Source organism: Bradyrhizobium sp. CCBAU 45389, from assembly GCF_028128625.1.
GTDB lineage: Bacteria > Pseudomonadota > Alphaproteobacteria > Rhizobiales > Xanthobacteraceae > Bradyrhizobium > Bradyrhizobium liaoningense_B.
The window spans coordinates 1-57671 of the sequence record NZ_LBIY01000084.1 but is presented as its reverse complement, the minus strand read 5'-3'; the positions used below and the strand labels follow the sequence as shown (position 1 = coordinate 57671).

At 58.8% G+C, this 57671-nt stretch carries 45 protein-coding genes and 2 pseudogenes (1 of these 47 running past the window's edge); 20 read left to right on the top strand and 27 right to left on the bottom strand.

Annotated elements, in window-relative coordinates:
• The 5 genes in view from nodU to XH79_RS14710 are tightly spaced (at most 15 nt apart) and all read right to left on the bottom strand, a layout consistent with a single transcriptional unit that may run on beyond the window.
• On the bottom strand, positions 1 to 1613 hold the 5' portion of the coding sequence (gene nodU / locus XH79_RS14730; protein WP_271526445.1) for a nodulation protein NodU. 97 nt of this gene lie to the left of the window's left edge; only the first 1613 of its 1710 coding nucleotides appear in the window; it begins with the start codon at positions 1611 to 1613; the stop codon falls past the left edge of the window.
• 13 nt (positions 1614 to 1626) lie between these two features.
• Positions 1627 to 2256, bottom strand: a complete 630-nt coding sequence (gene nodS / locus XH79_RS14725; RefSeq protein ID WP_128948431.1) for a nodulation methyltransferase NodS — start codon at positions 2254 to 2256, stop codon at positions 1627 to 1629.
• A gap of 11 nt (positions 2257 to 2267) precedes the next feature.
• Positions 2268 to 3641 (bottom strand): chitooligosaccharide synthase NodC, encoded by a 1374-nt coding sequence (gene nodC, locus XH79_RS14720; RefSeq protein WP_271526446.1) that lies wholly within the window; start codon positions 3639 to 3641, stop codon positions 2268 to 2270.
• Positions 3642 to 3656: 15 nt separating this feature from the next.
• On the bottom strand, positions 3657 to 4316 hold the full coding sequence (nodB, locus tag XH79_RS14715; RefSeq protein ID WP_128948429.1) for a chitooligosaccharide deacetylase NodB: 660 nt from the start codon (positions 4314 to 4316) through the stop codon (positions 3657 to 3659).
• Positions 4313 to 4945: a NodA family N-acyltransferase gene (locus tag XH79_RS14710; protein WP_128948428.1), complete on the bottom strand. Its 633-nt coding sequence runs from the start codon at positions 4943 to 4945 to the stop codon at positions 4313 to 4315. The genes nodB and XH79_RS14710 overlap by 4 nt, the downstream gene beginning before the upstream one ends.
• 789 nt (positions 4946 to 5734) lie before the next feature.
• On the opposite strand from XH79_RS14710, the gene nodD1 reads away from it, so the two are divergent.
• From nodD1 to XH79_RS14665, 9 genes are all read left to right on the top strand, one after another.
• Positions 5735 to 6679 carry a transcriptional regulator NodD1 gene (nodD1, locus tag XH79_RS14705; protein ID WP_128948427.1) on the top strand — a complete coding sequence of 315 codons (945 nt, stop codon included), beginning with the start codon at positions 5735 to 5737 and terminating at the stop codon, positions 6677 to 6679.
• A gap of 627 nt (positions 6680 to 7306) precedes the next feature.
• The gene (nodD2, locus tag XH79_RS14700; RefSeq protein WP_128948426.1) at positions 7307 to 8299 is read left to right on the top strand and encodes a transcriptional regulator NodD2; all 993 of its coding nucleotides are present in this window, start codon (positions 7307 to 7309) and stop codon (positions 8297 to 8299) included.
• 551 nt (positions 8300 to 8850) lie between these two features.
• Positions 8851 to 9060: a hypothetical protein gene (locus tag XH79_RS14695; protein WP_164937384.1), complete on the top strand. Its 210-nt coding sequence runs from the start codon at positions 8851 to 8853 to the stop codon at positions 9058 to 9060.
• Positions 9061 to 9182: 122 nt separating this feature from the next.
• A complete protein-coding gene (locus XH79_RS14690) occupies positions 9183 to 9896 on the top strand; it encodes a MerR family transcriptional regulator (protein WP_208757090.1) in 714 nt (237 codons plus the stop codon).
• A gap of 417 nt (positions 9897 to 10313) precedes the next feature.
• Positions 10314 to 10967: a branched-chain amino acid ABC transporter substrate-binding protein gene (locus tag XH79_RS14685; protein WP_271526448.1), complete on the top strand. Its 654-nt coding sequence runs from the start codon at positions 10314 to 10316 to the stop codon at positions 10965 to 10967.
• Positions 10967 to 11323 carry an ABC transporter substrate-binding protein gene (locus XH79_RS14680; protein WP_271526449.1) on the top strand — a complete coding sequence of 119 codons (357 nt, stop codon included), beginning with the start codon at positions 10967 to 10969 and terminating at the stop codon, positions 11321 to 11323. Before XH79_RS14685 ends, XH79_RS14680 begins: the two co-directional genes overlap by 1 nt.
• A gap of 1142 nt (positions 11324 to 12465) precedes the next feature.
• Positions 12466 to 12828: a NolY gene (locus tag XH79_RS14675; protein WP_128948425.1), complete on the top strand. Its 363-nt coding sequence runs from the start codon at positions 12466 to 12468 to the stop codon at positions 12826 to 12828.
• Between the two features lie 1023 nt (positions 12829 to 13851).
• On the top strand, positions 13852 to 14133 hold the full coding sequence (locus tag XH79_RS14670) for a hypothetical protein (protein ID WP_271526450.1): 282 nt from the start codon (positions 13852 to 13854) through the stop codon (positions 14131 to 14133).
• Positions 14134 to 14903: 770 nt separating this feature from the next.
• Positions 14904 to 15629, top strand: coding sequence for an outer membrane protein (locus tag XH79_RS14665; protein WP_128948423.1), 726 nt, complete (start codon positions 14904 to 14906; stop codon positions 15627 to 15629).
• A gap of 354 nt (positions 15630 to 15983) precedes the next feature.
• Here XH79_RS14665 and XH79_RS14660 read toward each other — a convergent pair whose 3' ends face one another.
• Both XH79_RS14660 and XH79_RS14655 read right to left on the bottom strand, forming a co-directional pair.
• Entirely contained in the window at positions 15984 to 16145 is a 162-nt protein-coding gene (locus XH79_RS14660) for a helix-turn-helix domain-containing protein (protein WP_128948422.1), read from the bottom strand.
• On the bottom strand, positions 16142 to 16279 hold the full coding sequence (locus tag XH79_RS14655; protein WP_164937383.1) for a hypothetical protein: 138 nt from the start codon (positions 16277 to 16279) through the stop codon (positions 16142 to 16144). The genes XH79_RS14660 and XH79_RS14655 overlap by 4 nt, the downstream gene beginning before the upstream one ends.
• A gap of 1083 nt (positions 16280 to 17362) precedes the next feature.
• On the opposite strand from XH79_RS14655, the gene XH79_RS14650 reads away from it, so the two are divergent.
• Positions 17363 to 18079, top strand: coding sequence for a sulfite exporter TauE/SafE family protein (locus tag XH79_RS14650; RefSeq protein WP_271526451.1), 717 nt, complete (start codon positions 17363 to 17365; stop codon positions 18077 to 18079).
• Between the two features lie 1282 nt (positions 18080 to 19361).
• The gene (gene hemN, locus XH79_RS14645) at positions 19362 to 20699 is read left to right on the top strand and encodes an oxygen-independent coproporphyrinogen III oxidase (protein ID WP_271526919.1); all 1338 of its coding nucleotides are present in this window, start codon (positions 19362 to 19364) and stop codon (positions 20697 to 20699) included.
• A gap of 422 nt (positions 20700 to 21121) precedes the next feature.
• Here hemN and XH79_RS14640 read toward each other — a convergent pair whose 3' ends face one another.
• Positions 21122 to 21706, bottom strand: coding sequence for a hypothetical protein (locus tag XH79_RS14640; RefSeq protein WP_271526452.1), 585 nt, complete (start codon positions 21704 to 21706; stop codon positions 21122 to 21124).
• A gap of 309 nt (positions 21707 to 22015) precedes the next feature.
• Here XH79_RS14640 and XH79_RS14635 point away from each other — a divergent pair, with 309 nt between their 5' ends.
• Entirely contained in the window at positions 22016 to 22450 is a 435-nt protein-coding gene (locus tag XH79_RS14635) for a hypothetical protein (RefSeq protein WP_271526453.1), read from the top strand.
• Between the two features lie 752 nt (positions 22451 to 23202).
• Entirely contained in the window at positions 23203 to 24492 is a 1290-nt protein-coding gene (locus tag XH79_RS14630) for a carbohydrate porin (protein WP_271526454.1), read from the top strand.
• A gap of 237 nt (positions 24493 to 24729) precedes the next feature.
• Here the strand turns inward: XH79_RS14630 and nolL are convergent, their stop codons facing one another.
• From nolL to XH79_RS14610, 4 genes are all read right to left on the bottom strand, one after another.
• Complete coding sequence (gene nolL / locus XH79_RS14625) at positions 24730 to 25809, bottom strand: nodulation factor fucose acetyltransferase NolL (protein WP_271526921.1); 1080 nt, start codon at positions 25807 to 25809, stop codon at positions 24730 to 24732.
• 718 nt (positions 25810 to 26527) lie between these two features.
• Positions 26528 to 28786 carry a hypothetical protein gene (locus XH79_RS14620; protein ID WP_271526455.1) on the bottom strand — a complete coding sequence of 753 codons (2259 nt, stop codon included), beginning with the start codon at positions 28784 to 28786 and terminating at the stop codon, positions 26528 to 26530.
• A 447-nt stretch (positions 28787 to 29233) separates the two neighbouring features.
• Positions 29234 to 30196 carry a pectinesterase family protein gene (locus XH79_RS14615; protein WP_271526923.1) on the bottom strand — a complete coding sequence of 321 codons (963 nt, stop codon included), beginning with the start codon at positions 30194 to 30196 and terminating at the stop codon, positions 29234 to 29236.
• A gap of 330 nt (positions 30197 to 30526) precedes the next feature.
• Positions 30527 to 31822, bottom strand: coding sequence for a glycoside hydrolase family 28 protein (locus XH79_RS14610; RefSeq protein WP_271526456.1), 1296 nt, complete (start codon positions 31820 to 31822; stop codon positions 30527 to 30529).
• A 322-nt stretch (positions 31823 to 32144) separates the two neighbouring features.
• On the opposite strand from XH79_RS14610, the gene XH79_RS14605 reads away from it, so the two are divergent.
• A complete protein-coding gene (locus XH79_RS14605; RefSeq protein WP_271526457.1) occupies positions 32145 to 32354 on the top strand; it encodes a hypothetical protein in 210 nt (69 codons plus the stop codon).
• 83 nt (positions 32355 to 32437) lie between these two features.
• Here XH79_RS14605 and XH79_RS14600 read toward each other — a convergent pair whose 3' ends face one another.
• From XH79_RS14600 to XH79_RS14565, 8 genes and pseudogenes are all read right to left on the bottom strand, one after another.
• Positions 32438 to 32701 (bottom strand): hypothetical protein, encoded by a 264-nt coding sequence (locus XH79_RS14600; RefSeq protein ID WP_128948411.1) that lies wholly within the window; start codon positions 32699 to 32701, stop codon positions 32438 to 32440.
• 698 nt (positions 32702 to 33399) lie between these two features.
• Positions 33400 to 33531 (bottom strand): hypothetical protein, encoded by a 132-nt coding sequence (locus tag XH79_RS14595; protein ID WP_271526458.1) that lies wholly within the window; start codon positions 33529 to 33531, stop codon positions 33400 to 33402.
• The gene (locus XH79_RS43115; RefSeq protein ID WP_333920993.1) at positions 33528 to 33830 is read right to left on the bottom strand and encodes a hypothetical protein; all 303 of its coding nucleotides are present in this window, start codon (positions 33828 to 33830) and stop codon (positions 33528 to 33530) included. Before XH79_RS43115 ends, XH79_RS14595 begins: the two co-directional genes overlap by 4 nt.
• A gap of 1049 nt (positions 33831 to 34879) precedes the next feature.
• A pseudogene (locus XH79_RS14585) lies at positions 34880 to 35909 on the bottom strand (IS3 family transposase); the annotation flags it as partial.
• A gap of 862 nt (positions 35910 to 36771) precedes the next feature.
• The gene (locus tag XH79_RS14580; protein WP_271526459.1) at positions 36772 to 37941 is read right to left on the bottom strand and encodes a Wadjet anti-phage system protein JetD domain-containing protein; all 1170 of its coding nucleotides are present in this window, start codon (positions 37939 to 37941) and stop codon (positions 36772 to 36774) included.
• A 2-nt stretch (positions 37942 to 37943) separates the two neighbouring features.
• The gene (locus XH79_RS14575; protein WP_271526460.1) at positions 37944 to 41378 is read right to left on the bottom strand and encodes an SbcC/MukB-like Walker B domain-containing protein; all 3435 of its coding nucleotides are present in this window, start codon (positions 41376 to 41378) and stop codon (positions 37944 to 37946) included.
• Positions 41375 to 42013 carry a DUF4194 domain-containing protein gene (locus XH79_RS14570; protein ID WP_271526461.1) on the bottom strand — a complete coding sequence of 213 codons (639 nt, stop codon included), beginning with the start codon at positions 42011 to 42013 and terminating at the stop codon, positions 41375 to 41377. Before XH79_RS14570 ends, XH79_RS14575 begins: the two co-directional genes overlap by 4 nt.
• Positions 42003 to 43532: a Wadjet anti-phage system protein JetA family protein gene (locus XH79_RS14565; protein ID WP_271526462.1), complete on the bottom strand. Its 1530-nt coding sequence runs from the start codon at positions 43530 to 43532 to the stop codon at positions 42003 to 42005. Before XH79_RS14565 ends, XH79_RS14570 begins: the two co-directional genes overlap by 11 nt.
• Before the next feature lie 335 nt (positions 43533 to 43867).
• On the opposite strand from XH79_RS14565, the gene XH79_RS14560 reads away from it, so the two are divergent.
• From XH79_RS14560 to XH79_RS14545, 4 genes are all read left to right on the top strand, one after another.
• On the top strand, positions 43868 to 45034 hold the full coding sequence (locus XH79_RS14560) for a nucleotidyltransferase family protein (protein ID WP_271526463.1): 1167 nt from the start codon (positions 43868 to 43870) through the stop codon (positions 45032 to 45034).
• Positions 45035 to 45238: 204 nt separating this feature from the next.
• Complete coding sequence (locus tag XH79_RS14555) at positions 45239 to 45661, top strand: hypothetical protein (RefSeq protein WP_271526464.1); 423 nt, start codon at positions 45239 to 45241, stop codon at positions 45659 to 45661.
• A gap of 114 nt (positions 45662 to 45775) precedes the next feature.
• Positions 45776 to 46027, top strand: coding sequence for a helix-turn-helix domain-containing protein (locus XH79_RS14550; protein ID WP_271526465.1), 252 nt, complete (start codon positions 45776 to 45778; stop codon positions 46025 to 46027).
• Positions 46027 to 47346: a type II toxin-antitoxin system HipA family toxin gene (locus tag XH79_RS14545; protein WP_271526466.1), complete on the top strand. Its 1320-nt coding sequence runs from the start codon at positions 46027 to 46029 to the stop codon at positions 47344 to 47346. The genes XH79_RS14550 and XH79_RS14545 overlap by 1 nt, the downstream gene beginning before the upstream one ends.
• Positions 47347 to 47833: 487 nt before the next feature.
• Here the strand turns inward: XH79_RS14545 and XH79_RS14540 are convergent, their stop codons facing one another.
• The 3 genes from XH79_RS14540 to XH79_RS14530 all read right to left on the bottom strand — a co-directional run bounded on the left by XH79_RS14540 (position 47834) and on the right by XH79_RS14530 (position 53275).
• On the bottom strand, positions 47834 to 49570 hold the full coding sequence (locus XH79_RS14540; protein ID WP_271582123.1) for an ATP-binding protein: 1737 nt from the start codon (positions 49568 to 49570) through the stop codon (positions 47834 to 47836).
• Entirely contained in the window at positions 49567 to 50616 is a 1050-nt protein-coding gene (locus XH79_RS14535; protein WP_271526468.1) for an SIR2 family protein, read from the bottom strand. Before XH79_RS14535 ends, XH79_RS14540 begins: the two co-directional genes overlap by 4 nt.
• A gap of 295 nt (positions 50617 to 50911) precedes the next feature.
• The gene (locus XH79_RS14530) at positions 50912 to 53275 is read right to left on the bottom strand and encodes an ATP-binding protein (protein ID WP_271582122.1); all 2364 of its coding nucleotides are present in this window, start codon (positions 53273 to 53275) and stop codon (positions 50912 to 50914) included.
• A 39-nt stretch (positions 53276 to 53314) separates the two neighbouring features.
• Here XH79_RS14530 and XH79_RS14525 point away from each other — a divergent pair, with 39 nt between their 5' ends.
• The gene (locus tag XH79_RS14525) at positions 53315 to 54262 is read left to right on the top strand and encodes an AAA domain-containing protein (protein ID WP_271582121.1); all 948 of its coding nucleotides are present in this window, start codon (positions 53315 to 53317) and stop codon (positions 54260 to 54262) included.
• Entirely contained in the window at positions 54259 to 55623 is a 1365-nt protein-coding gene (locus XH79_RS14520; RefSeq protein ID WP_271526473.1) for a hypothetical protein, read from the top strand. The genes XH79_RS14525 and XH79_RS14520 overlap by 4 nt, the downstream gene beginning before the upstream one ends.
• 58 nt (positions 55624 to 55681) lie before the next feature.
• Here the strand turns inward: XH79_RS14520 and XH79_RS14515 are convergent, their stop codons facing one another.
• The 4 genes and pseudogenes from XH79_RS14515 to XH79_RS14500 all read right to left on the bottom strand — a co-directional run.
• Positions 55682 to 55885, bottom strand: coding sequence for a hypothetical protein (locus tag XH79_RS14515; RefSeq protein ID WP_271582120.1), 204 nt, complete (start codon positions 55883 to 55885; stop codon positions 55682 to 55684).
• A 231-nt stretch (positions 55886 to 56116) separates the two neighbouring features.
• Positions 56117 to 56698 carry a hypothetical protein gene (locus XH79_RS14510; protein ID WP_271526474.1) on the bottom strand — a complete coding sequence of 194 codons (582 nt, stop codon included), beginning with the start codon at positions 56696 to 56698 and terminating at the stop codon, positions 56117 to 56119.
• 371 nt (positions 56699 to 57069) lie between these two features.
• Positions 57070 to 57327 (bottom strand): hypothetical protein, encoded by a 258-nt coding sequence (locus XH79_RS14505; protein ID WP_271526475.1) that lies wholly within the window; start codon positions 57325 to 57327, stop codon positions 57070 to 57072.
• A gap of 37 nt (positions 57328 to 57364) precedes the next feature.
• Positions 57365 to 57671 (bottom strand): annotated as a pseudogene (locus XH79_RS14500) (hypothetical protein); the annotation flags it as partial.

The following is a 57671-nucleotide window of genomic DNA, read 5'->3' as shown; positions in this document are numbered from 1 at the left end:
TGGCAGGCCGCCGCAGCGTCCGGGAAAAAGCCCCGTCCGTGGAGGTTTGCGCTCGTGTTGCAGAGCAGCGGAATGCCCGTGAGTTGCTCAAATTCGACGAGAAGCGCAGCAACTTTGTGAGGAGAGTTGCGGGAAATTGTCTGCAGCCGCGCCGAGCCGTCAAGATGGACCACCGCGGGGACCCTGTCGCGCCAATTCGCCCGGGTCTGGTGATCGAACAGCATGTAAGGATCTGGCGTCCCCGGGCTGAAGATCTCCGGCGCCCGATCTTCCAGACAGATCGGCGCCACGGGCCGGAAGTGCTCGCGACGCTTGATGTCGTTGAGATGATCCTTCATTGCCGAGCACGTCGGCGCTGCAAGAATGCTTCTACCCCCCAGGGCCCGCGGCCCAAGCTCGGCACACCCGGAAAGAAAGATGACGGGCTTGTTGTCGGCAAGAATCGACGCAAGTTCACGCAGACTGCAGGGTGCCGCCTCCCAGTCCGGCGGAACCTCGCTCTCCTGCAAGGCCGGACCATTGTAAACTGACCATTCCAACGGCCCGAAGCCATCCTGCGCTGCCATAGCGCCGCACGCCGCCCCGATTGCCGAGCCGCTGTCATTCGGAAACGGCGGCACCCAGACATCATCGAACAGTCCCGTCGCGCGAAGCGCGCTATTCCATTTGATATTGAGACCGCAACCTCCGGCGATGCAGAGATTTCGCGCTCCCGGAAGCGACGAGTACCGCAGCAGAACCATCGCGATTTCCTTAACAAGAAGACGTTCCAAGAACACATGAAAGGACGCAAGGACGTCTTCCGCGCGCTTGGCCGTCAGGCGCAATGCGCTTGCCTCGAAGAAGTCGTGAATGGCTGCAAGGGACGCTTCCGCATTGTTGATGTTTTCGCGGTAGCGACGGGCCTGCTCCGTGTCAGCCGCCAACCGCGTTTCATAAAGCTCCTGGAACACTTCCACGATGCTTTCGTCCACGGAGCCAAGCGCGATGTAGGCCATCAGCTTGCCAGCAATGCCCAAATCCCAACTGGAGCGGTTCGGCTGCCGGTATGGCCCGAAGTGAAGGCCCGCGGCAGCATAGGCATGGCCAATCATCGGAAACAGCGATCCGATGAGCCGCGCCCCCTGAGGTTCGACATAGTAAAGGCGTGGAAAGATACAGCCGTCCCATACCAGACAGAACGCGGGTTTCCCCGCGCTGGCGAAGGGACTGGTGCTATATGCTGACGCGACGTGGCCCGTGACATGCGGGTAGCTCTTATATGGAAACTCCTCGCCTTCGAGGATGAGGCCAAAGCCGTCGACGGAATCGAGGAGGCCCTCAGCATGACGCTCGACATATGGCGCGCCTTTTAGCGCGATCGGCAACTCTCCGCTTAGGAGCTGGAACTGCGATTCATTCTCCCCGTCCCAGCCATCAATCACGAACTGATCGATGTCGCGCGGATCCAGGCCATGCTCCGCCAAGGCGCGCACGACTGCATCGAGATTGTCGACGGACTGATAGCGTGGACTGTTGCCGCGCTTCTCTTGCTCGACGCAAAAAAGAAGCCGACCGTCCTCGACGACAGCAATTGCTCCGTCATGTGTCAACTTTATTCCGCAGATGCGCATACGTCCTCCTGGCCTAATGGCCAACGTTTGATTGTTCTGAGGGGTCGCTCGGCTTCCGAAACCGGACGATCAAACAGTCTTCGTTCGCCGACCCGGTGCGGCAGTGCCGACGCTCGATCTCCGACAGGCTCTCCTTGAAGAGAGTGATCACCGTTTCGGCACCAGCAGCATGCCCCCAGCGTTGACATATTTCATCGCGCGCAGACCCGAAAATGAGAGTGCCACTTGGCGCAAGCATACTCACTAGGTTGCGGATAGCCGCATGCATCTCGACCACGTCCTTGAGGTAATAAAGAACCTCGGCCACGACAATCAAATCGAATTGCTCAGTGGTCGAGAACCGCTGAATGTCGCAGGCGACCCAAGTAATATGTGACCACTTCCCAGTCCGCAGTCGCGCTCGCTCGATTGCCTGCGGCATGACATCCACGACCGTAAGTCGCACGCATAGCGGCGCCAGCATCTCGGTGAATGCACCGGCTGCACATCCGACCTCGAGGGCAGACCCCGCATCTCCGTTGCAACGCGACATCCGGAGCATTTGCGCGTATCGCTCCTGCTCGAACGCACTAGTGTCGAGGCACCATGGGTCGTCGACAGCCAACTCTCGCTCTAATAGTTGATGGTTTGCGTCCTGAGTCATGAGCCGACCACCTATTTGTAGACAGTCGAACGATCGCGACCGGAAACACTCTCCGTCGCCGCCAGGCTCGACGGAGGCTGCGATAACGGCGCCGTACGAATAGGAGCAGGCGCCACCCCCACACCAGCCGCACCTCGTCCGGCATTAGGGTGCAGAATGACACGCTGTTTCTCCTCTTCCGCCGGCACATCGGTGACTTTTCGCGATAGCCAATCGCTATTACTCAATGTACAAAGCGCATAGGCCTTCAAAGGCAGTAAGAGAAAGATATTGATCGGTGTGTGGAGCGAGAAGCCGATGAACCGCAGCTCGCGAGCACGAAGCGCTGCCACACTGCACCGGACCATAGTCATTGCAGCAATCGTCAATCCGGTCCACCAGGGTATAGAGCCGTCGATCAGGAGCTGTGCGAGCGCAGCAAGTGATGAAATGGCGAGGAGCAATGGGCCGAGATTTTGCCCGATAACGTCTAGCGTCAAATAACCATCGAGCTCTGGCAGCAGGCGCCAAGCAAGAAACGTATCTCGAAAGGTACTGCGCGCCCAGCGGAGTTGCTGTCGTAGATATGGCCGAAGACTGTGCGGGACGACTGTGGCTGCTATCGCGTCCGGAACGTATTCGGTTCGAAACCCCGCCTTGAGCATGAGTATCGTTAGGTGGCGGTCTTCGCCGAAATCGCTCGGCTTCCCACGAAAGAATTGGGCTTCATATTGATCAAGAAGCATGGTGAGTGCGGACCGCCGATACATGGCACATGGGCCGCAGCAACACATGACGGCACCGAAGCGCGCCTGTGCCGCGCGCTCTTCGTTGCACGCGAGCCAATATTCCATGTCGATCAGCCTGGTCAGCCAGGTCTGGTTGCGATTGCTTGCTATCAGCTGACCCATGGCCGCACCGATTGCCGGGTCATGCATCTTCAATACAAGCTTCGTGACGACGTCGGCCGCAAGTATCGTATCGGAATCGACGTTGAGAACCAGATCACCGGATGAGCTGCGTATTGCTGCGATCTGCGCCTTGCGCTTTCCCACGTTGCTTGCCAACAAGATGAAACTGAGCCTCGGATCGCTCGCATATATCTGGTGCACAGGAGCGACAACGTCGCGGTTTGCCGATCCGTCATCGACTACATAGACCTGTATCTTTCCGGCGTAGTCTTGACTGGCAATCGACTCCAGACATTCGGCGAGTGTGTTTGGATCCTCGTTGAAGCACGGTACGATGACGTCCACAGCAGGAAGGACCACCTCTGCTTGTCCAAGGTCGTCCAACGATGAGTCGATCGCCGGCTGGGCATACAGCGCTTGCACGCTCTTATAGATAGTCGAGAGGAGCGCATAAGATGAAACGGCGGCAGCACTGGTTGTCGCGAGCAGGTCCATGGGGTGTCGTTTTTTTCAGTGGAGTTGAGGGAGTGGACGGATTACAAACCCGCGCCGTTGCAGTGCGGGAATCAGATATGCCAGCGCCGTCTTGGTCTGATCGCGCAGCGTGGCATCACCGCACAGTCTCTCCTCATCGGGAGGATATCCGTCGTGCAGGAGCACAATTGCACCCGGGCGAACGTTCGCCAGTACCGTATTCACAATTGTATCAACCCCGGGGCGGGACCAATCTCTAGGGTCGACCGACCAGTGCAGAGCCGTGAGACCAGCGCTCGCCGCCATTGCGAGCACCTCTTGCGTCCATTTGCCGTAAGGCGCTCGCATATGCCTGGGCGAGGCCTTCCGGCACGCCAGACGGATGGCCTCGCTCGCCGTCAGCACCTCGTCGTGTAACTCCGCAGGTCCGCATCTGGATAGATCAGGATGGGTCATCGTATGGTTCGCAACCTCATGCCCTTCCGCAATCATTCGTCGGATGAGTTCAGGATGCTCCGTAGCGTACGTCCCGATGACGAAGAATGTCGCGGGGACCCGATGTTGCGCCAGCACATCGAGCACCCCTGGCGTACAAAATGGATTTGGCCCATCGTCAAAGGTCAAATAGACAGCTCGACTTTCGCCCGCGTCAGCGTAGTCGCAGCGGACAATAGATAGGGTAGAACGCTCTGTCACAACTCAGGCCCGTTCCGATCGATGACAGTCCCGGCCGGCCATTCGCTTATCGAGCGTCCGACCGGAAACACCACGACAATCACGTCTTCGATGCGCGTCGGCGATAAATTTGGATAGACGTCCGGCAGGGTGGAGCGGACGCGAATGCCACGCATCAGGGTGGCGAGCCCCTGCCTTTCGACCAGTCGGGTCAAATGTTTTTCAAGCGCCGAGCGAACCGCGCCAAAGGCGAATGGAACACCCAGCTCCTGCAGTGCGGGATACATCACGCGCATTGCGTGGCTTATCCCGTGACCCTCGAGATCCGGGCGCACCGCATATAACCCCAGCTCGGCCACAAGGAGATCGGCTCCACCAACGTTGATGAAGCGGCGCAGTAGCCCGATGTGAGCCGCTACCCCGAGCGCGTCGTAACCAATTACGCGGAGCTCGGGTCTTGCGCCGGCCCAACTTCGGTTCCCCTCAAACGGCTGCGCATTGAACGAACCCGTCGGTCCGTAGCTCTTGCGGAAGAACTCCGCGAGCTCGGCATGATCGGAGAGCTGAAGTTCACTTTCCCAACGACGGCTCCACTGCACTTGGGCGCGAGCAGAAGGCACTTCCGCAGTCGGGGACACGGCAATGTTCATGGCGAGCTTCCTTGCGCCGGTGGAATTAAGAGGGATGGTCACGTGAATTCGCTATTCGGCGAACCGCCGATCAATGCTGAGATGCGCCGCCATGCTCTGTCGGAGCTCGGCACCGCTCGCCTGCTCCGCGCCGCTGGCCTTTGCACGATGGAGCGATCGTTTGATTGCACGCTCGTCCGGTTAATGCCGCGCGCGCTATAAATCGGAAGGTGCCGACGAGGCGGTTGGACTAGCCAGAACCTGTCTGCATCAGCTAGCTTTTGCGCCTGCTGTCGCATCGTCTTCCGGCGCTTCGACGTCTGAGGGCTGGCCATCGACGCGCAAGCCTCATCGATGGCGCATCGGAGCGGCATCGGATCAAACTGGCTTCTATACATCTTCGACACGCCCCGCATTCACTGGACAGCCGAGCCATTTGGAGCGGCGCCTGGAATTCTTGGCATCCGCAATCTGCGTCTGCCGCTATTCCTCGACACTAGAATGAGGCTGAACGCGCGCTCAATTGTACGCGGGTAAACGTCAAATATGGAAACGGATGAAATCCGCATACCAACGTTTATCGGGACGCGCTTGGCGTTACGGGCGAGCTTAAGAAGAAGAAGCAACAGCGCGCGCCCATGGTGCGCTCGCACGTCTGGACGCTCTTCTCTTAGCTCACGTGAACGATCGGAAAGCATCGTGGCGCGCCCAATTACTTTTGCAAACTTCAGTTTGCTATCCAATTTCCCGCAGTTTGGTAAAATCGATTGTTTCGATGCAACACATCCACGCGATGGATAGACTGACAGCATGCGGTTCAAGGGACTTGATCTAAATCTTCTCGTTGCGCTCGACGCCGTGATGACGGAACGCAACCTCACAGCGGCGGCTCGTAAAATTAACCTGAGTCAGCCCGCTATGAGCGCTGCGATCGCACGGCTGCGCACCTATTTCCGCGATGAACTATTTACTATGAGAGGTCGCGAGCTCGTCCCGACACCTGGCGCGGAGGCGCTTGCAGGCCCGGTTCGCGAGGCCCTGCTGCACATCCAACTCTCGATCATATCACGGGACGCGTTCGACCCGGCTCAGTCGAGTCGACGCTTCAGGGTCATTCTCTCAGATTTCATGACGATCGTTTTCTTTCGCAGAATTGTGGACCGCATGGCACAAGAAGCTCCCGCAGTGCGCTTCGAACTGCTGCCATTTTCTGATGAACCGGATGAGCTGCTGCGGCGGGGCGAGGTCGACTTTCTCATTCTGCCGGAACTGTTCATGTCGAGCTCGCACCCTAAGGCGACGCTGTTCGATGAGAGCCTCGTATGCGTGGGATGCCGCACGAATAAGCAGCTATCCCGGCAGCTTACGTTCGAGAAATACATCTCGATGGGGCACGTTACTGCCAAGTTCGGACGGGCCCTGAGACCGAACCTCGAAGAATGGTTTTTGCTTGAGCACGGTCTGAGGAGACGAATCGAGGTCGTTGTGCAGGGTTTTAGCCTGATTCCGCCCATATTGTTAGACACGAGCCGCATCGGCACGATGCCCTTACGGCTGGCCAGACACTTCGAAAAGCGAATGCCACTGCGGATCATCGAACCGCCGCTCCCTCTCCCCACATTCACAGAGGCCGTGCAGTGGCCGTCGTTCCACAACACCGACCCGGCGAGCATCTGGATGCGGCGGATATTGCTCGAGGAGGCATCCAACATGGCATCTGGGGAGCAAACGCCTCCGGCTCGCAGGCGCTGTTAGGCTTACCCGCAAGCTACGCTTTGGACATCCTAGGCACGCTTGCCCCTCCGACGTGCTCGGTCCCTTTCCTCGCTTCAGGGTCCTTTGCGGAGAAACCGCCACAGACCTCGCAATGCGGCAATCGCTTGCGAAGACTTCCCCGGTGAGCGTGGTAACTGAAGGTCTATTTTGATGCGCTTGCGCCGGATTCAGGCTACGCCAGCCGCTGTCGCGGCCGGACATGCCTCCAGTAAAAAATGTATAGCTTCGCGAATAAAATGGCTTGAATCGCACATTGCGTCAGGTTGTAGGTTCACCGTCGTGACTAACGCTGCACGACGCAGCCTCGACAGGTCGCTTTGGCGAGCTCGCGGACTGTGGGTTGATCTGCCATTAGCGAACGACCGGACTCAGCTGCGTTGTCGGGCAGAAACCGGCGAGACCAATCAGCTGAGAGGCTCCTGACGCTTACGCGCCGCTGCCGATTGGCCTAGCGTTCGCTCTCCATTCTTGCGGAATTTCGCGAGCTTCCTTTCGCGGTAGCAGGATTGCGCGATGTCAACTCGGGCGAGTCGAGACGATTGCTCCAGACGCAGCCGTCACGGCACGCTTTTGCGTAGCAAGGACGTTTCTGCCGGATAGGAAGAGATGCGTTTCAAAGGTCTGGATCTAAACCTTCTCGTCGCGCTGGACGCTTTAATAGCTGAGCGCAACCTCTCCTCAGCGGCACGCAAAATCAATCTCAGTCAGCCGGCCATGAGCGCGGCCGTTGCCCGGCTGCGCTCCTATTTCGGTGATGAGCTGTTTGGAATGAGGGGGCGCGAACTTGTCTTGAGCTCACGCGCGCAAGGGCTGGCGGCTCCTGTGCGCGAGGCTCTAATGCACATTGAACTCTCGATTATGGCGCGGGATGCGTTCGACCCAGCTCGATTGAACCGCCGATTCAAGATCGTCCTTTCGGATTTTATAACAGTTGTATTCTTCCGAAATGTCGTAGAGCGCGTCACGCGAGAAGCCCCCACCGTCAGCTTCCAACTGGAGGCGCCGACCGATGAGCACGAGGAGCTCCTCCGCCGCGGCGAAGTCGATTTTGTTATCTTGCCAGATTTTTTCATGTCCAGCACGCACCCAAGAGCGGCCCTATTCGAGGAGAGACTCGTCTGCGTAGGCTGCTGCACCAACAGGGAATTACAACGCCGGCTTACATTCGATCGATATATGTCGATGGGTCACGTTGCAGTTAAGCACGAAGGTGCGCCCCAAACGCCAGTTGAGCATTCATTCTTAATGGATCTCGGCCCCACTCGGCGCATCGACATTCTCGTGCAGAGCTTCAGTATGATCCCGCCCCTCCTGGTTGGGACGAACCGCATAGGCACCATGCCGTTAGGGCTCGTGAGGCATTTCCAAAGAACGATGCCCCTTAAGATCGTCGAGCTTCCGCATCCATTCCCCGCCTTCACTGAGGCGGTCCAATGGCCCGCGCTTCAGAACAGCGACCCGGGAAGTCTGTGGATGAGGGATATATTGTTGCAGGAGGCCACCCGCATGGCAACTACACAAGAGCTCCCTGTCACCAGCCTCTCGGAAGAAGCAGACACCGCGGGACATCTCGTACGATCTGTCTCCCCGTTGCCGTAAGCCCATCCGTAAAGTCTACGGTCCTCGCATTCCAACACTTGTCTCAACACACCTCGCCTATCTTGCTCTCATTGTCGGAGGATAAAGCTCCTCGCGACCCACCGGCTCGTAGGACGTTATGTAGTTCCTCGCATCTTCGCCTAGGCGCGGCAGACTGCCGGCCTGATTTTAGCGACGTGGACGGGGACAAACCGACGAGCTCGCGTTGAAGCTAGGCGCTTCCGTTGCAACTGCGGGTGCGGGCGCACCTGTCTCAAGGAGGTAGGACAGGCAGGCAGCTCTTGTCGTGTCAGTCAGTCGTTGCTCCCGATGAACGGAGACGATCAGCGTCTTCGGAGTCCTACCAACATCCACTGCTCGCATAGAGATCGTCGGACCAGCCGCGCAGTCGAAGCAAGCATCGCGCACGCGTGTGGCGCTAGCGCATCACCCAGCAGTACATCACACCTTCATTGCTCCGCGCCGCAGGTATGACTTGTTTTGGCCCTACCGCAGCCAAACGTCTTGACGACGTGCGCTGCGCTGACCAATTTCAAACAAGGAGCTGAACGTTGAAGCTTTGCAGCGGGGTGTTCGATCCAGAAGAGCTTTCTGCCCTCGGACGACTTTATGACGGCGCCGTCAACGCGCTTCCTCCATCGATGCGGAGTCCAGAGAACCGCACGGCAATCGCCAAGCTCATCCTGGAGCGCACAGCGGCTGGCGAGGCTCAACTGGCACGCCTGACGAAGTTGTTGATCACCATTTCCCCTAAGGGTTGATCGGCCGCCATTCTAAGGATAGTCACCACTCGCGTGTCGGGGTGGAAGACGATTCAGCTGGAGCTTAGAAAGCCGCTTGAATCATACGTGACGTCAGGTTGTAGGCTTTGAAATTGAACAACATGAACAGAGCTACACCAAGAAGGCGTCGATGGCGCATTGGCGAACTTGCAGAGGCGACCGGAGTAACGGTACGCACGCTGCACCATTATGAGCACACTGGACTCCTAGCCGCCACAGAGCGTACTGACGGCGGTCACCGGATGTATGACCGCGAAAGCGTGCAGCGGGTTCACCAGATTCGCGCGCTGCGTGAGCTTGGCTTCTCGCTAATCGAGATCCGTAAAGCTATGGAAGGCACGACCTCACTCACGGACCTGCTGCGCAAACACCTAGAGCGCATAGAACTTCAAGTCGCGCGAGCAACTTTGTTACGGGACCGTTTGCGCAACATGACCATCGACGGCGAGGCGCAGGTAAGTGTGCATGAGCTGCCTGCCACCCTGAATGCCATGTCGCGGGTTGAGACGCGTAGTCAGACGTCCGAATGCACCTGCAATTTAGCTGCGGAGCGCGAGGACCGCTGGCGCCGAATCCGCGACGACCTTCGCGACTGCATGGATCGGGGCGAGCACCCTTGCGGCGAGCGCGCAAAGACTGTCGCAGTTGCAGCACGCTTGCTGATCAGCGAAATCGCCGGCGCCGATTCACGCGTTTCGATGATCCTGAAGGTACTTGCACGATTAAGCGCCCCCCGCAGTCTGGCTGGTTGGGATCCCTGCCTGATGCAATATCTCGATCTCGCCCTTAGCGGGTTGGAGGATCAGCCGTACTGACGCGTTCAAGGCCGGTTCCACACGTCTCCGGGACAACCTCTAGAAGCGCTAGGTTAACCGGCCGCTCTCTGATGCGGCTGAGAGTCTCAGGGAATGGGCAGATGGTCATCGCCCATCGATTCGCTTCCCTGACAGCTCCATCGCTCCCTCCCGAAAGGGCTTGATCCGCACGTAACGTCAAGTTGTAGACCTTCCAGTTGGAAGCTCACTGAGCCATCGCACGTCTGCTCGGCAGGCAACCTCGCCCTGCCGACGTGCAAGCTTACAACTAACTGTGGTTCACTTCAGGTGAGCATTGGAAGTTCTACAATGGTGAATAGGCGGCCCGCCTCTGTTGCGAGTGCAGCGCTTCTCTTCTGCGCTCTCGCCGGTCCGTCTGCGCGCGGCTCTGAAATAAAGATCGCCGTGGCTGACCCAATGACCGGAAGCAGCGCCGCGTTCGGCGCCCAAATGCGCGATGGTGCGGCTGCGGCAGTCGAAGTCTTGAATGTTTCGGGCCTACTGCCCGATAACGCCAAGGTTGTATTGAGTGTCGCTGACGACGCCTGCGACCCCAGGCAAGCTGTCGCAGTCGCGAATAAGCTCACGACAGAGCGGGTCCTGTTGGTGGTTGGCTACTTTTGTTCCTCTTCCTCGATCCCCGCCTCCGACATCTACGCCGAAGCAGGCATCGTTCAGGTGTCACCAGGCTCGTCAACTCCTCAGCTTACAGATCGCGGCCTTGAGACTGTCTTTCGGATCTGCGGCCGCGACGACCAACAGGGAACCGTTGCCGCCGAGTACATTCACATGAATTATCCCAACGAGAATATCGCGGTGCTCGACGATAAGAGCACTGCTGGCAAGGGAATTGCCGACGTGGTTGAAGCCCGGCTTCATCGATTCGGACGACAAGTCACTCGGCAAAGCTATGTTGCCGGCGAAAAGGACTTCAGAGCGTTGGTCTCAAGAATGAAGAAGGATCGGGTGCGCGTCGCCTATATCGGCGGTTATCATACCGAAATTGGATTGTTTCTACGCCAGGCATCAGAAGCAAAAGCAGACTTCAGAGTATGGCGAACGATCCCCTGATGACCTCCGAATTCTGGGCCATTACCGGCAGCACTGGGAATGACACACTGTTTACCTTCATGCCCGATCCCGCCGGGAATGCCAACGCGGCCGGCGCGGTCGCCGGCCTCAAAGCTTCCAGCCGGTCCGCTGAAGGCTACACGCTATACGCTTATGCAGCTGTGCAAGCCTGGGCAGAGGCGGTGTACCGTAGCGGCTCCTTCGACCCTGCGCGGGTCGCCAGCGCACTTCGTTCACGGCCGATCGATACCGTGGTTGGCCCGGTCCGGTTCGACAAAAAAGGAGACAACTCGGCTTCTGGATTTCTGGTTTACCGCTGGCGCAACGGCCATGTTGAACGCGTCACGAGGTACTGATTTGCACGGAACGCCGCGTTCCCGACCGCAAAGTATACGCAAGATGAGACGTCCTCCGAACTTGATTGCAGCGATACTCGCTAGCTCTTTTATACTTGCCGCTTTCGGAGCGTTTTTCGCTCTCGCTGCGGCGCTCGCAGAGCTACGCAGCGTCGAGCTGCCGGAGGTGCTACATCCGATGATAGACAAATAGCAGCACCGTTGTCTGACTTCGGCTTGGGAGTATCCAGGGTTTTAGGGTTGGATTCAACGCTGTTCGCCCCGCAACTTCGTGCCGGTCAATTTCGATCGGGCATCAGCAGATCAGCAGCGCTGCCCAGCATTCCTTATGCACGCTAGACCTAGACCGTAGGAAACACCAATTAACCGACTCCCGATGAAGGCACTGAGGCTGCTCACGGGCGCTATCAACGAGCTGGATGCATCCCATCAACACTTTCTATTTTACTAATTCAACCCAATCACCGCATAAGTCGGTCGCCGGCTTACGGAAAGCAAAGTTCACGAATGTCGCGCGATAATGGATCCTTTTCAGCTTGGTCGCAGCGCCACCCAGGTCTGTCGTGGCTGCATCGAGCAATGTTTGACAGCGAGACACGCGGGGCACGAATGCAGTGCGATGACCAATCGCAGTTCGCGCGGAATCTATCACGTCGTCGCCTCTCCCCTTGGCACGATACTTGAAGACTCCAAGAAGACAGCTCTCACGCACACTGTTCGGCGATGGTAAATGCGTCCGCAGCATAGAACTCAGGCAGGTGAGCTGCCCTTTCCACCGGTGCAGGCTGGACTTTTCGCTCTGACGAGGCCTGTAGCGTCAACAATCCGATGCCCCCGCGGCGGCCTCCAAGCAAAGCAGTACCATCAGCTGTTGGCCCCCCAACGGAGTCGGTGCCATTGCCGGACGCGCTGGACAGCGCGACAATCCATTCAAATCCCGCGCCAACGACAACGCTCTTCGTTTTTCCCTAGACCCTCATCCGCCTTTGCAGTCCTTTCGCGGCACATGTGTGCCCGCCTCTATGGGACCGAGCGCACCTCCTGTGCAGCAATCACGTCCAGCGAAGCGTCGGGCATCTGCCGAACGGGAAACGATACCTCTACTCAGCCTGTCCTGCATTTCACCACTTTGGAGAAATACCGTGGAACTTGACCCTTCCAATTCACGCATACAGAACCTCGAGGATCGCATCGACCTGCAACTCGAGATCGTGGCTGCCCTCATGCGCGAAGAAGATAACGAGCTCGAAGCGATCCGATTACTTAATGCGCTCATAGGCCAAATGATTACGGCGGAATTGGAGCTCGGCCGGCTTGGCGACACGAGAACCGGCGACGGACGAATGCGACTGTCGCGAGACCGTGGCGTTTACCACCCCGAGGACCTTCAGGTTCTGGGACGCCTATTTGATCAGACTGTCGCGGCATTACCGGCCGCGCTGCGGACTTCCGCCAATCGAATGACGATCGCCAAACTCATTTTTTCACGTGCAGCAGCGGACTGAGATTTAATTTGCTTTTTTCTGAAGGTTGACGGCGTTGACCGAACGTTTATCGCTGGGCTGACGGTTGCGCTAAGGCCGTACGCACCAGCGATCGACATTTTCTATTTATGGGCTCACCATCCGTAGGCGCGCCGCTCCCGCTGGCTTGCCATATAGCAACTGCTCGCCACCACGTTCGAAACCAGGCTCGCTCTATCTTGCGCCGCGGACGACACATTATATTCCATCCAGCTGGACCTTGCTGTCTCTCGACGTCTGTGGCCAGCTGCAGGGGTCGAGAGCTCGGAAGCGCAACCCAACACATACGTGCGAGACCTCGGATGACTACCGCCGCTTCCGGTCCCTCGCTGCGCCGGCTTCCCTACGCCGGTCTGTCTCAAACCCGCAGCGAACGGGGCCGAACCGTCTTTGCCAGACGACAAAGAATCCATTATGGGAGCATCGCCATTGCCGTTGCATCTCGCTCCTCTCTAGGGCGACTGACCGGTAACAAACACCACACCCGGAGCAGGAGGCCATGCGCAGGTGACTCACCCGGCAATGGGCCATCGAGACATGTCAAAAAGCCGACAGACAAGTCACATCCGGAACACGCTACATGATCCACAATTCGACATCACAAGGACTATTGCGGTCTGGACGCTTCTTGGCTTGAGGGTGGAAAATGAGCGCGCGGTCCAATTCATCATGCTCGGCTTTAGTCGCGACTGGTGGGCGCCGATCTTCCGAGTAAATGAACAGGAGCCACAACTTGTGACTCGTGACCTACCAACAGGACCACTGCGGCAATGAAGTGCACGGTAACCCGTACTCGTCTCACTCGTTTCAGAATTATTCGAATGGTGCCCGTCACGACGTTCGGTCATCACAACTTCAACAAGCATCTTTATCCTCTCCTGAAAGCGCCGAGAGCAGCTCGGTAGAAAGTCTTGCAGAGCTGATGTCTTTCTTGCTTAGACATGCAACACAATCTCGGTTTGCTTTGCGAAGGTACTTCCTTTCAGGATGTCGAGGAGTGTTTGAATGGATCAGTTCTCTTCCCAGCAGGTGCCAGATGCCGTCGTGAGCGTCGCATTTGAGAAGGCTTGGAGCTTTGTCGAGAAGGATCCGCTGCTGGCACATAATCGCAAGGCCGTCCTTCATAGCCGACTGCGCACTTACCTCGAGCATTTGATAAGAAACGGAGAACGGAATACTCTGGATCTGGCAAACGAGGCGATACGCAACTTGCGGGCTGAACTGGCGCTGTCGCCCGAGCAACCAGGCGCTTGTACATGGACCGGCGAGAGCGTCCGGCGCCGTTGAGGTATTTAGGGCGCCTTTATCGTAGAACAATCGGGTCAGCACGTGGTCGAGCGGACTTTTCTCTGCTCATGTGCGGCCCCGTTGACGAGAACGTTCCCGAAAGCTGAGGCCTGCCGCTCCTCTGGCGACCGCAAGACCAGTAAGCTGAATACAGGCCCAATCGGGGGCGAGACGGGGCGGCCGCGCTAGTATTCCTCGCGCCAGGAAGCCGACCACCCTTTTCTGCCTCACCTTGAGCTCGGCCCGGGCTTGCGCAATTTCAAGCAAGAGCATTGTCTAGCATAGCCACAGCAGGCTTCGCGACCCATCGATCGGTGGTAGAGTTACGGACTTCGAGCTAGCTAGATTTGTGGTAGTTCCCGAGCCAGAGCGATCGAGCCTGCAACGGCCGGCATCGCTCAAGCGATAGCACACCGTGCCGAAAGAATGACCTTGAGCGCCCGAGGCGGGCCATCGGTCCAGCATTGTAGGGCGCGGCCTGGGTTTGTCGCTCCTTAGCGACAGAAGGAGCCAAACACCTCCCAGATTGCTTCGCGTCGTAGCTCATCATGAACGATCATGTCAAAGAACAATCCGCGCGGGGCAACCACTGCCGAGCCGTAGCGTCTCCGTAGAAGCGGAACAGCGGCAAGCTGCGGGCTCCGCAATCTGACGCCACGTACGATTGGTGACATTTCTTTCGAAGACATGTGGTGCGGCAGTTACAGCAATTCGCGTTCATGTTGTTAAACGCACGGCGCCGGGGGGCACCGAAAGGAAACGACACTCGAATGAAAAAGATTCTGATTCTGACTGCCATTATGGGCGCACTCGGTGCGGCCACTCCCTCATTCGGCACGGACCTGGCCGGGCAGCCTGTCAAGGTCAAGGCGGCACCGCTGCCGGTCGCAGCCCCGATCATCGATTGGTCCGGCTACTATATCGGCGCCAATGGTGGCTGGGGAACGAGCAGCAATTGCTGGGATTTCAATGGCGTCGCTTCCGAGGGGTGCCACAATTCGACTGGCGGTACGATTGGCGGCCAGATCGGCTATCGTTGGCACATCTTCAACATGGTGTACGGCCTCGAAGGCCAGGGCAACTGGGCCGACTTCCGCGGCTCCAATGTCAGCACCGCCTTCCCGGCAGACACCGTTGGCACCACGACAGATGCATTCGGTCTACTCACGGGCCATATTGGATACGCGTTCAATGCTATCCTCCTTTATGGCAAGGGCGGCGCTGCGCTGACCAGCAACACCTATCACGTCAACTCGGTGGCAACTGGCACAGAGATTGGCAAAAACAGTGATGTTCGCTGGGGTGGCGTGCTGGGCGCCGGTGCCGAAGTCAGCCTCACGCCGAGCTGGTCGGCTGGCGTCGAGTATAACCACTTGTTCATGCAGCGCAGCAACATAAGCTTCCCAGCGGCCCTTGGCGCGGATCGCGTGCACCAGGACATCGATCTCATCACGGCACGGCTCAACTACAAGTTTGGCTCGCCGTTTGCCAGATAAAGGTCCCCCCGCGCTTGCTTGAATCGGGACCCCGACCGGCGGTCGGGGTTCTTTCCTCAGCTGTCCCTCTCCCTAGGGACCCCTGTCCTACTTCCGGAGCAAGGATTGCGAGCGCGTCTGAGCAAAGGATCACGCGCTCGATGGAGAGAGGCCGCCATGCTCCGACCAGTGAGCATTAGATCCGCCGATTCCACATCTCACCGACCCTACGAAGCCCCAGAGCCTCACCCAGCGCGAGATGCAGACTTGCCCAAAGGAGCGTTATATCTGCGAGTTCGCCGAAAGCGCCATGGTCAACTTGCCAGAAACTGGGAGCCAAAGATGTGACAGTTGGCGCTCGTTCCTTAACTGAATTCAAAGAACATCGAGGCGAATAGCTATCGCGACTGCTTGAATCCGGCTGGTCGCGCCCAGCTTTCCCATCGTATTCTCGACATGAAAAATGACTGCATTGTCGCTGATTCCCACGATCATCCCAATTTCCCATGACGATTTTCCCTCTCCGACGCCATTCACCGCATTCGTTGCTCTGCCGGCGACTGCGCCAGGATGATCGCATCGTCAGGCAGCCGAGATAGCGTCATCATCCTTGCTCCGAGGCGATCGACAAAGTACTCGCTGATGGCGGAGCTGGCGAAATCGGAGATCATCGCCTGTCGTCCTTGTGGATCGAATCGGTGCGAACACAAAGATGCCTCCACCTTACTCATGCCCCTAGTGATAGACGGTCCGAGGGCCCCCGGGACTGTGCCGGCGACAAGAACCAAGCAGCACTAACGGCTAGATGCTTGGGTCTGTTTAGCTTGCATGGCGAGAAAACGCAGTTGCGTCCGAACGACGCTTCGCTTTCTCTCGAATGCGAGCACGGCGATCCTGGGCTCTGAACTTCGCGATACACGTAAGGTAGAGCACGCGCGTTTCGGTGCGGGACTCGATCTGCGTCTTGTCAGTACCAATTCCCTGCTTTCAGATGAAGACAACAGAAGCGTCATCTTTTTTCCCAATCTTTCACATCGCCCATCGCTAACCTGTCGCTGATCGTCGGCGTGTGACAGCGCCGGTGACGCGATCGATGAGCAGCACGGAAGATCCGATGCAGACGCCATGCTCTCCACATTGTTGTCCGACGCTTCATCGGACCCGTCCGGCAGGCCCGGGACAAACGAACCGAACGGGCAGAAAAGGGCCACGTCAAAAGCGCAACAAGAGATAGCCGCAGTCGCGAGACCTGCTTGATGCGGAAGACATTTTGCATGCGCATCTCCAGAAGGAAGCCCCCCGGATCGGACTAGCAAGTGCCATACCAACTGTTGATTTCGCCAAAATCAATCGTCGCAGAAGGGCTTCGAACGCGGACGGTTCGTTGCGAGGTAGGTGCCTCGAAGCATTCATGACATGGGGAGGGAAGGCGACAGCACCATCGCGAACCGCGGCACGAGGTGAGCTACAGCAAGAAATGCAGCTCACCTCGGCCGCCCCCTCCTCGAGTGCCGTCCTCTCAGGGACTCACCCCCCTATTGGGGCCCAGTCAACTACCAACCTCGGCAATTGATGGGAGGGTCCACACATGGCACTCGCTAAGGAACTTGAACTGACTGCACCTCCGGCCGCGCGATTCGGGGAAACGATTAGAGCCGCCCCCGATCGGAAACACAATTTGAGCCGCACCAGATGCACCAATCATGATGGGCTTGGTAAAACAGGGCGAAGGTCGTCGCCAAAATCGGTGAAGCATGGCTTCCCTGCTCTTCGCGATCATCTCCCTGCTATATGCGAGCGTTGGCCAGGCTGGCGGTACTGCATTCCTCTCGCTGATGGCATTCTTTGGTATGTCATCGACAGAGATGCGCCCCACGGCGCTTGGTCTCAACATTGTTGTCGCGACCTATTCTACTTGGCTGTTCAACCGCAACAAGGTCGTTGACTGGACACTCCTGCGCCCTCTTCTTTTTTCGTCGATGCCAGCGTCACTTGCCGGTGGCTTGATTGTGCTCGAGGAGCAGATGTACAAAACACTGACCGGGCTCGTTCTTCTTCTGGCGAGCGCAGTAATGATCATGCACCGGGGACAAGCCGTCGATCGCGTCGGCGAAACTCCGCTCCGGGCAAGCGTGAGCATTGGCGCGGTCCTTGGCCTCGTCTCCGGCCTGACAGGGGTGGGCGGCGGTGTGTTCCTCGCCCCGACGCTCATCGCACTGAATTGGGCATCACCGAGGCAGACCGTCGCGCTATCCCCCCCTTTTATCCTGGCCAACTCCACAGTCGGATTCGTCGGAGCTCTTTTCACTGGCCAATTTCCTTCCCAGGATTTTGCTCTTTACACAATCGCCGTGCTGGCGGGTGCGGTCGCTGGAACAGTAATCGGCCTGAAATGGTTGAGCCAGACAGCCATCAGATACATACTGGCAGCGGTTCTGCTCGTTGCCGGCATCCAATTGGTTCGCACTTGAGATCGAAACGCACATCTTTCATGCGGGGATCCCAGCGCGGTCAAATCGAAGTACAAGGTTTCTGCAAGCCGCGGCTCAAGCCTGGTCCGAGCGCCTTGCCCAACTCTGAAAGCCGCCAACACGATGGCGAAAAGCCGTAGGGTCGAGCGACGGTGAGGCGGATCCGAGCGCGTTCCGGCTGATGGTCCTCAGCCGGACGGTCAGTACTAGATCGCATTCGGTTCACGCTTCCAATCGAGGGGAGGATCAACGTCGGGCAGGCCGGGCGAGCAAACGAGGCCGTCCATCAGGTGCTCTTCGTTCGGCACGCTTGGTTGAAGCCTCGCCAGGCCATAGCCGAGATCGGCGACGCCTCACCAGGAGGCTTATGTGGAACTGAATCTGGAGGTTCAACGCATTGATGCGACGCCAATGAAGACTACACAGATATCCGATCTGGCCGATCAACGGCTGCAACGGTGTTATCAGAAACGAAACGCCTCAACGATGAAGCAGAATAGAACGTATAGCAGATCGTTCCGAGCTCGCGTTTACCATCAGCACGACGTCCAAGTCGTTGTGAGTTGGTGACATGTATTTGGATCTGAACGAGATGCCGGCGAACCAAGGCGTCCCGACGCACCTCGCGGGGGGCGGTAAAGTGCGCCGGGGCCACCCCAACATCATCAGTACATCCGTGATGATGCTTCCCGCAATGAGACAAGCAGCGTGGCGGAATTGAGGCTCATTGATTTTTGCTTGAAACCAAAAAAAGTTTTTCGTGAGCTGCTCCAAAAGACTTGAATCGCACGTAGCGTCATGTGCTGCAATCGCACATCGCGCTCTGATCTAGCAAGTCACTTATCTCCGTGACGCTCCGGCCTTGAACGGGAGGCATTGCAGAGCAACCACGTCGACCTTTCCTCGGGAAGCCGGGTCGAACAGCAACAAGCTCAGCTGCCCTGCTGAGGTTTTAAGATCCCTGTTTGCGTCGCAAAGAGGTAGCACGCCAGGGAATGCGGAAACGACGCTGCCCGATGAGCGATTGATACTGCGCGCGGCTAGTCGCGGCACGCCGCGCCAATTCGAGCGTCCTTTTAGGAATTCATATGCCACCATAAACGTCCAGATAATCGCGGACGAGCGGCTCTCACTTCCAGGCCTGAACCCCTACGCTGCGTTTGGCAGTGACATCGAAAGCAGGCCAAACCTCAGGGACCGTTAGACCCCTTTGACATAACGCAAAGACATAACAGTGGGCATCGGTCAGCTTCATGCCGCTGGATCACGAGAAAGTTGGGCTTTGCAGACGTCTCTTCTGAACAAATATTGCGACGCTCGCCTGCCTTGGTACACCATATACCCGACCGTACCGGATTTCTCCGCGACTGTCGGTGCCAAGACTTGTGAGACGTGGTTGAGGCGGCTGCCGCCCGACGATCCCGTGTCGCTATACATCCATGTTCCGTTCTGTCGTTCTATCTGTTGGTATTGCGGCTTCCCTACAAGCCTCACGCGCAGCGAGCGACCGATCCGCAATTACTTGGCGGCGTTGCATGCCGAGATACTTTTGGTCGCAGAGCAAGCGCCTCGGGCTCTGCGGGTCAGCGACGTGCATTTCGGCGGCGGGACGCCGACCGCCATTGCACCGGCCGATTTCCTCGCCTTGATGGGTCTCCTGCGACGCCGCTTCGCGTTCAGCAAATCAGCTACCATTGCCATAGAAATCGACCCACGTGCGTTCACGGCGGAGATGGTCGAAACATTACAAGTGGCCGGCGTCAATCGCGCGAGCATCGGCGTGCAAAGCTTCGATCGGGTGGTTCAAAGGTCGGTGAACCGCGTGCAGAGCGAGGTGCAGACGGTGTCTGTCGTCGAAACTCTTCGCCAGCATGGGATAAGCCGCATCAATTTCGACCTCCTCTTCGGACTCCCACATCAGACGGTGCGGTCTTGCGTGGACTCTACACGGACGGCTCTGGCCATGCGGCCAGACCGGCTTGCGGTTTTCGGCTATGCTCACGTCCCCTCCTATATGAAGCGTCAGCGCCAGATCGATGAGACGGCGCTGCCGGACAATGTCGCCCGCGCCGAGCAAGCCGCGGCCATTGCAGATACGCTGGTCTCGGCCGGCTACCGCCAGATCGGGCTCGACCATTTCGCCCTGCCCAACGACGAGCTCGCGCTCGCGCAGAAATCGGGTCGGCTGCGCCGCAACTCCCTGGGCTATTCGGCTGATACCTGCAAAACCGTAATCGGCTTAGGTCCGTCAGCCATCGGCCGTCTGCGTGAGGGTTACGTCCAGAACGAGATCGCAACCGCCTCCTATCACGAACACATTCAGGCTGGTCGTCCGGCAACCTCAAAAGGCTACTGCCTCTCCCCCGAAGATCGCCTCCGCGCCGCAATTATCGAGCGTCTGATGTGCGATTTGCAGGCCGACGTACCAGCGATCTGTGCTGCTCACGGATTTGATCCGATTCCTCTTCTAAATTCGGCCAACCGGCTGGGAATGCTCGCCGACGACGGAATAGTGGACATTGAAGAGGGATTCATTCGGGTCAAGCAGGAACACCGGTTTCTCATTCGTGCTGTTGCTGCCGCATTCGACACCTATCTCGACCGTACCCCTATTAACTAAGCCGCGCATGTGAGCAGATTTCAAACATTTAAGCTCTTCGCGACGGAATGATCTGAAGAGGCACCTCCGGCAGAGGCACCTCCGGCAGACAGGCCAGATTTCGAGGATGCAGCGGCGGTGTCATGACAACGACCTTTCAGATATGGCCCTAAACCGGGAGGACTGACTAAAAGGAAGCCGATTTGGAGGAGAGGCGCAGCGGATTCCGCCGTTCAGGGCCACCGCTCGATCATGCCGAGAGGGCTCTGCCCCCCTCCCCTTGAGCGCTCTTGATAATGGTGACGGCCTCAGCGACGTGCCGCTGGAGACGCCGGCGCCCGCACCAGCGTCGGGAATTTTACGGCTGGATGGAGCTTTGCGAAGCTACGGTCCACCTCCTCGAGCACAGTTGGACACTCGACCACGCCTGCAGCATCTCAGACTCAAGGCTCGGCTGTCTTCGGTCCGGCGATCACTGGCGCGCCTCCGACGGAAACAGGTCCCCGTGGTTTGGACCGCCCGAAGCGTTTCCTGGCGACGCTCGAAACAGCCGGGCCTGGCGACGAAGGAGGCTCGGAAGCAGCAGAAGGGACAGGTGTTGAACTCTGCAGCGCATCGATCCGCGAAGTCAGCATGGTGATCCGATCCAGGATCCCTTTGAGGACATCCCGCTGGGCATCGATCCGGCGGTTGAGTTCTGCGATCTCATCACCAGTTTTCTGCTGTGCCCACTTTATCTCGGACAAGGATGCCCTGTCCTCCGGTGGCAGGCTCATCGTTGAAACGACTTCCCTGCTTTCCGGCGTCTCGACAGGCTCGTCAAGGTTAGCCGAAAGCCAGGCGCCAGCAGCACACGAGCCGACGAGGATAAGCGGGAGCACCAAAACCGGGAGAAGCCGTCTTGACGGCCCGCGCAAGAGCGGCCGCAAGTCTGAAGCGGCCGCCAGATCAATCAAATCCATTGTCCCTCGCTCAAGATCCCATTCCAGCAGGCTCATTTTGTCGACGCGATAGACTGCAATGCTCACGCGCTCCAGGAGCTGCCAGCGTCGACAATAATCAATCTTGGCGAGCTGCCCGATCGGCTGCGCCTGCTCCTATGAAACGCTCCTTCTCGAGCAACGCAGCGCGACAATTTGCGCGCGTTCTCCCTGATAGCGCCACCAAGGAGCAATGGTTCTCGTCTTTGTCGATTTTCTTACTGCGCCCAGGCACGAATGCAAACCGTCCACGGACTCCTGCAAGTGTTCGATGGAGCCCGGCTCACGCATTGCCCAGACCAGCAACTTTGTCTGGGACGCGCCACGTAAGCGCCACGGCTGATCGGCCGAGCCGCAATGGCGCGATTGGACCGGCAAACATTGCACCTGATCAACTACCAGTTCCGGCAGGTTGTTCGAGATGACGGGCACGTGGCAAGCGTGACCAACGAACGCCGCGCACATCAAGGTTTTGGATGCAAGACAGGTTTTGCCGCGCCGACGGCAGCCAGCAACTACTCGCCGATATCCGCCAAAGCTGCTCGATGGCTGATTCCTCCGATCTCCTGGGCCATCACGTTGGATGTTGTGGTGTGGCTGCCGCGCGGGCAAATTCAAAGGCTCTTCGGCCTTCGAGCCCGCCGATCGTCTCGTGTTTCTCTGACAACGATACCAATGAAGCGCTTCGTAAAGCCAAGCCTCTTGCACGGCGAGCCTTGCTTTCTGGTCGCTGCCGTTTGGTCCAGAGAGCCGCCTTCGATGCAGATGCGCGGCACCGCCAGACTCGCCTGACTCACAGTGAGCTAGGTGGACATTCGCAATGTTCTGGTGGCCAGGGCAGCAAGCCCCCGCGCGCTCGCGAGCATTTGCCGAGCCAGCGCTCTCCGCTGGCTCTCGGCGCACCGGCGTCATGCACAAGCAAAGTTTCGGACCAGATCATCATCGCGCCGCGAGCTGAGAGGTTCAGGACGCCTGAGTGGCTCTGTTCGGATAGATCGAGTTCTGGCTCTTCCCCCTCACCCTCGGACGCGAAACGACGCCGACGATGCCGCTTGCTCGTCATTGCGAGGAGCGAACGACGCGATCCAGACTGCCGCCGCGGAGGAATTCTGGATTGCTTGGCTGCGCACGCAATGACGATGTGGAAGCAGGCGCGTGCCACACTGGGCCGGGAGCTCACTCCGGGCCAATCAGGCCGCATTTCAATCTATTCATGGCCGGCAGACATGGACCCGAACTACGCCATGCCTGATTGCCTTCTTGCGACGACCTCGCCTCGGACATACTCGGCTACGGCAGCACTTTCTTTCAATTTAAGACCAAGGGGAAAGCAATCTGGGCTTGTTAGCGCACTTTCGCTAGCGGCTTGTCTGGTCGGCAATTCCGTACTGGCACAAACTGCGAGCGGACTTGATCCTAGTAACCCCCCTCTGGATCAGGCCAGCAAAAGAGGAAAGACTCCCGACCGGGCCGCAAAGCTCCCGATCGACCTGATCCCTCAGGCAATCCGCCCTCCTGCCCCGGCGCCAGCAGCAGGTCCCGGAGTGCGTTTCGAGAAGCGCGCCAATGCGGACAGGGCTGCTCAGACGAGACCGCAAAAAACCGTCGATCCCTTCCAAAGGTACGACAATCTGCGTGAAAAAGGGTTGTGGTTCCCCATCCCTGGTCCTGCAGATACGATTGATCAGGACAAGGGGGGCGTTAGATCTGCTCTGGCGGACGTCGGCATCGGCTATATCGGGTGGACACATAACTCCTTTGCGAGCAACCAGCTACCGCATGCAGCCAGAAGCACTATCGCAAACCAGCTCTATATGGGCCAGAATCCGACTATCGCGTCGGCGAACCTCATGATCGTCACCTACGATCTGAGCCGGTTTGGCATTGCCGACGGACAGATTGTCGTAGGAGCCGAGCAGCAATACTGGACGTGGGATCGCCCAGGGCCAGATCGAGTGGGACTCAATACGCTCGCCTACTATCAGACTTTCTTCGACAGGACACTAGAACTCAAACTTGGCTACCTCAGAAACCAGAATGAATTCACCGGCACATTGTTCGGAGGGATGACAGGATCGAACATGTCTGCCTTGTTCCAGGCTGGGATGAGCACCAATGCCGCGCCGACGCCCGCGGCCAACTTGAAGTACAATTTTGACGCTCGCTTGTACAACAAGGTCTCCGTCCAGCGCTCAATCAGTCCAGATGGTGCCTATGCCCATATAACCGAGAATCCCACCGGCTTGAAATGGAGCACGGCCAATGCAGGCATCCTTCTCGTCGAAGAAGCTGGCTACAAGAGCAAGGCTGCTCCCGGCGTACCCGACACGTGGCTGCGGGCGGGCGTTGGTTTGAACAGTAGCCGCTACACGAATTTGGCGGATCCCAAGCAACAAAGGGAGACCGGAAATAATTTTCACTACATCGCTGCGGACAGGCAGCTGTGGCAGAGTGACGCCCTTGGGTCGCCGTCTCGCGGCATCTACGGCGGCTTCTCCGTCATGGGAGCTCCACCTGAGCGCAACAGGATCAGCCGGTATTACGAGCTTCGTCTTTACGCGAAGGGACCTTTTGATAACCGGCCCAGTGATCTGATTGCTCTCGTTGCGACCAACACGGCCTGGAGTAAGCTTGCAGTGGATGCTGCTCTGGCAAAAGGCCAGCTTGCGCACCGCGATAGCACAGCAGTCACGGGAACATACATCGCGCATCTCGCTCCGGGGATATATGCAAGCGTCGGACTGTCATACATTCATTACCCGACAAGCATCACACATACGCCCCAAACGGAACACGCACTCAATCTGTTGGTATCTACGTTGATATTCTTCTGATCATGGCAAGCGCCGTTCTGCTCCGACGTTATCGTGACGCATTGGGACCGGACCTTCGCGCCCCTTGAAGCGATCGGCCGCACCTGCGCTAAACGTTCGAGGGAAGCAAATTACGTGGGGGCAACGACCCTTTTTTCGAGGACATTTTTCCAGATTGTCTCGCCTGACAGCAGGTTCACACCCTGCAATCTACGATGGTTTGCGAGAGCCTCCCGATCAGATCTCGGTTACAGCTACTCAGTGTGAGCGGGGTGGCACTCCGAGCATGAGCTGGGACAGATAAGGAATGTCGCCCACGCTCCAGCGAACCGCTAGCGCGACGGCAACAATCATTGTCCCGCGAAATGCAGCCGCGGCAGACCTCATTGTGGGGTCCCAAAGTTCTCCATACTGTATGGAATCCATGAGACGGAATACCGTACCCTGAATCAAGTACAGCACGAGCGTGCTCGGCCCCAATTTCGCGGCGATAAAGCGGACCACCCGATTTGAGTGACCAATATTCCAGCATCGTAGCAGGATCTCAATCATTATCACTGAGGCAGCTGCGGAGCCGAGAAACATCAGGAGAACATTTTTTGCCGACTGCAAATCCTGGACCAAAGCGAGGTTGTTGTAGACATAAGTATCGTTACGCCAGGCCAGAAAGAACATCATAGCCGCTATCGAGGCAGACATAATCAAGAACGGCCTGTGAGAGCGCATTATGCTCGTCCACCGTTCTCTAGACTGCGCAAATGAGAATCCCAGGCAAAAAAACGGGTACATATACTTTATAAGAGGGAATATGGAGAAAGTCAGAGGCGCAAGCACGACCAGAATGACGGATACGAACAAGGCCCAGGGCGACCAACGATTGAAGATCGAAATAGTTTTAGCGAGAATGAAACAAATGAACGCGGCCCAGACGAACCAGTATGTGCCGACGAACTCATTCAGGAACTGCAAAACGGTGCCTGGTGCGTCCGTCGATCGGGGAAACACGGTAAACTTCAATGACGCCAGAAGAGAGCACCAAAACAGCATCGGCACCAGGAGCTGCGTCGCACGATCGCCGATAGCTTGCGTGAACGACTTTACCAGTAGCGCTCGGCAAGAAAGATAACCGCTTATCGCCATAAAGAGGGGCATGTGGAACATGTAGATCCATTTGAAGCATGCCGAATCCCAAAATCCTGCGTTTTGGTAGAGGATATATTGGATCAGGTGACCAACGATCACTAAAATGATGAGAACTCCTTTGATGAAGTCCAAAGCGAGATCGCGATCGTACGCTGTCTCAGGCACAACCTTTCCTGTTACTTGATGTATCAACATCTCGGCACACTTATGCAGCCAGCCGAATACATGCTCGGGGTTGGCCAACACCTATTGTTAAGGGCACGTGTTGCGTAGTCTGTTTGCATGGAAATCGAGATATCAGATGACAGCGGAGACAATTGTCACCGAGAGTCTACGCTCCAATAGCTGACTGTGCGATAAAGACCGAAAGAAAGGGGGAAACGAGCTATACGATGGTTTATCGATTTTTGTCGCACCAAGCTCGCTTTCATCGGCTTCCCTGGTTCAGCGGGACCTTGCACTCTGCTCCCGAGCAGGCCAGGTGTTTGCAGCGCAGCGCGAGGAGACTTTACATAGCGCAATACTGAGCTGCGCGTGAAGGCTTAAGCTATGCGTTGCGAAGTACCGCGCCCGCCGAAGAATTTGGGCCGCCATCAGGAAACGCCTTCGTCAGCAAACTTTCGTTTGGTGGCCATGTTCTTGGCGCTTGTCCATCGCCTGCACTCGGCGCGGTGCTCCATCGATCACGAATTCGTTCGATCTGTAGTAGCTGCGGTTTTCAAGACAAGAATTGTCGGACTATGTGAAAGGATCAGGGATGCAGAAAGCAAGTCCGGGCATGCACCAAATTCGTAGAATCCCTTGGCAGATTCTACGTGCCCCTGCAACAGATCCATCGCCTGCCAAAGGCCTCGCATAGAACGCCTTACGCGAGCTGCCCCGCCGAAAGCCCGATTGCCGTCCTGCTGCCTCTTCAGCCACGTTCAGGATATATGCGCACGCGCTGGCGGCCTTCGCTCTCCTCCAATTCGCCCCTGTAAGGCACTCCGCGGATCTCGAAATAGGTTGGGCGCCCAACTTCGGGCATGATACGCTGGCCTTCGAGGGCGCGGACAAGATAATCCGGCAGGAATCGCTCGCGGTGCTCCCAGCCCCCGCGGATCAGATACCCAAGATCAACGGGCCCCTCACCGGATTGCGCCGCTGGCACGATCGGCCGGGGACGGTGGAGCGACTGAGACGGGCCAGGTTCATCCGGCTGGCTCAGGCGGGGATGATGGATCAGGCGAACATCCCTGCGGCCTCCCGGTCCAAGCGTCGCCGAATAGCGCTCCCCATTGATCACAAACTGACTTGGCCCGAACTGGTTTGGCAGCAGATGGATATTGCCCAATACATCGATCAACACGTCTGAAGCCGCCTGGGAGCCGTGGCGCCAGCCGGCGCCAACGATCGCTCCTATATCCCGCAGCTCCGGAGCCGCCCCTGGCGGTCCTGCGAACGACGAAGCGGCTGCAAATTCAGATGCTGGCGCAGAGCGCGCATCGTCACGCAAGTCGTGCGGTGTGGGTGGATCCAGATCAACGAAGGAATCCAGACCGCCGTAGATGTTTGACGATCGAGGCCTCACGGACGACGGCGATGCGGGGTCTTGCATCTGTTGCCCAAGCCAGGCCCAGGCTCCCTGGCTGGGGGTGGCCGGTGTAGCAGGAAGCTCAAGTGGCGGATGCGCTTGCGCGGCCCAGTGCGGCGCTGGCTCTGGTGAGGCAGGTCCGTGGATCTGCTCGCCAAGCCAGTTCCAGGCTCCGGCGCTCGGCGTCGCCGGGGTTGCGGGAAGCTGCTGCGACGAACCGGCCTGCCAGTGGCTGCGCGGCGGTGGCATCAAGATGTTGGGCCCGTGGACCTGCTCGCCACGCCAATCCCAGGCTCCCGCGCTCGGGCTACCTGGCGTTGCGGGAGGATCCTGCAGTGAATGCGGCTGTCGAGCAGCTTGCCGAGAAGGCTGGCCCGGATCCTCAGGAGGCCTCAATCCAAGCGCCCTGTTCGCCTCCAGGATTTGCGCGTATTGGCCAAGCTTGACCAGATCAGCGTTGATCTTCTTATCCTTGGTTTCGCGCTTGTACTCCTCGAGATCCCGGACAAACTCGGGGGTGGAAAGTCGGCCGGCCATCGGTGGCCTATTATTCGTCTGCAGCCACTCACTCAGCCTAGACATGCGGCGAGCTTGCCTGTCGATCGTCTCCGGCTCGATCCTGCGTGTTGCCTTTTCCGCCGTCGCCCACATGCCGATGAGGGTTGCGTCCGCGCCGTGAGGAGCCAGTCGGCGGAGATCAGGCGCCAGGGCGTTTCCGGCACAGACCTCACGGAGCTTCTTCAAGGCCGCCTTGATGCGCGTACTGCGGTCCTTTGCGTAGGTATCGACATCCTGATCGAGTTCAGCTTCCAGCTGCTCGTTTTCCACCTGCGGGTTGTCCTGCTGCGCGTTTTCCAATTCTCGGCGAATTCGATCCGCAATTGAGGGCCTGCCGGCCGTGCTCAGGCGCACGCTCAAATGGCGCAGATCGGCTGCCGCATTCTTGATCGTGCCGTCGGTGAGCTTACCCGCCGCGTTGTTTCTGAAATCTTTTATCAGCACCTCGTCCGCGTCAGGGACAGGCGCCCCGCGCGTCCGGCCCGGCTGCCTAGCGTAGTCAATGCGAAGATTCGTGGAAAAGGTGTCCGCCTGTCCCGCGTCGCGCGAGGACTTTTCGCTGCTGCTCCCGCCAAAAGCCTTGCCGACTCCCGACTTGAAGCGTGACCATAATCCGCCGTTTTTTCCGCTCTTGGCCGACGCGGCAGACTCTGCGTACGGAAAGCTGTAGCGAGCGCTGCTGAACAGATCATCTCGCAAACTAGGCTGCGGCACTTGCGCCGAAGCGGGAAGCTGAAAGCTGGGAATGTCTACGCTCCGGCGCCTGTCGCCCAGCGCACTCTCTCTAAAAGCCGAGTGCGGCGGCACCCGCATCGACCCGCCGAAATTCTCCCGCCCGACTGCTCGCCCCTCTCCTTTGGGAGCCCGATCAGGCGAACTTGACTTGCTCTCATCAGAGGGATCGAGATGCAAACCCTCCAGCTGCCGTTCAAAATCACCGTGCTCACTTAAGTTGTCCCCTCGCTGCGCGGTCCGCCCCTGCAGCGCGGCGTACTCCCGCATCCAGGCTCCTAAATCGAAGAATGGGTCAACCGGATCCACCCTGCTCTCCTCATGTTTGTATAAGCCCTACAGCAATCGGTACTGCCTGGTAGCAGATCGTCTACGAAGAAAACGATTGTCGATTGTTGTAGCCGCAACCTTTCGGAAAGCTGACGAGATCAGGACATTGCTCCGCGATTAACAGCCTCGCATGGGCGCCGCCTGGCGACAGGACGGGGCACTCCAATTTTTCGCAGCTCTTCGCAGGCCTGTTCCAATCGCCGAAATTCGTAAACCGATAAGACCGATGGATCGCCCGTCGCTTGTGCGAGGAATTCAAGCATCACGGCCGGGTTCACTCAGCCGCGATCCGATGTAACGCGCGCTGGCAGATGGAGCGTCTTAACGAGCTCTCTTAAAAGTGGCGTAACAGCCGAAGCGCTGCCCCTCACACTCCCAGCAGTTTCGTTGCTGCACACCACTCTCAATTATGTCCGCTCGCCTCCATCATTCATCCGAGGATCGCCGTCGTCCCCCCACCGTGAGCGTTTGCTTTTTCTTCCATCGATATGGTTCCATTGGCAGCCAATCTGTGGCACCCCCGAAGAACGCTCCCAGCGACCATCTCGCGGCTTGGCCATCTGTCAGTTGATGGGAGTGAGGTTCGCGCCCTGAGGGATTAGCCCCGACCCCGAAGGATCTATATTCGGCATAATAGCTGGTGCTCAAGTTGTTGGTCTTGCCGGGAGTCCATTCGCGCCAGCCTTCCGCAATGACCTGTGCTTCTATCTTTGTCCACAGGAAGACCACTGTGGCGTACGGCCGCCAGGGGCGGCCAAGCGCGATATAGCGCGCGGCAGGGTCGGCACTTAAGGTGCAATGATCAAAAGCATAGCCGCTGTCCTCATCCGGTGCAGCCTTGCTCTGAGCGGTAAAGACGACCGCTTGATTGGCGATGCCGTGTAACTCACACCGCCGGAACCAGGCCTTGGCGTTGCCAAATACGAAATCGACGTGCCCTTCGATGTAGCAGTTCGAGAAGTATTGCCGTGACATTCTGCCGTTTGGTCCCTTGCCGGCAAACAGCGTGTCCTGGGCTCCGAGCAAGCGGACACGCGTAACGACGTCCCTGTCTCCGGTAAGGGACAGCGCGACCGCCTGCGAGGGTGGATTGACCGGATTGAGGGCGTAGTCGTTCTGGATGGTCAGGTTCTCGAGCCGAAAGTCATCGCCAGTGGCATCCAGCGTAGCCGAGCGGGCGGTTCCTCCTACGTTGATCGCGCTGTCGCCATACACAATAACGGTATCCTCCGGATTGCTACCAGTCCCTGAGAGATGAACACCGGATTTGGAGATTTTGACCTTCTCGCGATAGATGCCTGGCGCGATCTGGACATCTCCGCCTTCCGCCGGCAATGCGTCGATGGCCTGCTGCACGGAGTGATAGTCTGCACTTCCGGCATGCGACACCAACAGTGGCTCAGCGCACGCCGCGGGGATGCAGAAACATCCCGCCAGAAGCACAGCGGAGGAAACGAAAATACGCATGGATCCTACACTCGTTGAGCCAGCGGCACGCTCGACGCAGTCGATAGAGCGTATCTCAGCAGGATAGCCGTCACATTGGACAAGAGATTTTCATCACCAAATCAGAACCTGCACGTCACCTTCGCATTTTTCGGCCCTCCGCAATCGTCGGCCAATTGCAACCAACTCGGGACATAAGGCCGACCTTCGTCAACACCAGTGCCCGGCCCGGACGCGGAACTCACCACCTGAGTTCGGCGCCGGGGGTAGTGCTTACCGATTGCCATCGCGGAATGCCCTGGAACATACCTCCGATCCGCGCAGCGGTTGTGTAGCTCGGCCGGGCAGCGGCGGCGATACGTCAGAGTGATTTGCGGTGACCTTGACATGTTCAACCTGCCAAGTCGCGGAATTGGCAAACCGGACATCTTCGAGTGTCACGTCAAGTTTATGCCCCTCGTCTAAGCCGCGCATCAGCAACACACCAGTATCGCCATGCACGTGACGGAGAACAATTTGCCGATAGACCGGAACCCTCGTGCCTTGTGCGCGCGGATCATATTTTGTATCGAAAGCTAGCGGCCACCGGTTGCCCCTCAGGCACACGTACTCATAAGTCACGCTCTCGACGAGACCGCCTCGACTAACATCGCTCTTGATGCGCAGGCCCGACGTCGTACCATCGAGCGTCAGATTACGCACCAATATGTCTCTGACCCCGGAATTCACCTCACTGCCGATCGACATGCCATGCCCCCAGCCGAAATAATTATCAATGATCGAGATATGGCTGCTCGAGCCATTGTCGCCGGCCTTGATTGCGACGTTGTCGTCACCCGTACGGATCGAGCTATGGGTGATGGTTACATCCTGACTGGCGCCAGGGTCGATACCATCCGTATTGCGGGCATCCGCCGGTGAATCGATCGTGAGGCCCCAAAACGTGGCACCTTCGACCCGGTTCATCGCGACATGAAAATTCGGAGAGTTGCGCAAGGTGACACCGGACAGCGTAATATCCTGCGCATGATCGATCTGGATCAAGCGCGGCGCGTTCTGGTTGCCGCCCTCCGCTTGGGCGCGGCGCGCCAGCTGCCACCAAGTTTCCGCTCCGCCGCCAATCGTTGCGCCGCCCTGACCATCGATGATGCCCTCCCCGTAGATGCCACCGCCACGCGTTTTGGAAAAGCTGATAAACGGCCGGCAACCGTCACCCTTGCCTGCAACGCGACCACATTGTCCGAGGCCTTTGTCGTAAGCAGCAGGCTCGGGGATGGCGGTCAGGATCGCACCGCGCCCCACCCATAAGGTCACGCCCGATTTCATCTCAAGTGGGCCCGACCGGAACTCGCCACGCCCTAAATACACAGCGGCCCCGGAGTGGCATTGGTCGATTGCATCTTGCAACGTGGTCGTATCTTCCTTGCCAGACGGAACGGGGCGATCGCACACCGTATGAGGTGCAACAGGTTCGGTGATAATCCGGCGGTCTTGCGCTTTCGCGGCGGGGACGACAACCATGGAGATAAGTGTGGACAGTAGGGCGCAGTTGCGAAAACGCTTTGTCATTGACCTCCTCGTACTTTGTCACGCATCCCCGCCCCGGCCCTGTCTGGTCTGGAGCGCTAGCTCGATCGAGCCGTCGCGCGCGTCAGTGGCCCGCGCAGGCGCACCCTTTGCGCTTTATTCGACCGAAAACACCCGGCCACAAGAACCGACAGGGCGCTCACTGCACTAGACACCGCAGAAGCTTTGCCGGCTGCTGGTTGAGGGGTTCGCTAAGCGGCGCATCAGCGTCACTTCGAGCAACTGGCGCGCGCCCAGTACGGCCCGGAGCCGAAGCACGCAAGCGCCTGACCCTGACTGCTGCTGTTGAACCCCCGCGCTGTTCTTGAAGCGGCCGCAAGGCCATACCTACGCGCTTGTTCTGCTTCAAGAGCGTGTTAGCGAGCTGAATGTAATCATGATCCTCGCGCGAGACATTCAACCGCGGTTTGCGACCGGGGCGCCGGGCAAGGCCGATTCGATCGGCCACGCGTGCTGGATCCAATTGTTGCTCAAAGGCATCTTCTTCCGCCTGGTTCGCTTGCTGATCGTCTAGAACGGCTTGCTGTCCCGATGGCGGAGAGGCAGCATTGGATATAGCGAAATTGTGCGAGTCCACGCCAGCCTCCCGTCCTGAGATCAGTGGGCTGTGCGTATTCGGAGAAGCTTTCGAAAAGCTGACGACTGGATTGCATTCGCACCGGCAACGCTCCGCCTGACGTCCGGACTTAAGTTGACCGCCGTTAGCCGACACCTCCAGGACCGCATCTTTCCGATTCGGGCCGTGAGCGCATTGATGAACTCGCCGCGCAGCGGGGTGGACGCCTTCTCCGCCGCATCCCGCGCCTGCCGTTCATACTGGCGCAGCTCATTGGATTCGATATCCGAGATGAGCTGCTCCATCCATGGCTTCACCTCCCGCAGCGGCTCGCTCTCCGCGCCAACAAGCATCTGGACGTCGACTACAAAACTTTCTCGCGACGTACGGTGGGCACAGCAAGATACTCGAGCGCATCGAGGGTGCCGTGGTCCGACTTTTGAGCGGCATGATGGACTTTCCGCCTGGCGCCCGCCCCCGCGAGGCACTGCGAGCGATCGGGCTGGAGCGCTTCGCGCCGCCCCTGCTGATCGCGGGCAAGATCGACCTCGGCGGAGCCGACCGCTTGGGAGACATCGTCAGCCAGTATCATTCACGCGATGCCGGACTGGCAGGACTCCTGGCAATCTCGTCAAACGGGACTTCACCTATCGGATTGGCCAGCGTATGCGGCTTGGTGAACCAATGTACCGCGCCGGTTTGCTCGCGGCTTCCTAACATACAATCGCCAGCATGCATAACGAGCGCCGTCCCTTTGTTCGCTAAGTGGGTGAGCACGTAGCTCGCGCTGTCGCGCGGAAACCGCGGAGATAAACTGCGATGAGCGCGGCGCAACTACGCGCTGAGGCTTTCTATCGTTGCGGCTTCGTCTGTGGCGACGTACCAATCTACGACATTAAGGAGAAATAACACGGCATCGGCGCGCACTCCGACTCCCCCGCAATCCCGGTTATCGCGCGTCCTCTTTCCTTGCTCACTGCGCCAGTTGATCTCCATTCCCCTCTCACTCGCCAGCATCGCTCTGGCCTATGGCGACAAAGCGCTCTCGTACAATATCGACCCGGCCTTCAGGTCCCTTGATATTCCCGCCGAGGAAATGGTCAAAATCCTCATGACCGCCTTTAACGGTGGTCATTTTCTGAGAAGCCTTTCCGATAGACGCTCGGCCGCGAACCCAGCCTCCCTTTGATTTCCAAGCCTGACACCATCGATAAGGGCCAGATATTCATACAGACGATCGTCTTTTTGAATGGCCTGGGGTACGCTTTTGTACAGCGGTTCTACCGCCTGCCCCATGTCTTTGCCTTTTGCGTACGGCCAGACATAAATGTACTCTCCTGCGCTGATAAGCAGATTTTTAAGGGGGGCGGCTGCAAAGGCGGTGGGGATGCCCCGGGTCATCGCACCCGGTTTAGCCGGAAAAACGAACTTCAATCCGTGCACCACAAAATTATGGAGATTGCGGCGGTTAGGCTTTGCGTGGCCGGATTCCCGATCTTTGACTGCAAGTCCCGACGAAAGGCTCCGGTTGATCGAGGCATTGATCTCTGTCTTGCTGATACCAAGGGCTGATTCCAGGCTGCGTACTGAGTAAGGGTCAGCGTGATACGCAGCCTCCCCAGGATGCGCATCGCGCTCATTCTTGGCCTACTCAAGGCTCACGAGCTTAAGCAATACAACAAGGTCTTGACTTTTCATACAAATTCGCTTCCGTCCTTTGTCCTAGGACTAAGGACAATGGACCATAGGGCGGGCCTTTCAAGGATAGAACGTACTGCTTTGTGGCCGACAGAGGTCTGCCGCGCCTCCTGGTAGCATCTTCGGTTTGCGGTCACTTCAAATTGTTGCTGCATGGCTCGCGGGTCCACTGGTGTGGAACGAAGGGCGAAAGCTTCCAGACGCATGTAGATCGGCAAGCACTCATCAAGCGCGACCGCCAGCAGACATTCGTCGGATAGCTGTGTCGGATCTAAATGTCCGATGAGTGAAGATATAGCCTCCAGGTCCTTTTCGGACGCACCGTCGCGACGGGCACGAGTGACCTACATGCCGAGAGCTTCATTACCGATTGCGCTCACTGCAGGCTGCATCTCGGCAAGATTGAGCAGATGATCGATATCTCCGGCAAGAAAATTGCGAGAATCGAACGGGTCAGATCTGGGCTTTTGATCTGTGCGACGATGGTCCCGGCCCCATGGTGCAGGAGCCAACGGTTGGACAACAACGCGCGCAACTCACGAATCATAGGATCACAGAAGGCGGCAGCAATCAGCGCTCCAATTCGACCACGCAGCCGCCAAGCGGCTGAAGGCCACAGCCGACACAATCTCCGCGTGAGTTCAGTTTTCAGCGACGGCGTCACGCTCATACCGTTCGCGACATGACCTGCCACCGAAGTTTCATCCAGCCGCAGGTAGAGTCCCCGTTGGGGTTGTAGCGAGACCGAACTTTGGACCACCCAGAACTAGAGTTTTGCGCCGCTGTCACGTTGGCGGGCTGGTCGCGCCGAGGTGGGTTTGCAGCAAAATCGGCGGTCGATTGCCGATCGCCCCATGGGGCCGTTCTTCGTTGTAATATCTGCGCCAAGTCTCCACTTTTTCCTGGGCATCCGCAAGCGACAGGAACCAGTGAGCGTTGAGGCATTCGGCCCGGAAGCGGCCGTTGAAGGCCTCGATGAACGCGTTGTCGGTCGGTTTGCCGGGCCGCGAGAAGTCCAGCGTGACGCCGCGCTGGTAGGCCCACAGGTCAAGATCTCGCGACACGAACTCGCTGCCTTGATCGACGCGGATCGTTGCCGGGAATCCCACTTCCTTGCAGGCCCTTTCCAACACCCCACCACGTCGGTGCCGCGGAAGGTGAACCGTGGCGCCAGCGCCGGCGAGAAGCGGGAGAAGGTATCGATGATCGTAAGGACGCGAAGCTTGTGTCCGCTCGCCAACTGGTCATGGACAAAGTCCATCGTCCAGGTCTCGTTCGACCGTGTGGCCGGCCTGCGATCATCGCGCAGCTTGGCCTTGACCCGGCGCTTGGGTGTTTTGTTGCGTAGTTGCAGGCCCAATTCGCGATAGATCCGCCGCGTCTTGTTCTGGCCATGGCGCCAGCCTTCACGACGCAGCAAGACGTGAACACGACGATAACCGTAGCGGATACGCACATGGCAGATCTCCTTGATCTTCTGTTCGAGGGCAGCCTGGCCGGAGCGACGGGACTTGTAGTGGTAGGTCGAGCGGTCAAATTCGAGAGCGTCACAGGCCCTGCGGATCGAGACCTGCCATTCGCTGCGGACCGCGTCGACCAGCATGCGCTTCCGACCAGGCTTCATAGCTTTCGGCGGATCACGTCCTGCAGCATCTCCTTGTCGAGCGACAGGTCCGCGACCAGCTTCTTCAGCTTGCCGTTCTCCTCGAGCTGCTTCAGTCGGCGCATCTCGGTCGGCAGCAGACCGTCATACTTCTTCTTCGAGTTGAAATAGGTCGCCTGGCTGATCCCGGCCTTGCGGCAGATCTTCGCCAGGTCCGTGACCAAACCTGTCGCCGTCAACGTGCGCGGCGGCAGCTTTCAACGGTCCCATGATCGAGGCGGAAACGCCACGGCTGCATCCGGGTCAACAGGATCATCGACGGTTCGGGATTTGGGCGGTCGTGCGTTGCGTATTGAATTGTTTGGCGCAGAGCTGCGCTGGCGTTCATCGATCGACGATGAGACCGCTCGACGCTCAAGCCTCCGCTCCAGATACGCCAATCCTGCCTTACATTCGGCGACAACCGATTGGGCGCGAAGCAGCTTGACCTTGAGCTCGTCCTGTTGCCTGAGTATTTTCTCAAGATCCCAATCGTTCTGCATTAGCTCATTGACCATCTGCAAGCCCCGATGCAAGGCGGGCACTTAGCTTCAAGAACGCAGGCTCCGCATGTCGCGGATGCCCCACCCTGAGCCATGGGCTAAAGCGATGCCAAGCGATCGTCCTGAGGACGCCTTTTACGCTGGCGTTCTTGTTGAGAACCACCATTCGTTGCGAGCCCCCTTACTGACAATCGGCTTCTGCCCGGCAAACCGGAGCGCGATCCGAAGATGGCAGAGTTCGCGAAGGCAGGAGCACGTTGGGAAAGCGCATGGGGAGACCTCTACCATCGATCAAGCGGACAACTTTCATCTGAATACCTCAACCGGATGCTGAACGAGCATCATAGTCACAGCTGGTTTCGTACATTTTCAAGCAACCGGCATGCCAATGCCGGTTGAGCGTTTTTATGAAGAAACGATGTCGGTTTTACCGCAGCACGTAGTTGCAGACGGTGCTGTTGTCGCGCTTGAAACAAACGACGTCTTGAGCGAGACAGCCAAACCCGCAACCACGAGCGTCCGCGCGCATATTCTAATGAAACTCTGGCAGGACTGGATCGAGTTCTTCCTGCTCGAGCGTCTTGGCTCCATCTTTGGCCAGGTACGCTGCCAGAGCTGCGATACCGGAGTGCGGTGGACATCGAGCGGGTGCCGATTTCTTGAAGGGCACTTGGCCCAAACGCTCGGCAACTTGGACGCTCATGAGGTGGGGACGGATCGGTCGATCGACGGCGCACTCGATGGTGTGAAAGATCCAGGTGCCGTCCGGATCGATGTCCGACCAATGAAAGATCGGCGTCTGTTCGGATACCAATCCTGCGATTGTCCGCAGCGCCTGCTGGGTGGCAAGCGAGGGGTACCCGCCGACATACATGGTCGTTCCTAATCGGCCGGGGTCCGCCTCGGCGATGTGCCGGTTGAAGCTTGCGAAGTTTTCGATCGTTAAAACGTAGGCCGGCGGCTCCCGGAACCGGACGCGATCTGCTTCCTTGGGAGTGATTCCGAGATAATGCGGAGATATTCTGGAAAGATCGGCTCCGCCGAGGTCGATCTTGCCCGCGATCAGCAGGGGCGGCGCGAAGCGCTCCAGCCCGATCGCTCGCAGTGCCTCGCGGGGGCGGGCGCCAGGCGGAAAGTCCATCATGCCGCTCAAAAGTCGGACCACGGCACCCTCGATGCGCTCGAGTATCTTGCTGTGCCCCACCGTACGTCGCGAGAAAGTTTTGTAGTCGACGTCCAGATGCTTGTTATCGAGGATCGCCTGGGCGAGAACGAATGCGTGGCGCAGCGTGTCGACGTCGGACGAACCGAATCCATGCCACGTCTTACCCCGCGCCCACACCTCTGCGATTTGAGAGCCGCTGTTCTTCAGGGACTCGTGCAGCGCCGCCCCGGCTACAAGCCGCACGGCGGCATGCTCCGCGATGCGTGAGGCCGGGGTGCGGCCGAGATATCGGTATAAGATCTCCGCCGAGACCAACCGCACGTGCGCCACTTGGTCTCGGTTCGCGCCACGCCCCCAGCGAATGGAGACCGCGCCGGCACTTTCGGCTTCCCTGATCTGTTTCAGGAAGGCGTCCGCCGCGACTACTGATGGGAAGGCGGGGTAGTCCGGGTGGGCGATCGGGCTTGCGGCCCCGGCCTCGAAGCGGTTGAGCAGGTCGTTCAACAGGCCGATCGCATCCGTGAAACGCCGAGCCATGGCTACTCGGCGGCCAGACGGCTGGCGAGCTCATCTTCGGACATCAGGTCCGGATCGATGGCCATCAGCTCGCGCTTGGCCTTCTCTTTCAGTTCCACCACGGTAGCCCTGGACTGCTCGCCGATCCGGTCCACCTCCACGATGGTGTCCATGTGCTCGAGCACGGCGACCCGCTTCTCGAATGGCGCAGCAATCACGAACTGCAGGCCGAGATTTTTGTAAAAGCTCATCATCTGCCGCTGGTTCTTGCCGTCCATCTTGGAGAAGGCCTCATCGAACATGGCCAGGGCGAAACCGGCGGGCTTGCCGGCACGACGCTCCGCGCTGCCGTAGACGGCGGCCAGCGAAGCGCCGATGGCAACGTAGATAGGCACCTGTTGTTCAGCGCCAGACCCGGTGCCGCGCCGCTGCTCCCAGCGGGTCGAGCGGCCGGTGGCAACATCCTCCATGTGGATCTCGAAGGTGTAGAAGTTGCGGTAGTCCTCGAACTGGGTGAAATCCTTGTCGGGGTCCTCGAGCAGCGCCTCGAGTGCGACGATCGTATCCTTGTGCGGGAAGTCATCGGGCACGTCGCCCCGGAACAGCATATCGAGCGCCTCCGGAGAGGTTTTGGCTATCTCGATGATCTTCAGGATGGGCTGGAATTCCACCATCTGGGTGCGATGGAATGAATATCGCTCGTTATGGAACGGATGTGCGTAGAGGCTACGGTTCAACGATTGCAGTTCCCGCTCCATCTTTCCGATCCGGGCCGTGAGCGCGTTGATGAACTCGCCGCGCAGCAGGGTAGAGGCTTTTTCCGCCGCATCACGCGCCTGCCGTTCGTACTGGCGCAGCTCATTGGATTCGATATCCGAGATGAGCTGTTCCATCCATGGCTTCACCTCCCGCAGCGGCTCGCTCTCCGCGCCGACTTGCGAGCTCATCCCGAACTGGTCGAAGTAATCGTAAAGGAGTTCGCGGACCCGTCGCTCGATCCGGAGACGTTCGGCGTCCGAAGCGTCGGCATCTTTGAGCGCTCTGTCGGCGATAGCGCGGTGTTTCTCCGCGAAGCCCTTCTGGGCTGCGGCATCGAGGCGCTCGCGGTACACGATCCTGCCCTTCGCGGCGGAGTATAGCGGGAAGGTCTTGCGATAGATCGAGCGGGCGACCCGCAGGCTGAGCTCGGAGCCGGGCACGTTTTCGCCCTCTCCGAGCCTCCTCTCCGCCGACCTGACCTCACCGTCATGCTCGCCGAACGCCTTCTGCTGGATCTTTCGTTCGTCGAGCCTCTTGACCTTTAGGTTCTGTTGCGCTCGTTTCTTGTCGCGAAGCCCGCCGTCGCCCGCGCCGTCGAGCGCTTCGAGCCTCGCCTGGGCTTCGGCGATCTCGGTCTGCGCGGCTGCGAAGGCAGCGGCGCAAGCCCTCAGATCGTCACGTCCCTCGCAGATATTCTTCAGAGCGGCGAAGGCCTGCTCTGCCGCCTGGGCCTGCTTGCTCTTTTCCGTTTGGAGCCGATCCAGTTCGTCGGCCTGATCCTGCAGGGAGCGCAGGGCGTTCGCCTGGGCCGCCTTTCCAATCTTGTGCTGCGAGGCTTCGATCCAGCGATGGGTCCTTACGAGTCCGTCATCGTAGAGCCCGTCCTTCATGATAGCCCGGCCGGGCCTGTTGAACTGGTCGAGCGTGTCCGCGAGGCGAACCGTGCCGTAGCGGCGCATGATGAAGGCCATCGCATCCGGATCCTGGCTCCGGAAGATCGAGGGGAAAGTGCCGCGCTCCGGCTTGACCCTGAACTGCTCGAGCTTGTTTAGGCTCACGAGCGATGCGTGGCGAAACTCGCGGCGACCTTCCTTGAAGATTGACGTGGCGGCGCTGATATCCGCTCTGTCCACGAACACAGCTTCCCGGTCGCGGCCGAGGAGCGCCTCGGCGGCTCCCACCCACTCTGGTTCGGCGACTTCGACGATGTCGCAGAGCACGCGCGGGACCATTCCCTTCTGCCGCAGCCTGCGGCAGAGAAGTTCAGTGTCGTCGCCAAGATAGGCGCGCGCCCCTCCCGCCGCGTGCTGTCGAATGCGTTCGAGCACCTCGTCGCGCCGGCCTCGGAGCCCGGAAAGCTCCGCGATGATCGTCTGACGCGCTTCGTCGATCTTCGGCAGCCATTTGGCGCCGCTTGCCGCGAAGGATTTCTCGGCCGCGGTGACCTCGTTGGAGACGCCCCCGATGTCGGCCCCGGCGGTGGCGGTCACAAGACGCTCAAGAGCAGGAACGAAGTCCTCGAAACCGTCCGCGCACATCGCGCGTAGCGGCTCCAGGCGACGGATGTTCTCCATGCGAGCCTTGAAGTCCGCCGAGGCGCGGTGCGCCGCCTGCCCGGCCACATCGGCGGTCTGCTGCAGGGACTTTCTGCCGGTCTTGGCATCGTGCTCGGCGATCGCGGCCGTGAGACGTTCGATCTCGTTATCGATGGCCTTGACGTCGTCGTCGATGAATTCGAGCTCTTTTGCTGCCGCGTCCCGGCGCGCCATCTCGGTACGCCGCTTGGTCTTGAAGTCCAGGTTTGTCGCGCGCGCCGCGAGCCAAGTCGCGCGTTTTGCGATCCACTCCTCCCTGAACTTGGTCTCGAGCGCCTCTTCAAGCGTGCCGAGGACGACCCGAAGCGCCCTCAGGGCTTCGAGCCTGAGGCGCATCTTTCGGATGGTTTCGCTGATGTTGCGGTATGTCTGGATCGACTCGCGCAGCTCCTTGATGCCGATCGGACTGTCTTCGAGGATGTAGTTCCGCACGAACTGCGTCGCCGTCTGGTTGTGGTCGAGCGTCATCGCGTTGACGATTGATTTCTGCAGGGCGCTGGCGTTCTGCTCGCCATAGGGCGAATGCGGCAGAAGATGGCGCATGTACTCACGGACGTAGTCGCTCGCCCGGTCGCGATGATTGACGAAGTTGCCATCGCCGACCGCCGCGAGGATCCGGGCGCGCACGTCCTCCCACGGCGCCGGGAATTGCGACTTTCCTCGCTGTTCGATGAAGTCCTTGGAGCTCAGAACGGTCCCGACGGCGACGAAAAGTGCCAGCACGGTCTCCCTGCTGTCGGACTTGCGCGCCTCAAGTGCCATGCCGATCGTGACCGGTGGGCGGGCGCCTTCCGTGTCTTCGAAACCTAGCGCGATGTAGGTGCGCGCCTCGTCGCGCCGACGCTGGTCTTCGCCGAGCGTCCCGAGGCAGTAGTCCACGACGCTGCGCTTCGAGCCGCTGCGCGATTTTCCGCTGTCGCCGGCGACCGCGTTCAGGCGCAAGAACCGCCGGCTCGCGCCTGTGAGAACGACCTGCGCCATGTCGAGGATTGTGGATTTTCCGGACCGGTTCTCGCCCAGGACCCCGACGTGTCCTGTCACGTCGATGTCGGCGACGTCGAACAGGTGCCAGTTCACCATCGTCAGGTGGCGTAGCTCTATCATGCCTCGTCTCCTGCGGGCTGCGGAAACCGCGCCTCCTCGCTACGGACGTAGCGCTCAAGCCGTTGGAGGGCATCGCCGCCACTGATCAGCTTAATCATCGGACGGATCCTGATCTCGCAGTCCTGCTGCTCGTCGTCAAAATCACCGATCTCGACCAAACTGCGTTGGGCGGCCTCGCGCAGGATGTCTCGGAAGCGGGCGGGCGAGATCGCGCCTCCGCCGCCGTGTTGCGCCATCTCGCGGTACCGGTCAAACAGGTCGTTCAAGGTGGCGACAACGACGGCCCGGTCCTCGACCGCTCCGACGTTCACCTCCTGCTGCCAGTACGCCGCCAGCACCAGCATGACGATTGTTTCATCGAGCTTCATCCGGGGCAGCGGCACGTCCTCGTCCATCGCGACGATGCCGGCCCACTGCGCCTCCGGATCGCGATGGACGCGGTATCCGCAACTATCGAAGAATCCGTCGACCACGTCGCGGAAGCGGCCATCCATGATCGTGCTGTAGACTGTCCCGGTCCGGGGATCTCCCGCGAACACGAACTGCCGCCGTAGCAGGAAGTGCAGCGCTTTGCGGAGGTCGGCTGCCTTTTCCGCGCCGAGGGAGCGCTCGACGTTTTCGAATTCACTGAGCATGAGCCACGCTCGCCTTCCGGAGTGCGCCCGATCGCTTGACCAGGAAGTTTGCGCAACGGAGCCATTCGCTGTCGTGTGGTGGCGTGTCGGGGCACGGTTCGAGATCGAACCCGGCCGCGACCTGCACCGGAATCTCGCCCGTCAGCGCATATCGGCGGGCGCAATCGAAGGCGAGAAAGTCGTCCACAGTATCGATTTCCATGAAGCGGGCTTCCCTGGTCGCGAAGGGCGGCACCTGGCCCTCGAGGAATCGTCTGACATCCTCCGGGCGGGGCGCGATGCGCGCGATGTACTCGAGGCGGAGCTTCTTGCGCAGTTCGTACAGCGGGTCCGACGGCGGCTCGGCGAGCTCCCTTGCTTCGACGGGACGGCGCGGCTGCCTGGCCGGCGCCTGATGGTGCTCCGACCAGGGCGACCGCAGCGGCTCGATGCTCCATTCGATTGTCGCGTTGTGGTGTGTGCCGTCCCGCAGTAGGGCATCCAGCCGCCGAACCAGATCGCTAGCCCGGCCGACGAGTCCCTGGCCGCCCCGCTCGGCGTACTTAATGGTGTTGCGGACCCTGGCTTCGAGCTGCCTGCGGAAGGCCTCGATCCTACCAAACATCTCCCCGATCTGATCGAAGATGCTTTCGATGGCCAGCAGGTCGTCGGCCGCGGCCATTCGACCGTCCTCGATGTCGGCTGCCATGCTGGAAGCTGTGTACTCCTCGGCAAGGACCTGCATGGTCTCAGGGGTGTAGGAGATCCTCCGCGCGAGATCGACGATGGCGTCGCGGAAGCGGTACGGATGGTTGACGGTGAGGATGGACTCGAAATCCTTCAGCAGAAGCTGTTCGACGAACTCCTCGAAAAAGGCTTCCAGCCGGGTAGCGACTGTTTTCGACTCCATGACGGTCCGTCGGACGCGCTTCAGGTCGGCCAGAATGGCCCGCAGGCTCTTAGTGAACTGGTCGGCCTGATTGCGCGCCTCGCGGACGGCGAGCGCGGCTTCGCGCTGTTTGCGGTCGGTGATCTCGGGCCTCAGTTTTTCGACGGCCTCCAGGTTGAGGCGGATTTGCACGATCAAGCCGCCGAATCGCTGCGAGAGATCCTTGTTGAGGCTCGCGAGCCGCTGGATGACGAGCAGCGATCCCATAGCCATGTCCACGGTGACGCGAAGCCCGTATTCCTCCTCTTCAAGCCATCCCCAGGCGAGCAGCCGGGCGTACAGTTGTCGGGCAAGACCGAGCGCCTTGTCGCCCTTCTCGGAAGCGAGCGCGACGTCGGCCTTCCGGATCCGGCGGCGTCCCGCGGAGATCATTTCCGGCAGGCTGCCGAAATCATCGCCCTCGTTCCAGAGGACGGGGTTGGCACGCATGACGTCGTAGACGGCATGGACGACCTGCTGCGGCGTCGGAAACGACGGCGCGCCTGAAAAGAAGCGTTCATGGAGGTCGAGCAGACAGGCCGCGTACAGGTGCTTGTGATCGCGCGAAAAGGCCAAAAACGCGTCGTCATGCAAATGGCGAAACAAGGTCAATGACGCGGCTCCTGGGCCCGACTTTATCTTGAGTTGGCGACACTAAACGCATGATGTGCCGGACAACATTGTTATTGAGAGTGGGTCTTGAAAATACAACCGGAAGGTTTGTTCCTAGTATGTTCTAATATAGCTTGGCAGCTCGATCCCTGTCGAGGCTCCAAAGTTGGATCGGGAGGTAGATTTCGGACCCTGGAAGCGGAACAATCGGCTCAAGCCCTTGAATCCATTGTTGTTACCATTATGGCGAAGTGGATACAAAGGCTTTGCTACCATTTTGGCAGGATGGATACAAAGCCATTGTTACCACTTCGCCAAAATGGTAACAAAAACCTATGAAGCAGTTTTCCAACATCGACCAAGTCATGTTCTCCGACCTGGTTCAAAAGGCGACCGACGCGGATTTCGACGAGAACTTCCCGGAAAACGGGACCTTTCTCAAACAGAAGCGAGCCAACCGCGAATACTATTACTACAAGGCCTACGAGCCCTCCGGTGGCGACGGACCGACGAAGACGACCCTCAAATATGTCGGTCCGGCCGATGATCCCGAGATTGCCAAACGCGCGGAAGCTTTCCAGCGCACCAAGATTGGCTATCGCGCGCGACGCGAGCTGGCAGCGAAGTTGAGGCGGGCCGGCTACCCTGCCCCTCCCCACATGGAAGGTCTCGTCGTCAACGAACTCGCGCGCGCGGGACTTTTCCGGCTTCGCGCCACGCTCGTCGGTTCGATGGCCTATCAGACATACAGCGGCGTACTCGGCGTCAAGCTGCCCGACGAGCTCGTGACGACCGAGGATTTGGACATCGCGAAATTCTACGGCATCTCGATCTCGATCGATGAAAGCATGCCCGACATCGAAGAGATCCTGAAAAAGGTGGATCCGACATTTGCGCCCTCATTCTCCCCCGATGAAACCAAGCTGTTCAGCGGTTTTGCCAATGCCACCGGCTTCAAGGTCGAATTCCTTACACCAAACCGTGGCGACGAGGACTACTCCTCCAGACTGACGCAGATGCCTTCATTGGGGCCGTCTGTAGGGGCGCAGGTTTTGCGGTTCCTAGACTACCTGATCCATGAGCCCATCCGCTCTGTGGTCTTGCACGACGCCGGCGTGCCGGTCCTTGTACCGGCCCCGGAGCGCTACGCCGTCCACAAACTGATCATCGCGACCAAACGGAATGTGTTCTTTGCGGATAAGGCCAAAAAGGACATCAACCAGGCTGGCGCGCTCATTCAAGCATTCAATGCCGTCAAACGTAGTAGCGACCTAGGCTTTGCGTGGATGGAAGCGTGGGAACGCGGAGCCAGATGGCGACGACGGCTTGGTGTTGGCGCCCTGCGTCTTTCGCACGACACTTTCGACATGCTCGCGAAGGGCGTAGCCGAAGCGGCCAAACTCGACGGCAAGCCGGCAGAGGAGTACGGGCTTACGGGAGGCAAGGAAGGTCTTCTGGCGCGCGTTTCAATTGCGAAGCCGACGGCCTCGCCAACGCCGTGATGCCAATTCGACATGTCGATGAGGCTCTCTCGCGCATCATCGGCGACGGGCGTGCCGGTGCTGCTGCTGATACGTCGGCATGCCGAATCACGTGATTGGCTCGCTGATCATCTCGCTGCCGATGCAGCTGACCATTCCGGTGATGGTGCCGATCACTAGGCATCATGCCGCTCGATCAGCTCGGTCTTGCCGCCGACGCGCTCGATGCTCAGCACGAAGTCGAGCTGGATCGGAACGTGCTGCGCAATCGCCGCCTGTTTGATGGCCGGTCTGCTTCTCGTCCTCGACCGTGACCGGTTTTTCGACGACGAACGGACTAACGGGCTTGTCGGGGCCACCGCTATGACCTCCGCCCTGACCCGGATTGCCGCCGGTGTAAGTGCCTCAACCCCAACGCGTTTGTCCCAGGGAAGGCGTCCCGATGTCGGCAGTTTGGCAGCTCTTACGCAATGGCTTGGCCTGCCGGCTGACCGCTTGGGGCAGCGGAAAGTCGCTTTCGGCGCGGCCAGCCCCTTGACCCAGATCTCGTCCATCCTGCGCGAAGATCCCAATCTCAACGAGAACGCCACTGCGGCGTTGGACGAGCTGATCAAAGCGACGTACGCCAGACTGCGATCTCAGAAATGAGATAGATCGCGTGGCATACGCAGTTGCGTATTAAGCATACGCGGAAACGTATAATCAGTAGATATTCGCGGGCGCGTATATTGACGGTATATACGCGTTTGCGTATGCTAGCTTATGGATACGATTGCCCGCACCCCCCAGCAAATCGGCGCCGGGATCAGGCGCTACCGGCGGCAGAAGAAGCTCACCCAGGGTGGCCTCGGTGAGAAGATGCATGCGCGTCAAGCGACGGTCTCGAAGCTGGAAGCCGGTGTACCTACAACGCAGCTGCGCATCTTGATGGATGCGCTGGCCGCGCTCGACCTCGAGTTGGTCATCCGGCCGCGCACCAAATTGACGGCTGAAGCGATTGAGGATCTGTTCTGATGGCGCGTCGTCCTGCCCGCGCGCCGCTCAACGTCTATCTCAACGCACGGCTGGTCGGGCGGCTGCGGCGCGAGAGCAGCGGCGCAATCGATTTCCAGTATGACAAGCAGTGGCTCGCGTGGGAAAATGCCATCCCCGTTTCGGGGTCGCTGCCATTGCGGGAGGATCGTTATATCGGCGATCCGGTCGTCGCTGTCTTTGATAATCTTCTGCCCGACAATGACGACATCCGCCGACGCGTCGCTGAACGTGCGCATGCTGATGGCGCCGACGCTTACAGCCTGCTCTCCGCAATCGGCCGCGATTGCATCGGCGCGCTGCAATTCCTTCCCGACGGTGCCGCGCCCGGAGCCGCCGGCGCCATTGATGGCCGCGCCGCTAGCGATCAGGAGATCGCCGCCATTCTCGGTAATCTTGACAGCAATCCGCTCGGCATCGGCCCCGACCAGGACTTCCGCATTTCTCTCGCGGGCGCGCAGGAAAAGACAGCGCTGCTTTACTGGAAAGACAAGTGGCACGTTCCTCATGGCACGACCGCAACTACGCACATCATCAAGCCGCAGATCGGGAAGTTGCCGAACGGAAGCGACCTGACCAGCAGCGTCGAAAACGAGCATCTGTGCCTCGAGCTGGTTGCCGCACTCGGCTTGCCGGTCGCCAAATCGAGCATCATCGATTTCGCCGGGCGCCGCGTGCTCGCAGTTGAGCGGTTCGATCGCATCTGGACGCGCGACGGCCGCCTGTTGCGGCTGCCGCAGGAAGACTGCTGCCAAGCACTGTCGGTTCCGCCCGCGCGCAAGTATGAATCCGACGGCGGACCTGGCATCCGCAAAATCTCGGATTTCCTCAAGGGCAGCGATACGCCTGAGGATGACCGGGCCATTTTCTTCAAGGCGCAGATCGTGTTCTGGCTGCTCGCCGCCACCGATGGCCATGCGAAGAATTTTAGCATTCATTTGGCGCCGGGCGGACGTTTTCATCTTGCCCCGCTTTATGACATCATTTCGACCCAACCGAGCCTGGACGCTGGACAGATCAGCCAAAACCAAATGAAGCTTGCCATGGCGATCGGCAGCAACCGGCATTATGTCGTTCACACGGTTCTCGGCCGACATTTCGTGCAGACTGCGAAAAGCTGCGGTCTATCCGACAAAACAGTCAAGGTTGTCATCCAGCAGCTCGGCGATACAGCCGCAAAAGCCATAGATCAGGTGCTGAATGCGCTTCCAAAAGGATTTCCGGAGAAGATGGCCATATCGATTGCTGATGGCGCGAAGCGCCGTGTGAATTCGCTGGCTGCGCTCAAGAGTAGTGAATGACACGCGGCCAGTCGGCGCGGCGCGTAGGTCGGCTTTTCTGACCGAGCCGGCGTTGCGGCTAAGATCTCGGGATCATAAATTTTCTATGTGTCGCCTTGATGAAAGAAGTTGCTCTCCGCGTCCCATCTTCCAAGGGGGGCCTTCATCGAAGGAGCCCAATCAGCCACCGCCGTACTCAATTCGTGCCCGGCGCCTTCACCGCATGAAGCGCCGCTGCAACGCCTCTAGAACGGCGTTGAAAGCAAGTCCGATCATCGTGATGCTGATGATGCCCTACATCGGAGGAATCAGGAAGCTGTACTGACTGTTGATGATGAGACAGCTAAGACCTGCCTTCGCGCCAACCATCTCGGAGGCCATCAGCACCAGCATCGCGGACGCACTGGCAAGACGAATGATAAAGATGGTGGGAAGCAGGCAGGATCACATCAGTTGCTGCAGCGTCGCGCCCAGCATCGTGATGCGCGAGAGGCTTGCCGGAAGGCAACTATTTGACAAGCGTCTGACGGCGCCAACTCTCGACAGCCTTGTCGAGCGTCGCCGCAGCCGCTGGGTCGGCCCAACGATCCCAGAACTGGATCGTGCCGCTAAGCGGTTCGTTTATCGGTTTGGCAATGCGGATACGCGTGGGCAGTAGAATCGCATCGCCAACGACGAGTGCTTCGCCCGTGTCGAGGACCGGAAGCAGGTCGCCGAAGCCGCCGAGGCTGTCGGGCAGCAGCCGTCGCACGACAGCTTGGTCGTCACCGTTGGTTAGCCGCATCGCGATGAGATTGTTGCACTGGCTGGCCACCGTACGGTTCACTTCGGCGGGGCGCTGGCTGATCACCACCAGCCCGACGCCATATTTCCGCCCCTCCTTGGCGATGCGCTCGAAGGTAGCGATCGCATTCTCCGCGGCGCCCGAAGTCGGATCCTGTGGAATATAAAGATGCGCCTCGTCACAGAACAGGGCCACCGGATGGCGAAGCCCCTGCGTGCTCCACTGCTGCACGTGGAAGGCCATGCGCGCGACCATGCCGACGATCAGCGGCAAAATGTCGGAGGGAACTTCAGAGAAGTCGATGATCTTGACGCCACCGTGGCCGCCTTTGGCCGCCCTGCCACCGAGCAGCAGCTCAACTGCGCGATCGAGCCAATCATAGCTGTCCGCCACGCCGGACGCAGGAAATAGGAAGCCGAGGCGTCGATCGGTGCGTTTGCCCTCGAGGCGCTGGATTAGACGGCTGAGCTTGCCGTGGAAATCGCCCTGCTTCTCCGTCCTGGCTCCCGGTACCATCTCGGCGTTGAGGCGGTTGAGCTCGCCGAGCACGGTTTCCATCCTGAAAGGCACCGGACTGTCGATCGTGAAGTTGGCGAGCACCTCGACATGACCGCCAGCTTTCAGGAAGCCCGTCTTGGCGTCCACGACGGTACGCGACATGATCATAGCCTGGTTTGGGGCGTTCTGATCGGAGCGGTCAACAAACATCGAGACAAGCGCCTCGTAGCTCATGAGCCAATAGGGCAAATGCAGCACACCATCGTTCAGCCCCTTCCCCGCTTCGATGTCGCTTGGGCCCGCGACGCGAAGATGGACGAAACCGTCGCCAGCCATCGACGCATATTCTCCGTGCATGTCGAACACGATGGCATTGGCGCTGTCGAGCTCGGCGATTTGCTCGAGCAGGCGGGCGGTCGTCCACGACTTGCCCGAGCCGGTGCTGCCCACGATGAGCGCATGACGCTGGAACAACCGATTGCCATTGACGAACGCCTGAGCGTTGGGATCGAGCGTATAGGCGCCAAGCGACAGGCGCTGCGCGCCGCCGGTCACCTCCGAAATCACGCCCATGAATCGCGTTAGGCGCTCGCCTTCGAGAGCGAAGCAGCAGGCATCGATCTCCGGGACGGTCTCAAGCGTCCGGCGGAAGACATTGGCGCGCGGTCCGTCGCGATCGAGCAGCGTGCCGATCAACATAATCCGAACCAGATTGACTTCGGGATGCGCGGCCTCGCCTAGCTCGACATCGGCGATCTTCGCTTCACTGAGCGCGGTACGGATGATCTTTTGGATCACGCCAATCAACTTGTGGCCGGCAAGGCTGCTCTGGAGCGCAACCAGCCGGTTCACCTGCAGCGCCCGCAGCGCCTCGACATCATCGACGTGGACGATCACCGTGGTCGTGTCGACCGATTGGACGCGGCCCAGCGCTTCTCCATCCGCAAAATCCAGAATGCTCACGCGGAAACTCCTGTCATCTCATTGAGGAAGCGGTCGAGCCGCCAGATCGGTTGATCTACGTCGAACCCTTTCGGTACGTCGTGCATATAAGCGCGCGCGCCCATCGTCCCCTCCTCGATCGCGAGATAGCGCCGGCAGCGTCCGCCGCCGAGGAAGGTCCGGGCGGACGTGGTCAGCTCTTTGGTGATCACGACAAGCGGGACGGAATCGCGGTCGCAACGCTCGATCAGCTTGGTCTGAAGATGCTCGTCGTTGAAGCCATAACCAACGCAGAAATAGGCGCGGGCGTTCTCCAGCGCGGCGTCGCTGCAGCCCAAGATCGTTCGGAACGGCTCGCCATGTGTCAGCCGGTATTTATCGATGCCCGGCGTGATCATCAGCGGCGAGTATCCGGCCGGCACTTCGGGCATTCCGCGAACGCCGATGATCTGGCCAGCAGAATCCTGGAACCAGTCGAGAGAGCCATGCACTTTCCAGACGGCAACGGTACGGGTCACCTGCCGATTAACGAAAACGCGCGTGTTCGAATCGCGGGCGCGCGATTGCAAATAACCGTAGTTGAAGCCAGTGAACGTGCTTACATCGACGGCATCGGCGGCATATTCGGCAAGCCGGTCATAGTTAGGCGTGACGACATGGACGGTCTTGTGCGTGCTGTCGAAGAGATGGCGGTACAGCCGCGAAAGGGGTAGCGCGCGCCGATCCGCCACAAGCGTCTGGAGGACGCGAAGATCGTGCGGCAGCAGGACAGCGCGGGTCTCGGTGGCGATGAACTGGGTCTGGCGTTCCGTCGGGCGCACGGCCTGAAGGGCGCTTTCGAGATCATTGCCGGCCGCAAGCTGCGCGACGAACTTCTCCCATTCGCTCCTCTCGTCTGCTGTCCAGCTCGTGGGAGGCTTGATAGCGGAAAGCTGCAACGCCAGGCCGCCCATGCCGGGCACACCGTGTGCAGCCGAGGCGCCGCTGCCCAGAATGATCACCGGTGTGGCGCTAAGCGCCGCCTGCGCGAATTCCTGCGCCATCTCCGGCGCGCTCTTGGCCGCCATACAGTCCCTTCCCGGCCAACGCGGGCTGTATCCACTACAGCCGTCGTCATCCCCATGAGATTTAGTGAATGGAACAATTTCGGCGAGGATTGCGTCCTCGCTAAATCTGAAATTAGCCCTTAGCCGATCAGGTTACGCTTGGTGTCGCGGCGACGAAGGGCCTGCAGGACCGTGAACTTTCCGGGATTGATCTTCCCCAAAGGAAGTCCGAGAAGCATGTCGACGCAAACTCCGCATCGCGGACTGCGTTTGAACATAGCGATAATGATGTCGAGACATGCATTCTGTAATCCATCTAAGCAACATTCTTCATTTGATGTGGGCGAGGCTCAAGCGTTGCCGTCGAAACACTCCTGCCAAACGCAGTAGACGCCACATCAAGCAGGTGCTGGTGATGAGTGAAGAAAAGCACCTGTGTTTTCTCCGCAAGCAGTTGCAACACCCTGAAACCGGCCGATGCGCGCGCATCGTCATAATTGATGAAAAGATCATCGGCAATAAAGGGCACCGGCGCAGCATGCATCAGATACTCTTCAACGGCCGCAATGCGCAGCGCGAAAAAGAGCTGATCGGCGGCTCCTTCGCTGAGACCTGATACGGGCACCGCTCCTCCGTTCCCGCGCACGCCCGCCAGATGTGGCACATCTTTTTCGTCGTATTCGAGCGTAAGGCGTTGGAACGAGCCGCCGGTCAGAATAGAGAACAGCTCCCCTGCCCGTTTGAGCAATGGTGCCTGCTTTTCGCGCCTAAACCGCTCGATCGCCCACCTCAGGATGATGGTTGCGGAGCGAACGCGCGCATACTGCGCCGCCACCTCCTTCATCTCGGCCAAAGCCAGCTGACGATCACCAGCAGCTTTGGCCGCAGCGGCGTCGCCGCCGACGGCTTCGAACAAACGCTCAGTATCATTGCGACTCTGAATTGCGATCAGCTGGCGTTCCCTGACATCTTTGAGTATTGCCTTTAGCGTTTGCTCCCGAGCCGTTGTTTGATCGGGATCGGCGCTGCGACATTCCTCGGCGAGTTGTTCGACACCAAGCCCATCGCCATCAGCCTCGAGCGTGGTCCGCAAGCGCGATCGCTCATCCCGAAGTGCGCGTTGTAGATCGGACTGAAGAATAGCCGCTCGCAATCTGTCGATCGAATCGACGGCTGCAGCCCTTTTGAGGCCATCTATTACGGCCGCGGCGTCCGTCCTGGACTTGTCGCATTCTTCCAATTTCTTCTGCAGGCCCCGCATCGCCTCAGCTCTTTCGTCGCGGGACACGACAGTCTGCCTCGCCGCATTCAATTGCGCATGGAGTTGAAGGATTGCTTCATCTGCATTCTGTCCGGAAAACCGTGGCGCGATCGCATTTACGAGCTTTTCGACATCCTCCGTAAACGCCGTGATGTCCCGCTCGATCTTTCCAATGCGCTCGTGCTTCAAATCCGCGATCTTGGCAGACGTCTCCCGCATCTGATCGACTGCTTCAATTTGCTCTTGAACGGTCTCAAGCGGGGCTTCGGGTAACAGATTGAGACCCCTCAGGGCCTCCTTCCATTGCGCGTTCCAGACATCACGCTCTTTCGCAGCGTTTTCAACAGCCACGCGCCTGCGTTCGACTTCTGTTGCGACCTTCCGTTCCTCGAGCGCGAGTTCATTCCTCTTTTGTGTGTTGCCCTCCTCCGCGCGAAGGCGCGCTTCGGCAGCCCCAAGAATTCCGTTCAGCGGCAGACTATCTGCGGAGGCTGCGATTGCCGTGTCCGCCATCAAGCTGGCGAGCTGTTGCTTGGCTTTCGCAATTTGCTGCTGGAGCGAGGACTCTGCATGAAGCGCGGCGTCACGCTTGGCGATTTGATCGAGCACGTCAGCCCTCGCATCGAGCCAATCCAGCATTTCGTCCGGAGAACGCGGGTTATCGGTAACCTGTTTCCACAGGATCGCCCAAGCCTCGGCCAACGCTTTCTGCTCTTCGGCTAACGAAAAAAGCTCCTGCTTGGCGGATTCAAGGACGTCTTGCTCGTCAGCGATTTGCCGCGCCAGCACCATGGCCGCAGCCGTCGACTGCGCATTCTGAAAGCGACGGTCCGCCGCGGTGTCGGCGTCTTCGATGGCCTTCACATAGGCATTGAGCAGCGGCTCGCCGCTTGTAAAAGCGAGCTCCTCCGATTCTGGCACCATGATCTTGTCGACATGTCTGCGCCTGATGATAGACCATCCGGCATCCCGCCGTTCGCGGAGTTTCTTCAACTCCTCAACGCCGACAATTTTTTCATCTGACACAAGACGAGCATAAGACTTTCGATTGTTTTCGACTGTACGCGTCAGCTCACGCGTCACAGCTTGCTGGCGCTGAATACGCGCCTGAAGCTCACGAGCAGCATCGCGATGCGCCCTTACCGCCTCTTTCGCCGGACTTTTCAAGGCCTGCAAACTCGTTTCACTCACGATAGGCGGATTCATATCAGCCATTTGCCGCTGACATGATCTATCGGCATCCCGATGCTCTTGATGGATACTCAGGAGACGCGCATCGAGATCGCCAAAAGCACGAATGGACTCAACGACCCCAGCCAGCACCGAAAGGTCTTTCTGCGCTCCGAGCGCTTCAAGCCGTGCCTGGATATCAGCGAGTTTTTCGCTGGCATCCTCTAGCGCCGCGTCCCCGTTCGCCATCCCCTAGAGACAATCCGCAGGCTCAAGCCGATCGAAGTCGTGCGCTCGGACGGCACTTACAAGGCCCAGACGAACCAAAAGGAAGCCAGCGATATCGTACAATACCTATCGGAGCTTTGGGAGGATTCATCGCCACCGTCGGTTGGTGTCGTCACATTCAGCCGCAAGCAGGCCGACGCCATAGAAGATGCTTTGGAAGATCGCGCCGAAAACGATGCAGCGTTCCGAGAGGCATTGATGCGCGAGCGCGAACGTATCGAGCATGGCGAGGACATGGGCTTTTTCGTCAAGAATGTGGAAAACGTGCAAGGCGATGAACGTGACATCATCGTTTTCTCCACGACGTTCGGCCGCAACGAACACAGCGTTTTTCGCAAGAGCTTCGGCGCGCTAGGCCACGCCGGCGGCGAGCGCCGCCTGAATGTCGCAGTAACACGTGCGAGAGAAAAGGTGGTCATCGTCACATCCATGCCGATATCGGAGATATCGGACCTGTTGACGAGGAGGAGCGGTCCCAGGGTGCCGCGCGACTATCTGCAAGGCTACCTCGAATATGCCAGGACGGTATCCGATGGTCTTGCAGAGTCCGGAAAGACGCTCCTGGACCGGATGGTAACCGAACCACGTCCGCACCACGAAGCTGGACATCATGAGGACGACGGCTTCACCAGGTCCGTCGAAGCCTTTCTGGAAGCAAATGGCTATAAGCCCAGTCGGGCTCGCGATGGCGGCGCATTCAGCCTTGATTTTGCCGTGACCGATCCCCGGACCGGCCTGTACGCGATAGGCGTCGAATGCGATGCGCCGCGACACCAATTGCTTCAAAGAGCGCGTGCTCGCGAGATCTGGCGCCCCAATGTGTTGGGAAGAGCCGTTCCTTATGTCCATAGAGTTTCGTCGTATGCTTGGACTCATGCTGGAGACGCCGAACGCCTCCGGCTCAAGAACGCTGTCGAGCACGCGCTTCGTGGGGGAGGATTGCAATGAGCGGACCCAAAGCATTCAGGATCGTTACCCGAGCAGAGATCATCGCCATCTGTCGTCGCAACCTGGCGCGGCTTGACTGCGCGATCGAAAGCTGGACGTCCGCCGGCAGGCGCAACGGAACGATCGAGCAGAAGGACATCGAGAATGTCACAGCCCGGCGGGACGCGCTTCATCGCCTGCTCAAGGCAGATCGTTTCACCGAACTCCAGAAACAGGTTGCCGCCGAGATCGCCTTCCTTCAGGCGGACTCCGAACGCCGGGTCGAAAGGGTTGCCGAAATGGAGGTCCGTTCGAAGCGTGGTTTGAGGCGCTCCAAAGCCGCGGCCGAGGCACTGCTGCAGAGGCTACAAGCCTTGAAAGTCGAAATTCCCACCGACATTCGAAGCGAGCTCAGTGACTCGAACGGATCTTCCGAGCGCCTGGAAGCGGCGATGGCAAAGGCGCTGCTGCTGCTTCCTTCTCAGGCGGCACAAAAAGCAACAGACCGCCAACGCGAGCTTGCTACTCGCCTGGCCGCCGGCGAACGCCGCGCCACGCTGCAGGAATGGATTGCCAGGCAAGCTCAGGAGATGGAGGATCCTGCCTTGGGACGCGTCGATACTCTTCTCGGCGAGTTGCGCGGGCTTGGCATCGATCCCTCCCCATTCTCGGACCGTGTCGCGCTCTTGGAAGCAGAGCCGTCGGCTCGAAGATCACTTATCGCAGATAGCCTTCTGTTGGACTTGGCCGCGGCCGTGAAGGATGGCCGCGCCAGCGCGCGACTAGCCGACGAGCTTCGGGCGCGACGCGCCGAGCTTTCCGGCATGAAGTCAGCGGAGGCTACCTCGTTGGTGAGCGAAATCGAGGACGCCCTCGCCTCCCCATTGCCCAGCAACCGGCAAGAACTCGTCAAACGCGCCGACGTTCTCATCGAGGAAGAATTCAAGGCGATGGCCGCGGCGGAGCGCAGGCGCGCGGTGCTCGAAGGTCTTGCCAGCCTGGGATACGAAGTATCGGAGGGAATGGCGACCGCCTGGGTCCAGAACGGCCGGATTGTCCTTCGTAAGGCGGCCAATCCTGGTTACGGAGTAGAGCTCTTGGGCGGATCGAGATCGGATCTCCTCCAGGTGCGTGCCGTAGGTATCGGCAGCTCGGCCGAAGCTCGCGATGCAAATCGTGACCACGACATGGAAACGATCTGGTGCGGCGAGTTCGATCGGCTGAAGGCGTTGGTCGCTAAAGCAGGCGGAAACGTTACTATGGAATTCGCAAGGCCAGTCGGTCAACTCCCTTTGAAGATCGTCTCAGATCCGGGTGCAAGCCAAGAAGCGGAAGTTGCTGAACGATCATATCGATCGGTGCCAGCGAACCGGCCCACTTAGCAATTGCGAGAAGCCAGCTGCAATCTAACAGAGATGATCTCGCAAATCTCCGCGAAGATCACACTGACCTGAGTCTTCCCTGTGCGCGGTCGAGAGCTGCTACGGCAACTCCTTTATAGCCGTCCCTTATGATCAGACTATCGATTGCCCCGCGCACAAATTCCAGTTCAGCGGAATGATTGACGCTTTCTGCAGCGATAATGCGCGGCTTTGGATTCAACTTGTTGCCGGGAACTGTTCCCGATGGGCTCAAGGACTTCATCGAGCTCGTCCTTGCCGCACTGCGCCGAAGGGGCAAATTCAGGCCCGAATACTGCGGTCAAACATTAACTGAGAACTTCGGTCTCAACCGGCCAATCAGTCGGTTTGCGCAAATAGAGGCGAGAACGAGCGTCTCTTTGCGACCAGCTCTCGCCTGTGATTAGGCTCTCTTTGCGCCGCGCGCAAATTCGGATCTAGCTTTGTCGATCTCCGCCACGCCAAGCGCAACGAACTACTTCAACCACACACCGATGATTGTACCGAGAGAGCCGAAAGCCCATTTTTCTTGATCGGCATTATATCTCTTCGAGAGAATGATGATCAGGCTAACAATAAGAACGATGATGCTTATGACAGGCTTCATCAATTGCTGCGCAAACTCGTACCATGGCCTAATCTCGTCTAGGACAGACTTTGCATTCTGATTTTGCTTCGAGAGATCTTTCAAGCGGGCGAGCGTCTCATCTAGTTCTGCTCGTACCTTTGCATCCTCCACTTTCACAACCTGTTGGATGTTCTGAGTGGTCGTTTTGACAACAGGGATACAAACGGGCGGAAGCTTGATACCGCCGAGATTAATGTCGGGTGACCTGCATTCCGTTGTCACGGTCTGAGTCGGAACCGCCACAGTTTTCGTTTGCTCAACGGTTAGGTTCTTCTGCAGCTCCTGTAATCGTGTTTCGTAACCTGCCCGTACCTGAGCGATTTTTTCGCTGTCCGCCTGAAGCTGATTCAAAGCTCGAACATAGAAATAAGATATCCCCCCGATAGTCAGGACTACCAAAAGGGTTCCCCAAAAGAGTGTTTTTGCCATGGGTGTGCTCCTCCAACAAAGTCAACCCAGCAAGAAACCAGCGCAACAAAAAAGGCGCTACGGAAATGACGATGTCATGCCGTTGCGTTGGTGACCCCAATAAATCATTTCGGCGTTTGGCCTATTGGATCGGCTCACTGCATTGCGCTATTTAGTCGGTCAGAGCATAGTGACATCGAGTACGCTCCGAGGAAGCGTTGATTTCAGGACCGAACGACCAGCAACCGTCCGGAATAAAATGGCAAGATCGCTTCGTTGAAGCCACTGATCAACGGCTTGCCAAACCGGGCCTTCAGTGCGCGAATATTTCCGGACATGAGCTCGCTCGGCTTTTGAGCTTGACAGCGCCTCCGGCGATCACACGGTGCGCCTCAACCGTTGCGGATTTCTGCTGGCACCTCATTGGCACTTACCTCGTGGCAGTTGCCGTAGGTGCAGTCTGATCGAAGGGAGCATTCCAGCCATGACCCATCAGCTTGCCTAAGCCACTTGAGCGGCGGCTTATTACAACGCGCAACTCTGTCAGCCAGAGCATTCGTTGCCGGATCAGCCGACAGAGAGTCAGGCACGACTTCCGCGCCGGTTTTTCTAGCTTTCTTGATGGCGCGCTTTTTCGTTTTCTTGGCCATTATAATCCTCCAATCAAAGATCTACATCTATAGATGTCTATTGGCCCAGGGCGCTCTTGAAGCCAGTCGTAATGCCGCTGGTCAACTGCGAAGCAATATGCGTACTTTCGCCGATTGGGATTAGGAAATTTCCGCTCTGCGTTTTATCCAGCGGCGCGAAGGTCACCACCAGGTCATGCTTGCGATTGCGCAAAGCCGACAACAAGTTGCCACTTTGGTTGAACGTCGCTCGCACGAGCTTCCATGCAGGAGTAATGGTTCCGCTAGTTGAGGTGGTCCCGGTTGTCTGAACAGCAATTCCGCGTCGATGAGTGGAGCTTCCGCCAAAATTAAGCTGCCGCGCG

Excerpts from the sequence above, each read along its gene's own strand:
- nodS (WP_128948431.1), bottom strand. The coding sequence starts at position 2,256 with ATGACTCAGGACGCAAACCATCAACTATTAGAGCGAGAGTTGGCTGTC.
- nodC (WP_271526446.1), bottom strand. The coding sequence starts at position 3,641 with ATGGACCTGCTCGCGACAACCAGTGCTGCCGCCGTTTCATCTTATGCG.
- XH79_RS14710 (WP_128948428.1), bottom strand. The coding sequence starts at position 4,945 with ATGAACATTGCCGTGTCCCCGACTGCGGAAGTGCCTTCTGCTCGCGCC.
- nodD1 (WP_128948427.1), top strand. The coding sequence starts at position 5,735 with ATGCGGTTCAAGGGACTTGATCTAAATCTTCTCGTTGCGCTCGACGCC.
- nodD2 (WP_128948426.1), top strand. The coding sequence starts at position 7,307 with ATGCGTTTCAAAGGTCTGGATCTAAACCTTCTCGTCGCGCTGGACGCT.
- XH79_RS14690 (WP_208757090.1), top strand. The coding sequence starts at position 9,183 with ATGAACAGAGCTACACCAAGAAGGCGTCGATGGCGCATTGGCGAACTT.
- XH79_RS14685 (WP_271526448.1), top strand. The coding sequence starts at position 10,314 with ATGACCGGAAGCAGCGCCGCGTTCGGCGCCCAAATGCGCGATGGTGCG.
- XH79_RS14680 (WP_271526449.1), top strand. The coding sequence starts at position 10,967 with ATGACCTCCGAATTCTGGGCCATTACCGGCAGCACTGGGAATGACACA.
- XH79_RS14670 (WP_271526450.1), top strand. The coding sequence starts at position 13,852 with ATGGATCAGTTCTCTTCCCAGCAGGTGCCAGATGCCGTCGTGAGCGTC.
- XH79_RS14665 (WP_128948423.1), top strand. The coding sequence starts at position 14,904 with ATGAAAAAGATTCTGATTCTGACTGCCATTATGGGCGCACTCGGTGCG.
- XH79_RS14655 (WP_164937383.1), bottom strand. The coding sequence starts at position 16,279 with ATGATCTCCGATTTCGCCAGCTCCGCCATCAGCGAGTACTTTGTCGAT.
- XH79_RS14650 (WP_271526451.1), top strand. The coding sequence starts at position 17,363 with ATGGCTTCCCTGCTCTTCGCGATCATCTCCCTGCTATATGCGAGCGTT.
- XH79_RS14635 (WP_271526453.1), top strand. The coding sequence starts at position 22,016 with ATGGCGCGATTGGACCGGCAAACATTGCACCTGATCAACTACCAGTTC.
- nolL (WP_271526921.1), bottom strand. The coding sequence starts at position 25,809 with ATGTTGATACATCAAGTAACAGGAAAGGTTGTGCCTGAGACAGCGTAC.
- XH79_RS14610 (WP_271526456.1), bottom strand. The coding sequence starts at position 31,822 with ATGACAAAGCGTTTTCGCAACTGCGCCCTACTGTCCACACTTATCTCC.
- XH79_RS14600 (WP_128948411.1), bottom strand. The coding sequence starts at position 32,701 with ATGGAGCAGCTCATCTCGGATATCGAATCCAATGAGCTGCGCCAGTAT.
- XH79_RS14595 (WP_271526458.1), bottom strand. The coding sequence starts at position 33,531 with ATGACCACCGTTAAAGGCGGTCATGAGGATTTTGACCATTTCCTCGGC.
- XH79_RS14580 (WP_271526459.1), bottom strand. The coding sequence starts at position 37,941 with ATGGCTCGGCGTTTCACGGATGCGATCGGCCTGTTGAACGACCTGCTC.
- XH79_RS14575 (WP_271526460.1), bottom strand. The coding sequence starts at position 41,378 with ATGATAGAGCTACGCCACCTGACGATGGTGAACTGGCACCTGTTCGAC.
- XH79_RS14570 (WP_271526461.1), bottom strand. The coding sequence starts at position 42,013 with ATGCTCAGTGAATTCGAAAACGTCGAGCGCTCCCTCGGCGCGGAAAAG.
- XH79_RS14560 (WP_271526463.1), top strand. The coding sequence starts at position 43,868 with ATGAAGCAGTTTTCCAACATCGACCAAGTCATGTTCTCCGACCTGGTT.
- XH79_RS14555 (WP_271526464.1), top strand. The coding sequence starts at position 45,239 with ATGCTCAGCACGAAGTCGAGCTGGATCGGAACGTGCTGCGCAATCGCC.
- XH79_RS14550 (WP_271526465.1), top strand. The coding sequence starts at position 45,776 with ATGGATACGATTGCCCGCACCCCCCAGCAAATCGGCGCCGGGATCAGG.
- XH79_RS14545 (WP_271526466.1), top strand. The coding sequence starts at position 46,027 with ATGGCGCGTCGTCCTGCCCGCGCGCCGCTCAACGTCTATCTCAACGCA.
- XH79_RS14535 (WP_271526468.1), bottom strand. The coding sequence starts at position 50,616 with ATGGCGGCCAAGAGCGCGCCGGAGATGGCGCAGGAATTCGCGCAGGCG.
- XH79_RS14530 (WP_271582122.1), bottom strand. The coding sequence starts at position 53,275 with ATGGCGAACGGGGACGCGGCGCTAGAGGATGCCAGCGAAAAACTCGCT.
- XH79_RS14520 (WP_271526473.1), top strand. The coding sequence starts at position 54,259 with ATGAGCGGACCCAAAGCATTCAGGATCGTTACCCGAGCAGAGATCATC.
- XH79_RS14515 (WP_271582120.1), bottom strand. The coding sequence starts at position 55,885 with ATGAAGTCCTTGAGCCCATCGGGAACAGTTCCCGGCAACAAGTTGAAT.
- XH79_RS14510 (WP_271526474.1), bottom strand. The coding sequence starts at position 56,698 with ATGGCAAAAACACTCTTTTGGGGAACCCTTTTGGTAGTCCTGACTATC.
- XH79_RS14505 (WP_271526475.1), bottom strand. The coding sequence starts at position 57,327 with ATGGCCAAGAAAACGAAAAAGCGCGCCATCAAGAAAGCTAGAAAAACC.